Source organism: Corynebacterium sp. UMB4614 (assembly GCF_030217065.1).
Lineage (GTDB): Bacteria > Actinomycetota > Actinomycetes > Mycobacteriales > Mycobacteriaceae > Corynebacterium.
This window is the reverse complement of sequence record NZ_JASONC010000016.1, coordinates 1-55,550: the sequence shown is the minus strand read 5'-3', so window position 1 is coordinate 55,550 and position 55,550 is coordinate 1. Positions and strand designations below refer to the sequence as shown.

General features: G+C 64.4%; 50 protein-coding genes and 2 tRNA genes. 19 read left to right on the top strand and 33 right to left on the bottom strand.

The window, feature by feature from the left end:
• The first annotated feature begins 202 nt into the window (after positions 1–202).
• Both QP413_RS07665 and QP413_RS07660 read left to right on the top strand, forming a co-directional pair.
• Positions 203–877 (top strand): hypothetical protein, encoded by a 675-nt coding sequence (locus tag QP413_RS07665; protein WP_284781349.1) that lies wholly within the window; start codon positions 203–205, stop codon positions 875–877.
• Between the two features lie 167 nt (positions 878–1,044).
• Positions 1,045–1,245: a hypothetical protein gene (locus QP413_RS07660; protein ID WP_284781348.1), complete on the top strand. Its 201-nt coding sequence runs from the start codon at positions 1,045–1,047 to the stop codon at positions 1,243–1,245.
• 171 nt (positions 1,246–1,416) lie between these two features.
• On the opposite strand, the gene QP413_RS07655 is transcribed toward QP413_RS07660, so the two are convergent.
• Positions 1,417–1,493: transfer RNA gene (locus QP413_RS07655), tRNA-Pro, on the bottom strand.
• 62 nt (positions 1,494–1,555) lie between these two features.
• Positions 1,556–2,053 carry a ribonuclease E activity regulator RraA gene (gene rraA / locus QP413_RS07650; protein ID WP_148811890.1) on the bottom strand — a complete coding sequence of 166 codons (498 nt, stop codon included), beginning with the start codon at positions 2,051–2,053 and terminating at the stop codon, positions 1,556–1,558.
• A 134-nt stretch (positions 2,054–2,187) separates the two neighbouring features.
• Between rraA and secA2 the strand changes: the two genes are divergently transcribed.
• From secA2 to QP413_RS07630, 4 genes are all read left to right on the top strand, one after another.
• Positions 2,188–4,509, top strand: a complete 2,322-nt coding sequence (secA2, locus tag QP413_RS07645; RefSeq protein WP_284781347.1) for an accessory Sec system translocase SecA2 — start codon at positions 2,188–2,190, stop codon at positions 4,507–4,509.
• A 96-nt stretch (positions 4,510–4,605) separates the two neighbouring features.
• A complete protein-coding gene (odhI, locus tag QP413_RS07640; RefSeq protein WP_070759131.1) occupies positions 4,606–5,040 on the top strand; it encodes an oxoglutarate dehydrogenase inhibitor Odhl in 435 nt (144 codons plus the stop codon).
• A 5-nt stretch (positions 5,041–5,045) separates the two neighbouring features.
• Positions 5,046–5,789 carry a MerR family transcriptional regulator gene (locus tag QP413_RS07635; protein ID WP_012360320.1) on the top strand — a complete coding sequence of 248 codons (744 nt, stop codon included), beginning with the start codon at positions 5,046–5,048 and terminating at the stop codon, positions 5,787–5,789.
• 255 nt (positions 5,790–6,044) lie between these two features.
• The gene (locus QP413_RS07630; RefSeq protein WP_012360319.1) at positions 6,045–6,578 is read left to right on the top strand and encodes a MerR family transcriptional regulator; all 534 of its coding nucleotides are present in this window, start codon (positions 6,045–6,047) and stop codon (positions 6,576–6,578) included.
• A 123-nt stretch (positions 6,579–6,701) separates the two neighbouring features.
• Here QP413_RS07630 and QP413_RS07625 read toward each other — a convergent pair whose 3' ends face one another.
• From QP413_RS07625 to gndA, 6 genes are all read right to left on the bottom strand, one after another.
• Positions 6,702–7,943, bottom strand: a complete 1,242-nt coding sequence (locus QP413_RS07625; RefSeq protein ID WP_284781346.1) for a VWA domain-containing protein — start codon at positions 7,941–7,943, stop codon at positions 6,702–6,704.
• Positions 7,944–8,007: 64 nt separating this feature from the next.
• Positions 8,008–8,955: a 3-methyladenine DNA glycosylase gene (locus tag QP413_RS07620; RefSeq protein WP_284781345.1), complete on the bottom strand. Its 948-nt coding sequence runs from the start codon at positions 8,953–8,955 to the stop codon at positions 8,008–8,010.
• A 44-nt stretch (positions 8,956–8,999) separates the two neighbouring features.
• Positions 9,000–10,034, bottom strand: a complete 1,035-nt coding sequence (locus QP413_RS07615) for a hemolysin family protein (RefSeq protein WP_284781344.1) — start codon at positions 10,032–10,034, stop codon at positions 9,000–9,002.
• A complete protein-coding gene (locus tag QP413_RS07610) occupies positions 10,034–11,431 on the bottom strand; it encodes a hemolysin family protein (RefSeq protein WP_284781343.1) in 1,398 nt (465 codons plus the stop codon). The genes QP413_RS07615 and QP413_RS07610 overlap by 1 nt, the downstream gene beginning before the upstream one ends.
• Positions 11,432–11,509: 78 nt before the next feature.
• Positions 11,510–12,811 (bottom strand): DEAD/DEAH box helicase, encoded by a 1,302-nt coding sequence (locus QP413_RS07605; RefSeq protein ID WP_284781342.1) that lies wholly within the window; start codon positions 12,809–12,811, stop codon positions 11,510–11,512.
• Positions 12,812–14,311 carry an NADP-dependent phosphogluconate dehydrogenase gene (gndA, locus tag QP413_RS07600; protein WP_284781341.1) on the bottom strand — a complete coding sequence of 500 codons (1,500 nt, stop codon included), beginning with the start codon at positions 14,309–14,311 and terminating at the stop codon, positions 12,812–12,814. It abuts the gene before it with no gap.
• 43 nt (positions 14,312–14,354) lie between these two features.
• Between gndA and QP413_RS07595 the strand changes: the two genes are divergently transcribed.
• Complete coding sequence (locus QP413_RS07595) at positions 14,355–14,834, top strand: PaaI family thioesterase (protein ID WP_284781340.1); 480 nt, start codon at positions 14,355–14,357, stop codon at positions 14,832–14,834.
• A 130-nt stretch (positions 14,835–14,964) separates the two neighbouring features.
• On the opposite strand, the gene QP413_RS07590 is transcribed toward QP413_RS07595, so the two are convergent.
• Entirely contained in the window at positions 14,965–16,395 is a 1,431-nt protein-coding gene (locus QP413_RS07590) for an NAD(P)/FAD-dependent oxidoreductase (protein WP_284781339.1), read from the bottom strand.
• A gap of 146 nt (positions 16,396–16,541) precedes the next feature.
• Between QP413_RS07590 and QP413_RS07585 the strand changes: the two genes are divergently transcribed.
• From QP413_RS07585 to QP413_RS07560, 6 genes are all read left to right on the top strand, one after another.
• Positions 16,542–18,032, top strand: coding sequence for a class I SAM-dependent methyltransferase (locus QP413_RS07585; protein ID WP_284781338.1), 1,491 nt, complete (start codon positions 16,542–16,544; stop codon positions 18,030–18,032).
• 149 nt (positions 18,033–18,181) lie between these two features.
• Positions 18,182–19,888: an FAD-binding dehydrogenase gene (locus QP413_RS07580; protein WP_284757401.1), complete on the top strand. Its 1,707-nt coding sequence runs from the start codon at positions 18,182–18,184 to the stop codon at positions 19,886–19,888.
• 117 nt (positions 19,889–20,005) lie between these two features.
• Positions 20,006–21,382, top strand: a complete 1,377-nt coding sequence (locus QP413_RS07575) for an amidase family protein (RefSeq protein ID WP_284781337.1) — start codon at positions 20,006–20,008, stop codon at positions 21,380–21,382.
• A 161-nt stretch (positions 21,383–21,543) separates the two neighbouring features.
• Complete coding sequence (locus QP413_RS07570) at positions 21,544–22,920, top strand: hypothetical protein (protein WP_284781336.1); 1,377 nt, start codon at positions 21,544–21,546, stop codon at positions 22,918–22,920.
• Positions 22,921–23,147: 227 nt separating this feature from the next.
• Complete coding sequence (locus QP413_RS07565) at positions 23,148–24,509, top strand: potassium transporter TrkG (protein ID WP_284781335.1); 1,362 nt, start codon at positions 23,148–23,150, stop codon at positions 24,507–24,509.
• Positions 24,502–25,191 carry a TrkA family potassium uptake protein gene (locus QP413_RS07560; RefSeq protein ID WP_231837611.1) on the top strand — a complete coding sequence of 230 codons (690 nt, stop codon included), beginning with the start codon at positions 24,502–24,504 and terminating at the stop codon, positions 25,189–25,191. The genes QP413_RS07565 and QP413_RS07560 overlap by 8 nt, the downstream gene beginning before the upstream one ends.
• Positions 25,192–25,244: 53 nt before the next feature.
• Here QP413_RS07560 and mgtE read toward each other — a convergent pair whose 3' ends face one another.
• Genes mgtE through QP413_RS07540 form a run of 4 tightly spaced genes read right to left on the bottom strand, consistent with a single transcriptional unit; the run spans position 25,245 to position 27,988 of the window.
• Positions 25,245–26,627: a magnesium transporter gene (mgtE, locus tag QP413_RS07555; protein ID WP_284781334.1), complete on the bottom strand. Its 1,383-nt coding sequence runs from the start codon at positions 26,625–26,627 to the stop codon at positions 25,245–25,247.
• 1 nt (position 26,628) lies between these two features.
• Positions 26,629–26,808 (bottom strand): hypothetical protein, encoded by a 180-nt coding sequence (locus QP413_RS07550; RefSeq protein ID WP_284781333.1) that lies wholly within the window; start codon positions 26,806–26,808, stop codon positions 26,629–26,631.
• 53 nt (positions 26,809–26,861) lie between these two features.
• A complete protein-coding gene (locus QP413_RS07545; protein ID WP_284781332.1) occupies positions 26,862–27,557 on the bottom strand; it encodes a YceI family protein in 696 nt (231 codons plus the stop codon).
• Positions 27,558–27,604: 47 nt separating this feature from the next.
• Complete coding sequence (locus QP413_RS07540; protein ID WP_284781331.1) at positions 27,605–27,988, bottom strand: hypothetical protein; 384 nt, start codon at positions 27,986–27,988, stop codon at positions 27,605–27,607.
• Between the two features lie 115 nt (positions 27,989–28,103).
• On the opposite strand from QP413_RS07540, the gene QP413_RS07535 reads away from it, so the two are divergent.
• A complete protein-coding gene (locus QP413_RS07535) occupies positions 28,104–28,472 on the top strand; it encodes an RNA polymerase-binding protein RbpA (RefSeq protein WP_169847090.1) in 369 nt (122 codons plus the stop codon).
• 83 nt (positions 28,473–28,555) lie between these two features.
• Here the strand turns inward: QP413_RS07535 and QP413_RS07530 are convergent, their stop codons facing one another.
• From QP413_RS07530 to QP413_RS07470, 13 genes are all read right to left on the bottom strand, one after another.
• Entirely contained in the window at positions 28,556–29,353 is a 798-nt protein-coding gene (locus QP413_RS07530) for a polyprenol monophosphomannose synthase (RefSeq protein ID WP_012360299.1), read from the bottom strand.
• Between the two features lie 12 nt (positions 29,354–29,365).
• A complete protein-coding gene (gene lnt, locus QP413_RS07525) occupies positions 29,366–30,928 on the bottom strand; it encodes an apolipoprotein N-acyltransferase (protein ID WP_222863846.1) in 1,563 nt (520 codons plus the stop codon).
• Positions 30,925–31,410 (bottom strand): FxsA family protein, encoded by a 486-nt coding sequence (locus QP413_RS07520; RefSeq protein WP_284781330.1) that lies wholly within the window; start codon positions 31,408–31,410, stop codon positions 30,925–30,927. Before QP413_RS07520 ends, lnt begins: the two co-directional genes overlap by 4 nt.
• A gap of 119 nt (positions 31,411–31,529) precedes the next feature.
• Positions 31,530–32,264 carry an SDR family NAD(P)-dependent oxidoreductase gene (locus tag QP413_RS07515; RefSeq protein ID WP_012360296.1) on the bottom strand — a complete coding sequence of 245 codons (735 nt, stop codon included), beginning with the start codon at positions 32,262–32,264 and terminating at the stop codon, positions 31,530–31,532.
• Positions 32,257–34,992, bottom strand: a complete 2,736-nt coding sequence (locus QP413_RS07510) for an RNA helicase (RefSeq protein WP_284781329.1) — start codon at positions 34,990–34,992, stop codon at positions 32,257–32,259. The genes QP413_RS07515 and QP413_RS07510 overlap by 8 nt, the downstream gene beginning before the upstream one ends.
• A 105-nt stretch (positions 34,993–35,097) precedes the next feature.
• The gene (tatC, locus tag QP413_RS07505; RefSeq protein WP_284781328.1) at positions 35,098–36,129 is read right to left on the bottom strand and encodes a twin-arginine translocase subunit TatC; all 1,032 of its coding nucleotides are present in this window, start codon (positions 36,127–36,129) and stop codon (positions 35,098–35,100) included.
• Positions 36,130–36,174: 45 nt separating this feature from the next.
• Complete coding sequence (gene tatA, locus QP413_RS07500) at positions 36,175–36,423, bottom strand: Sec-independent protein translocase subunit TatA (RefSeq protein ID WP_148820513.1); 249 nt, start codon at positions 36,421–36,423, stop codon at positions 36,175–36,177.
• 43 nt (positions 36,424–36,466) lie between these two features.
• Positions 36,467–38,773 (bottom strand): WYL domain-containing protein, encoded by a 2,307-nt coding sequence (locus tag QP413_RS07495; RefSeq protein ID WP_284781327.1) that lies wholly within the window; start codon positions 38,771–38,773, stop codon positions 36,467–36,469.
• Between the two features lie 6 nt (positions 38,774–38,779).
• The gene (pafA, locus tag QP413_RS07490; protein ID WP_284781326.1) at positions 38,780–40,294 is read right to left on the bottom strand and encodes a Pup--protein ligase; all 1,515 of its coding nucleotides are present in this window, start codon (positions 40,292–40,294) and stop codon (positions 38,780–38,782) included.
• Positions 40,291–40,488, bottom strand: coding sequence for a ubiquitin-like protein Pup (locus tag QP413_RS07485; protein ID WP_012360290.1), 198 nt, complete (start codon positions 40,486–40,488; stop codon positions 40,291–40,293). Before QP413_RS07485 ends, pafA begins: the two co-directional genes overlap by 4 nt.
• A gap of 65 nt (positions 40,489–40,553) precedes the next feature.
• A complete protein-coding gene (dop, locus tag QP413_RS07480; RefSeq protein ID WP_284781325.1) occupies positions 40,554–42,143 on the bottom strand; it encodes a depupylase/deamidase Dop in 1,590 nt (529 codons plus the stop codon).
• A 45-nt stretch (positions 42,144–42,188) separates the two neighbouring features.
• Entirely contained in the window at positions 42,189–43,805 is a 1,617-nt protein-coding gene (gene arc / locus QP413_RS07475; RefSeq protein WP_284781324.1) for a proteasome ATPase, read from the bottom strand.
• Positions 43,806–43,905: 100 nt separating this feature from the next.
• The gene (locus QP413_RS07470; RefSeq protein ID WP_200973614.1) at positions 43,906–44,739 is read right to left on the bottom strand and encodes a tRNA (adenine-N1)-methyltransferase; all 834 of its coding nucleotides are present in this window, start codon (positions 44,737–44,739) and stop codon (positions 43,906–43,908) included.
• Positions 44,740–44,774: 35 nt separating this feature from the next.
• Between QP413_RS07470 and QP413_RS07465 the strand changes: the two genes are divergently transcribed.
• Positions 44,775–45,452, top strand: a complete 678-nt coding sequence (locus QP413_RS07465; RefSeq protein ID WP_012360286.1) for a YoaK family protein — start codon at positions 44,775–44,777, stop codon at positions 45,450–45,452.
• A gap of 72 nt (positions 45,453–45,524) precedes the next feature.
• On the top strand, positions 45,525–46,352 hold the full coding sequence (locus QP413_RS07460) for a RecB family exonuclease (RefSeq protein ID WP_284781323.1): 828 nt from the start codon (positions 45,525–45,527) through the stop codon (positions 46,350–46,352).
• A 3-nt stretch (positions 46,353–46,355) separates the two neighbouring features.
• Here QP413_RS07460 and aspA read toward each other — a convergent pair whose 3' ends face one another.
• From aspA to QP413_RS07430, 6 genes are all read right to left on the bottom strand, one after another.
• A complete protein-coding gene (gene aspA / locus QP413_RS07455) occupies positions 46,356–47,888 on the bottom strand; it encodes an aspartate ammonia-lyase (protein WP_284781322.1) in 1,533 nt (510 codons plus the stop codon).
• Positions 47,889–48,131: 243 nt separating this feature from the next.
• Positions 48,132–49,046 carry an ATP phosphoribosyltransferase gene (gene hisG / locus QP413_RS07450; protein WP_284781321.1) on the bottom strand — a complete coding sequence of 305 codons (915 nt, stop codon included), beginning with the start codon at positions 49,044–49,046 and terminating at the stop codon, positions 48,132–48,134.
• Positions 49,047–49,142: 96 nt separating this feature from the next.
• Positions 49,143–49,415: a phosphoribosyl-ATP diphosphatase gene (locus tag QP413_RS07445; protein ID WP_012360282.1), complete on the bottom strand. Its 273-nt coding sequence runs from the start codon at positions 49,413–49,415 to the stop codon at positions 49,143–49,145.
• Between the two features lie 110 nt (positions 49,416–49,525).
• A complete protein-coding gene (locus QP413_RS07440; RefSeq protein WP_070761425.1) occupies positions 49,526–49,936 on the bottom strand; it encodes a hypothetical protein in 411 nt (136 codons plus the stop codon).
• Between the two features lie 17 nt (positions 49,937–49,953).
• Positions 49,954–51,273, bottom strand: coding sequence for a cysteine--1-D-myo-inosityl 2-amino-2-deoxy-alpha-D-glucopyranoside ligase (mshC, locus tag QP413_RS07435; protein ID WP_284781320.1), 1,320 nt, complete (start codon positions 51,271–51,273; stop codon positions 49,954–49,956).
• A gap of 9 nt (positions 51,274–51,282) precedes the next feature.
• Entirely contained in the window at positions 51,283–52,122 is an 840-nt protein-coding gene (locus tag QP413_RS07430) for an undecaprenyl-diphosphate phosphatase (protein WP_284781319.1), read from the bottom strand.
• 97 nt (positions 52,123–52,219) lie between these two features.
• Here QP413_RS07430 and QP413_RS07425 point away from each other — a divergent pair, with 97 nt between their 5' ends.
• Positions 52,220–53,371, top strand: coding sequence for a hypothetical protein (locus QP413_RS07425; protein ID WP_284781318.1), 1,152 nt, complete (start codon positions 52,220–52,222; stop codon positions 53,369–53,371).
• A 55-nt stretch (positions 53,372–53,426) separates the two neighbouring features.
• Entirely contained in the window at positions 53,427–54,554 is a 1,128-nt protein-coding gene (locus QP413_RS07420; protein WP_070761422.1) for a quinone-dependent dihydroorotate dehydrogenase, read from the top strand.
• Positions 54,555–54,585: 31 nt separating this feature from the next.
• Here the strand turns inward: QP413_RS07420 and QP413_RS07415 are convergent, their stop codons facing one another.
• On the bottom strand, positions 54,586–55,149 hold the full coding sequence (locus tag QP413_RS07415; protein WP_070761421.1) for a YbhB/YbcL family Raf kinase inhibitor-like protein: 564 nt from the start codon (positions 55,147–55,149) through the stop codon (positions 54,586–54,588).
• Positions 55,150–55,310: 161 nt separating this feature from the next.
• Here QP413_RS07415 and QP413_RS07410 point away from each other — a divergent pair.
• Positions 55,311–55,399 (top strand) — tRNA-Leu (locus tag QP413_RS07410).
• Positions 55,400–55,550 lie beyond the last annotated feature (151 nt).

Here is a 55,550-nt window from a genome sequence, read left to right as displayed (position 1 = left end):
CAAGCCATCAACCAACTAGCCGTGGCTTACCCCGACCGATTCGCGGACTACTTGTAAACCAAACCCCCGCACACAAACAATCGGACACTCTCTGTCCGAGCTTCAAGAAGCAACGCCACTCACTCGAAGAACGATCATCGATATCCTCATCCAGAGTGACCGACTCGACGAGTTCATCGCCAACCCGAACGACTACATCAAGATGGTCAAAGGCATCATCGAAGCCGAACTCGCAGCAATCGTCACCGAAGGCGTCCAATACGAAAAGATCGGCGGCAGCGTGTACTCGCTCACCGAACTTCAGCAAGACGGCATCGAAGAAAAGCAATACTTCCTGGACAACTTGTACAAGGTCAAAAACCGCGAGAAAACCGACTACGACTTCGTTGTCTACGACTCGGAAGCCGAGCGCCGATTCGCCGAACTCCTCGACGACCGCGAAGACATCAAACTGTTCCTGAAGCTACCGCCGAAGTTCAAGGTTGATACCCGAGTCAGGGCGTACAACCCCGATTGGGCAATCCTGAAGCAGGTAGACGGCGAAGATAAGTTGTACACGATTCGTGAGACAAAGAGCACGATGGTCGAGTATCTCCTGCGCACAGCCGAGCAGGCCAAGATTGATGCCGCCCACGAGCACTTCAAGACGATCGGGGTTGACTACGTAAAGGAAGCCCCCGGGGAGTTGGAATATATAGGTGGACGAAAGTTTGATGATTTTTTAGCAAGAACAACCTCTAAAGATACAACACAAGTAGCACAAGGTGATGTGATGAGCGCTGACGTGTCAGATACAGCCCCTGAATCCATTTTGTTCTCCCGCCTATTTGTCAATCCCGTTGGGCGAGCTAGCCGTATGCTTCTGGGCTGTTTCTGATTTAAATCCGCGACCGTTCGCATTCCCTCAACTGTTGAATGCCGGAATGCATCGGGTATTTGATCGAGCCCTATCGGTCCGTCGGTAACGCAGTTGGACCTGACCTCTATTTGGTGGATACCTAATATCCAGCCCGGTTGGGTTGGGAAGAAAGGCAATCTACCACCATGTTTAGGTACTCCAAGGAACAGCTCAAACGCTCCAAGAAGTTCCAGGGCGCGGCGACGCAGGCGATCTTCGACGGCATCGCGGAGCGTAAGAAGCGCGATACCTTGCTCTCCAGTGACCGGGACGTGCTCAACGGTGTGATCAACGCCCTGGCGGACATCATGGCCGCGGCTAAGGAGATGGGTGAGCTGGACAAGTAGGGAAGTGGCCCCTGAGCTCAATGTCCGTGCCAGATTTGTGCCAAATCCGTGGCTGCATCCGTGACGATGTGAGCTTTGCCATGGGGCTTGGGGGCGCTGGTTGATGTGCCCGTTGCTTCCACCTGCGGAAACGACTGAAGCCCTGGCCTTGCGGCCAGGGCTTCTATTGCTTGGTCGGACTGACAGGATTTGAACCTGCGACCCCTACACCCCCAGTGTAGTGCGCTACCAAACTGCGCCACAGCCCGTTACGCCCTGTAACAGTACAGCATGCTTCAGGGCGCGTACTAATCAGCCCCGCTCGTGGGCATTACTGCGGGTCAACCGGGGATTCCGTGACGATGATACCGTCCGAGTCCGCGTACACGTACTCGCCCGGGTTGAACTCCACGCCACCGAAGCGCAGCACAACATCCTTCTCGCCCGCGCCCGTCTTCGTGGACTTGCGAGGGTTGGTGCCCAGCGCCTTGCAGCCGAAGTCCATCTCGCCGATGGCCTTGCTGTCGCGGATCGCGGCGTTCACGATCACGCCCGCCCAGCCGTTCTTCTGGCCCAGGCCGGCGATGATGTCGCCCACCAGTGCGGTGTGCAGGGACTCCTGGCCATCGATGACCAACACGCCGCCCGGGTTCGGCTCGCTGAGGATGGACTTCAGCAGCGCATTGTCCTGGAAGCAGGACACCGTGGTGATGCGGCCGCAGAACTCGACCTTGCCGCCGAGGTCCTGGAACTGCGTGTCGCAGGACCGGGACTCCGCTCCAATAATGTCAACCAAGTCTGCCGTGGGGATAAAAGTGATCTCGCTCATAGCCTCCAAGCATAGGTGTTGGACCACCCCTGAACAGCAAGGTGCCCCACTTTGGGCGGGCATGTCCGGGCTGCCCGGTAAAGTGGACGGCGCATAAACAAGCGTCGATCCGACACGAGGTTGTAGAAGAGCACATGGCTGCATTTGACTGGTTCTGGCGTGCGATGGGCACGTCGCCGAAGAAGAATCAGAAGAAGTCCCGGGCGGTCGTCGCACAGGCCAACCCTGAGCGCTACACCGGCGCTACTGATGACGAGCTCCGCGCCGCCGCAGCAGACGCGGTCGTCAAGGCAGGGGAGGGGGAGGACGGCCGCATCAAGGACGTCCCGCAGCTGCTCGCCGTCCTCCGGGAGGTCACCCGCCGCACCCTCGGCATCGCCCCCTTCGACGTCCAGCTCCAGGGCACCCTCGCCCTGCTCAACGGGGACGTCGCCGAAATGGCCACCGGTGAGGGTAAAACCCTGACCGGCGCGATGGCCACCATCGGCTACGCACTGCAGGGCAAGCGCGTCCACGTCATCACCGTCAACGGCTTCCTCGCAGCCCGCGACGACGAATGGATGGGCCCGATGTTCGACTTCTTCGGGCTCACCCACGGCGCCATCCAGGAGGAGCTGACCTCCGAGCAACGCCGCGAGGTCTACCAGCGGGACATCGTCTTCGGCGCCATCAACGAACTCGGCTTCGACGTCCTCCGCGACCACCTGGCCACCGAACGCGCCGAGGTCGTCCGCACCCCCGCGGACGTCGCCGTCATCGACGAAGCGGACTCCGTACTCGTCGACGAAGCCCTCGTTCCACTCGTCCTCGCAGGCAGCGAGCCCGGCACCGCCCCGGCCGGGCAAATCACCCAGCTGGTCCAGCGGATGGAGGAAAACGAGCACTTCACCATCTCCCCGGACCGCCGCAACGTGTTCCTCACAGATAAGGGGTCGACGTTCGTCGAGGACGCCCTCGGCATCGACTCCCTGTACTCGGAGGGCAAGGACGGCGAGGACGCCGGCCAGACGCTCGTCCAGGTCAACGTCGCCCTGCACGCCGAGCACCTGCTCATCCGGGACGTCCACTACATCGTCAAGGACGGCTCCGTCGCCCTCATCGACGGTTCTCGGGGCCGCATTGCTGATCTCCAGCGCTGGCCCGATGGCCTGCAGGCCGCGGTGGAGGCCAAGGAGGGGCTGCGCGTCACCGATGGTGGACGCATCCTCGACCAGATCACCATCCAGGCCCTGATCGGCATGTACCCGACCGTCTGCGGCATGACCGGCACCGCCCTGGCGGCCGGGGACCAGCTGCGCCAGTTCTACGGCCTGCAGGTCTCAGTCATCGACCCAAACGTGCCGACCAAGCGCTTCGACGAGGCAGACCGCATCTACGCCACCGATGAGGAGCGCGACGCCGCCGTCATCGAGCACATCCTCGCGGTCCAGGAGACCGGCCAGCCACAGCTCATCGGCACCCAGGACGTCGCAGCTTCCGAGCGCATCGCCGAGGCCCTTGCAGCCCGCGGCGTGAAGAGCTCGATCCTCAACGCGAAGAACCACGAGGCCGAGGCCGCCGTCGTCGCTGAAGCGGGGCGCCCCGGCCACGTTACCGTCTCCACCCAGATGGCCGGTCGTGGTACGGATATCAAGCTCGGAGGCAAGGACGAGTCCGCCCGCGACGCCGCCGTCGAAGCCGGGGGACTTCACGTGGTCGGCGTGGGCAGGTTCCGCTCCCAGCGACTGGACAACCAGCTGCGCGGACGCGCGGGCCGCCAGGGCGACCCCGGTAGCTCGGTCTTCTTCGTCTCCCTGCAGGACGACGTCGTGGAAACCGGTGGTGCCGGGGAGAGCCTGGAAGCCCAGCCGGATGCGAGCGGTCGCCTGAATCAGAAGAAGGTCGCGAACTTCGTCGACCACTGCCAGCGCGTGACCGAAGGCCAGATGCTGGACATCCACGCCACGACCTGGAAGTACAACAAGCTCATCAAGGATCAGCGGGACATCATCGACGCCCGCCGTCAGAAGCTGCTGGATACGGACGCCGCCTGGCAGGAGCTCGCCGAAGCGCAGCCAAAGAAGGCCGCCAGCCTGCAGGAGCAGGGCATCGAGCAGGGCGTGCTGGAGCACTCGGCCCGCGCGATCATGCTCTTCCACCTGGACCTGGAGTGGAGCGAGCATCTGGCCTACCTGGACGACATCCGGGAGTCCATCCACCTGCGCGCCATTGCCCGGGAGTCGCCCATCGACGAGTTCCACCGCATGTCCATCGCCGCGTTCGGCGACTTGGCAGCCCGTGCGGTGAACAAGGCGGAGGACACCTTTGCTGAGGCGGAATTCACCAGCGAGGGCGTGGACCTGGATGGCCTCGGCCTCCACAAGCCGTCTGCGACCTGGACTTATATGGTCAACGACAATCCGCTTTCCAGCGGTGGCGGCTCGCTGATCGGCTCTGTGGCGCAGATGTTCCGATAGTTATGAACTTGTGAAAACAACCTCGGTGACTCTCCATCGCCGGCGGGGTAGTATTGTGTTGTCGTTAGCCAAATACGTTCCAGAGAGGATCTCACTATGAGCCAGAACACCGGTAAGCCGGAGGCATCTGTCGAGACCACATCGGTGTTTCGCGCGGACCTCCTGAAGGAGATGGAGTCCGGCGCCCAGGCCGACGCATCTCCTTCCGGTGTCGAGGGGTTGCCGGAGGGCTCCGCCCTTCTCGTGGTGAAGCGCGGACCAAACGCCGGTTCCCGCTTCCTCCTCGATCAGGAGACCACCGCCGCTGGCCGTCACCCGGACAGCGACATCTTCTTGGACGACGTCACCGTCTCCCGTCGCCACGCTGAGTTCCGCCGTAACGGTGCGGACTACGAGGTCGTGGACGTCGGCTCCCTGAACGGCACCTACGTCAACCGCGAGCCGAAGAACTCTGCGGTCCTGTCCAACGGTGACGAGATCCAGATCGGCAAGTTCCGCCTCGTGTTCCTGAACGGCGCGAAGGAAAGCTAAAACCCGTGGCGGCACAAGAAGGTAACGCAGCGAAGAAGCTGCTCGAGCAGAACCCGGCGCAGACCGGGGAGAAGGTGCTTCCCACCGCCTCCATTGGCGATGTGCTGAAGCAGCTGAAGCCGGACTTCCCGGATGTGACGGTCTCCAAGATCCGCTTCCTGGAGTCCGAGGGGCTCATCACCCCTCGCCGTAGCCAGTCCGGCTACCGCCGCTTCTCCCCGGAGGACATCCAGCGTCTGCGCTACATCCTGACCCACCAGCGTGATAACTACCTGCCGCTGAAGGTCATCAAGGAGCAGCTCGATGCGATGGACGCCGGGAAGGTCACCCCGGTCTACGCCAAGCGCCAGATCGCCGGTGCGATGTCCGCGGAGCAGTTCCGCACCTCGGAGCCACGCCGCCTGACGCGTGCGGACCTGACGGCGCGTGCTGGTGTGGAGGACTCCTTCACCGGTAGCCTGATCCGCCTCGGCCTGGTCATGGCCGACCAGTCCGGTTTCTTCAGCGTGGACGACATTACGATCGTGCAGCTGGCGGACCGGCTCAGCGAGTTCGGCCTCGACGGCCGCCACCTGAAGGCCATGATGACCATCGCGCACCGCCAGCTCGACCTGGTCTCCCGCGTTTCTGATCCGCTGAAGCACGCCCGCGACGAAAACGCGCGCCAGCGCTCCGCGGAAACGGCTCGCGAGGTCTCTGCGCTGTTGCTCTCTCTTAACGCCGCCATCGTGAAGGGCAACCTCGACTAGATTCTCTAGAGCTTTTGGGCCCGCGCCGACCTCCCGCAAGGGGAGGGGCGCGGGCCTTAGCTTTTGGTCGGGGACTAATCCGGGGGAAACAAAAGTTATCTGACACGCGTGTTGTTACACATGTGTCGTTTGTTGTGGATGTTAATGTTAACCTTGAACTTGAACTTAAGGGTTTGCGGTTGACGTGTCCGCCGACCCGGCTATTCTTTAACTAGCAAGAGGGACCGCATAAGCGGCCACGGTCAGGAGAAGCGAATGGGTACGAACGAAGGCCAGCAGGATGCACTCTTCGATGTGCACGGGCCAGACTATGAGGTGGGCTACCGCGTGCCCATCGCATGCCAGGTCGCAGGTATTACTTACCGTCAGCTCGACTACTGGGCGCGCACCGACCTGGTGAAGCCCTCCATCCGCAACGCCTCCGGCTCCGGTTCCCAGCGCCTGTACTCCTTCCGCGACATCCTCGTGCTGAAGATCGTCAAGGGACTGCTCGATACCGGCATCTCCCTGCAGAACATCCGCAAGGCAGTCAGCAAGCTGGAGAACCTCGGCGTGGACGACCTCGCCGGCCTGACCCTCGTCTCCGATGGTGCGACCGTTTATGAGTGCCGTTCCTCCGAGGAGGTCATCGACCTGCTCAATGGTGGCCAGGGCGTGTTCGGCATTGCCGTTCCTGGTCTGATGAAGGAGCTCAGCGGCGATATCACGAGCTTCCCTTCCGAGAAGATTTCCCAGGACCCGGCGATCGATGAGCTCGCTGAGCGTCGTCGCCGCCGTCGCCTGGCCTAAGAGCCATCGAAGTCCGTGGCGTCGAATTCGACCACGCGGGACCTCAGGCCGCGGCGGCCTAAACGCTAGGCCCCAGCCGCTCGAGAACCCCCAAGCCTCGCTGCCCCCTGACCGCAGCGGGGCTTAAACAATACCCTTCAATACCCCGTCCACGGCCTTTGCGTCGCGGGCGTGGTAGAACCTTCCACCCGTCGCCTCCGCGATCCGCGCGAGCTCGTCTGCAGCGACATCGCCACCGATACCCACGATGTCCACACGCACCTGCGGGTTGGCCGCAGCCAGCTGGGCCTTCAGCTGCTCCACGGAGAGCTCGTCCTGGTTCTTACCGGCCAGCACCACCACCATGCGACCCGCCGGCTTCCCAGAGCCGGCCGCAGCGGAATCCACCGCCGCCTTGTGCGCCGCCGAGATGGAAACGTTTGCGTGGTTGCCGCCGCCCACATTCAGCTGGTCCAGCACCGCACCGGCGGCCGCCCCACCGTCACGGGCGGAAAGGTCGACATTCACGCGGTAGGGGGTGCGGGCGCCGGGGGAGAGCTGGGAAGAGTAGTTCCAGAGGCTCACCGCACCCTCGTTGTCCCCAACGCGCTGGAAGGCTGAGTGCAGCGCACCACGCACCACGTCGAGGCGGCGGGCATCACCCTCGACGACCCCCATCGCGTCGGAGGTATCCAGCAGGAAGGTCACGTCCGTGCCACGGGCCAAAGCTGGCTTCTTCGCCGCATCCTTATCCTTCTTAGCGTCCTTGGCCTGCGCGTCCTTCTGGTCCTTCTTGTCCTTGCCGTCCTCGGTGTCCTTCGCCTTGTCACCGGTGAGCTCAGCAACCTTGGTGCTCGGCAGCTTCTGCTCTTCAACTGCGAAGCTGGTGAAGTCCGAGGCTGCTCGTTGCCCAAGCTCTGGCACGCGGTCGCCGGCCTCCAAGCGGAGCACCGGACGCGCTGGCTCGCCCACGTTCGGGACGTCATTACCAGCGGCTCGCACGCCGTGATCCTTCGCGGCTGGGAGGACGGCCGCGGCGTCCTCCGGGACCCATGCTGCAGGGACCTCGGAGTCCAGCTTGGACAGGCCGTCGCGGTCCGCGACCTCAGAGATGGAGGCGGTGACGCAGTGATCAGCGACGATCCGGTCGGCATCGTTATATGCCTTCGCGAGCTCCTCAGCCGCCGCCTTGGCTTGGGGTGCGGCCCAGACGCTCAGCTCGTAATCGCCTTCCGCGCACTCCTCAGCGGCCACGCTGGTCTGGTTATTCTTCGACACCGCCGACCAGCCGATGATCAGCGCAGTGACCAGCACGACCGCGATCAACACGGCCCAGACCCACCCTGCGACCTTGAAGTTATTCTCACCACTCGCGTGACGCGCCATCGACCCTCCAAAAATCGTGTTTAAACCTTCAGTTTAGTGCAGCCCATCCCACCCCGAACCCGGATCACGTGCCCGGCGCGTCCTGCCCTCCCTGCCGGGGGTGATCCTCGTGGCTGAGCAGCAGATCCAGAAGCTCCAGCAGCTTGCCGCGCAGCTCCTGGGCCCTGCCGGTCAGCTCCCGCTGGCGGCGGACGTACTCCGCCTTGCCCTCGGCGGTTTCGATGCGCACTGGCTCGAAACCCCATTCCCGCAGGTCATAGGGGCTGGCCTCCATATCCAGCTGGCGGAAGTCCCGCGCCAGCTCGAAGCAGTCCACCCACAGCTCGCCCGGCACCACCGGCCCCAGCTTCGTCGCCCACTTGTACAGGTCCATGCCCGCGTGCAGGCAGCCTGGCTGTTCAAAGAACTCCTGGCTTTCCCGCGAAAGCTGGTTGGTGTTCATCGGGGTGGAGGCCGGGGTGAAGAAGCGGAAAGCGTCGTAATGAGTGCACTTCAGTTCATGCGCCTCCACCACCTCATTGGTTCCTGCTGCTCCCAGCCGAAGCGGCTCCGGGTGCCGCGGGGTATCGCGGTAGACCATCGCCCACTCGTGCAGGCCGAAGCAGCTCAACACCGCGGGCCGGGCTGCCGTCGCCGCGAGCAGGCGCTGGATGAACCGAGCGGTCTCGCCCCGTCGCGCCAGAAACGCCGAAAGGTCCAGCCGCCAGGTATTACCAACGCGCTGGTAGAAGTCCTTCACCTGAGGCAATTCCTCCACCGGTTCGTCCGGGCGGATCTGAAGGGCAGTGCCCAACCCCGGATGCCACTTCTTCAACTTCCCCGGGGTTACCGGGTAGTAGCTGAAGAGGAAGTCCCACACCGGGTGGCGTTCGCCCCTCTGGCGGCGCGCTTGGTGCGCCGTGGTCAGGGACTCCACCCGCCGAACGTGGGCAGCCTCGCGAGCCTCCCACTCGTTCCTACCTAAGACATGCTCGGGCGAGCGGGCGGGGGATAGCTGCGTTTGCGTAGCCATACGGGCGGTCGCTGCCTCCTCTTCTTTGCGGAGAACCGGTGGTCTTAGTCGTGGGTCCAGTCGCGGACAGTGCCCACGAGCTCCTCGATGATGTCCTCCAGCATCACCAGCCCGATGGTGCGCCCGTTCTCCACGACCGCTGCCACGTGAGAGGAGTTCACGCGCATCGCGCGCATCGCCAGGTCGAAGTTCTGCGTGCTCGTCACGGTGATCAGCGGGCGGATAGGGACGGCGACGTCGCGGTCGGCAAGGAAGTCGTCCAGGGCGTCCTTGACGTGCACGTAACCCAACCAGGTGCCGTTCGAATCGGCGACAGGGAAGCGGGAGAAACCCGTCTCCACCACCGCGCGGTGCACCTCCATGACCGTCGGGCCGGACGCCCCGAACGGCAGGGCGTAGACGTCTTCACGGGGGATGAGAACCTCGCTCATCGCGCGGCGGGAACTAGCCAGGGCGTTGGAGATGCGATCCGCCTCGTCGGCGGCGATCAGGCCCTCGGAACGGGACTCCGCGATCATGTTCGCCAACTCATGCGGCGAGACGGTGGAATCCAGCTCGTCCTTCTGTTCAACACCGAGTGCATGCAGCACGGTTCGTGCGATCCAGTTCAGCACGACCATGATCGGGTGCGTCACCTTAACGAACGCCAGGTGCGGCAGAACCAGGTACGTACCGACCGTCTCTGGTCCGGCGAGCGCGATATTCTTCGGCACCATCTCGCCCAGCACGATGTGCAGCATCGTGATCAACAGCAGCGCGATGGTAAAGCCGATCGGGTGGACGAAACTCTCCGGCAGCCCCAGGGCCGCCAGCGGGGCCTCGATGAGGTGGGCGATCGCCGGCTCGCCGATCATGCCCAGCAGGACGGAGGCGATGGTGATACCGAACTGCGCGCCCGCCAGCATGATCGTCAGGTGTTCAACGGCGTAACGGACCTTCTTGGCCCGCTGGTTGCCCGAGGCGATCATCGAGTCCAGGCGGTCCTTACGGGAGGAGATCAGCGCGAACTCCACCGCCACGAAGAAGGCATTGACCAGGATCAGAAAAGCGGCAAGAAGAATGCCCCACAGATCACCCATTAGTTCTCACCCTCCTCATCGATGTATTCGGCGGCCTGTTCCTCGGTGATCGGGCTCAGGATCACCCGGTCGACGCGGTGTTTATCCATCGAGATCACGCGGGCCAACCAGCGGTTGTTCAGCCCGCTTTCAAACGAGTCCCGGAGTTCCCGCTCGGAGCGGGGGAGGACCACCTGGTCGCCCTCCAGCGGCACCCTGCCCAGGGCCGACATCACGAGCCCACCGAGGGTCTCGTAGGGGCCGTCCGGGGCGGTGTAGCCGACCTCCTCGAAGATCTCGTCGGTACGGACCAGGCCGGACATCTCCCACATCTGCCCGGTGCGGCGGACCTCGGCGTCCTCGTCCTTATCGTCGTACTCATCCCAGACCTCGCCGACGATTTCCTCGACGACGTCCTCGATAGTGATGATGCCGGAGGTGCCGCCGTACTCGTCCGCGACGAGGATGAGCTGCGAACCGGCGGAACGCACGCTCTGCAGGACGGCCTCCCCGCCCAGGCTTTCCGGAACGGTGGGGACGGGGCGGGCGAGGCGTTTGACGGTGGTCGTCGCCAGCCGCTCCGGCTGCAGCGCGACCGCGTCCTTGACGTGGACGACGCCGATCGTGTCGTCCAAATCGCCACGGGTAACGGGGAAACGGGAGTGGCCGGTCTCCATTGCGAGCAGGATCAGCTTGTCGGCGGTGTCCTCCTCATCCAGCGACTCGACGGTGGAGCGCGGCGTCATGATGTCGTCGGCGGAGATGTCCCGGAATCGCAGGGAACGGTCCAGGATCTGTGCCTTGGCCTGCGTGAACTCGCCGGTACCGGCGGAGGACTTCACGATGGCGGCCAGCTCCTTCGGGCTACGTGCGCTGGCCAGCTCATCGGCCGGTTCGATGCCGAAGCGGTGCAGCACAAAGTTGGCGAGGTTGTTCAGCCAAGAGATGAAACCACGGAAGAACTGGTTGAAAGCCCACACCGGGCGGATCGTGAAGCGCGCAACCTTGATCGGGTCGGTGATCGCCAAGTTCTTCGGCACCAGCTCGCCGAAGATCATGGAGAGGGCCGTGGCCAGGATGACGGCGAGGGTCAGCGCGATCGCCATCGAGGCGGAGTGCGGGATGCCGAATAGATCCAGCATCGGGGTGAAGAACTTCGCCAGGATCGGCTCGGCGAGGAAGCCGGTGGCCAGGGTCGTGATCGTGATACCTAGCTGGGCGCCGGAGAGCATCAGGGAGAGCTCGCCGTGAGCCTTTTGGATCAGGCGTGCCGGGCCGTCGTTCTTGTCCTTGACGTGCTGGTCAATAGTCGATCTTTCGAGACCGGTGATGGCGAACTCGATCCCGACGAACAGCCCGGTACCCGCGGTCAGCGCAATGAAGCCCGCGAGGCCGAGGATGCTCAGCAGTATGTCCATATTCTTGAGAAGTTGTCCTTGGCGAGGAGTGAGTGGGTGGTGGGTTGTGCGTGCTCCGGCGGACCGGGACGGTGGTGGCTATTCACGTAGGATGCGGCGGACAAGCCGGGTGGGCTCAATCTTTTGATAGCCGAGGTTAGCGGAGCGCATCATGGTTGAAAGCTCGCGAACCTGGTCGGGGAAGGCAAGCAGGGCGACCGTGCCGGACGCACCCGCGCGGCCCGTACGGCCCGAGCGGTGTACGAGCGCCTTGGGATCGCGCGGTGGGTCGATGTGTACGACGGCGCGCACTCCCGGCACATCGATTCCCCGGGCGGCGATGTCGGTGGCGACAAGCACGCGCACCTTACCCTCGCGGAAGTCCGCGAGCGCGCGCTGGCGGGATTGATGGCCGCGATTGCCGTGCAGGGCGGAGACCTTGACCCCGCCCGCGGAGAGGTACTTCGCCCAGCGTGTCACAGCGTGGGTGGTGCGCACGAAGAAAATCACGCGAGGCACCTTGCGTGCGATCGCGCGGACCGCTGCCTGGCGCTGTCCGTTATCAGCGACCTCGCTGAGGAGGAACTCCACCGGGGCGTCCGCGCCCTTGGTGGGGCGTGGGGTTGGTCGAGCCGCCGTGGCTCGTGCGCCTGCCGCGTCCCGGTCATGTGCGCCTCCGGCGTCGGTTGCGGCGTGGTCCGGAGCAACTGGCGAGGCGGAGCGTGCGCCTGCGGCGTCGATGCGGACTGGGTTGCGAGTCCAGCCCTCGGCCAGTGCTGCGACCTCGCCGTCTAAGGTCGCGGAGAAGAGCAGCCGCTGGCCGCCTTGCGGAGTGCGTTCGAGAATTGCCTGCACCTGGGGAAGGAATCCGAGGTCTGCCATGTGGTCGGCCTCGTCCACGACCGTGACGGCGCAGTGCTCTAGGGAGATCGCACGGCGTTTAATGAGGTCGTTCAACCGACCCGGGGTGGCAACGACGATATCCACCGTGCGGGCCAGGGAGGTGAGATTGGCTCGCACCTTCACCCCGCCCACCAGGACCAGCGCACGCAGGCCCAGAGCTGCGGCATGCGGGTCCAGGTTCTCGAAGACCTGCTCAGCGAGCTCGCGGGTGGGGCAGAGCACCACACCCCGAGGATTGCCCGGCCGGGTCGCGCGCGGCAGATCCCCGGAACTCAACCGGGCCAGCATGGGAAGCCCGAAGGCGAGCGTTTTGCCCGAGCCGGTCGGAGCGCTGGCCAGCACGTCCTTGCCCTCAACGGCGGAGGGGATCACGCTGGCCTGGATGGGAAAGGCTTCACGCAGCCCCGCGCGCTGCAGGGACTGGGCGAGCGCTACTGGTAGCCCGAGCGATCGAAACTCGGGCTGGGAAGACGGCGGCTCGGGGTCAGGCGACGGCACTTAAGCCTCGACCTCGCTGCGGTCGCCGGACCAGAGGGTGTGGAAGGCACCAGGCTTATCCACGCGGCCGTAGGTGTGGGCGCCGAAGAAGTCGCGCTGGCCCTGAATCAGCGCGGCCGGCAGGCGCTGGGCACGCAGGGAGTCGTAGTAGGAGAGCGACGAGGCGAACACCGGAACTGGGTGCCCCTGGGCGGTCGCGGTCCCGACGACACGGCGCCACGAATCCACCAGACCAGACATCTGTTCCAGGAAGTACTCATCCAGCAGCAGGGACGGCAGCTGCCGGTCAGCCTCGTAGGCATCGACGATGCGGTTGAGGAAACGGGCGCGGATGATGCAACCACCGCGCCAGATGCGGGCCAGATCCCGGGGGTCGACGTCCCAACCGTATTCTTCCGAACCTGCGAGGATCTGGTCGAAGCCCTGGGCATAGGCGACCATCTTCGAGGCGTACAGCGCGCGGCGGACGTCCTCGATGAAGGCCTCCCGCTGGGCGGCGTCCACTGGGGCAGCCAGCTCACCGGAGGCGAGCTTGCCCTGGGCGGCCTGGCGGGCCGGGCCGTCGGAGGACAGCGCGCGAGCGAAGACCGCCTCGCCGATGCCGGTGACCGGGATACCCAGGTCGCAGGCGGACTTCACGGTCCAGCGACCGGTGCCCTTCTGGCCGGCGGCATCCACGATGATGTCCACCAACGGCTTGCCAGTCTCAGCATCCACCTGAGCCAGAACCTCGGCGGTGATCTCCACCAGGTAGGACTCCAGCTCGCCGGTATTCCACTCGCGGAAGACCTCGGAGATCTCCTTTGGACTCAGCCCCGCCCCGTAGCGCAGCAGGTGATAGGCCTCGCCAATGACCTGCATATCCGCGTACTCGATGCCATTGTGCACCATCTTGACGAAGTGCCCCGCGCCGTCCGGGCCGATGTGCGCACAGCACGGCTGACCATCAACCTTCGCGGAGATGGACTCCAGCAGCGGGCCCAGGGACTCATAAGCCTCGGCGGCGCCACCCGGCATGATCGCCGGCCCGTTGAGCGCGCCTTCCTCGCCGCCGGAGATTCCGGTGCCGACGAAGTGCAGGCCACGCGCGGAGATCTCCTTCTCGCGGCGGATCGTGTCCGTGTACAGGGCGTTGCCGCCATCGATGATGATGTCGCCCGGGTCCATGAGATCGGCGAGCTGCTCGATCATGGCATCCGTAGCGGGGCCGGCCTGCACCATGATGAGCGCACGGCGGGGCTTTTCGAGGGAGGCGACGAAAGCCTCCAGCGTTTCGGCGGGGATAAACGAACCCTGCTCGCCGAAGCCCTCCATGAAGCCCTCGGTGCGGGCGAAAGTGCGGTTGAAAACCGCCACGGTGTGGCCGTGATTCGCGAAATTGCGGGCGATATTGGACCCCATCACCGCCAGGCCAATCACGCCGATCTGGGCGAGCTCGCCATCTGGTGTGCCTGCGGGTGCCTGATTCGAGGAAAGATTCGGTGCCGAAGGTTTACTCATGATTTCCCAGTTTACCCCGACACTTAGTGGTTAATCTATTGACATGAACGAACACGTGACGACCATGTTGCAGCTCAGTAGCACGGCTAGCCAGCGTAAGCTCACCGCCGAAGAGCTCGACACCCTCAACGGAATTATGACCGCCACCAACGGATTGGACGAGGCACTGGGTGTTCGCTACACCGAGGTGGCACCTCATTCCCTCACCCTCCGCCTCGAGGTGAAGGCGATGCACCTGCAGCCATGGGGGATCACCAACGGAGGTATTTACGCCACGCTGGGGGAGACCGCAGCCAGCATGGCCAGCTTCGTTGCTGCGGGCGCGGGTCCGATCGTCGTGGGAACGAACAACAGCACGGACTTTCTGCGACCGTCGAAGCCTGGCGACGTCATCGTCTCCACCGCGACCGCTGAGCATCTGGGGTCGACCTCCCACCTGTGGCGCGTCGAGCACCGCAATGAGGAGACCGGCAAGATGCTGGCCTTGACGATGTTGAAAACCGCCGTGATGAATAAGCGGTAGTAGCCCCGCTCCACGGCTCCTCGTCGCCGCGCGGACGCATAGCGAGCCCAGCAAAAATCCCCGGCCACCCACCACGAAGGTGGGGCCGGGGATCGAGCTTTTCTAGCGCCCTCGGGCGCCAGCGCGGGGACTAGTCGGCGTCAGCCGGGGTATCGCGCCCCTCGCCGAACTTAAGGTTATCGCGCACCTCGAGGGAGCGGATGCCCTTCTCGTCCTCCAGCTTGCGCAGCTTGTTCAGCGCGTTACGGGCGTGCAGCTGCTGGCGGGTAGCAACCAGCTGCCAGCGGCGACGGGACACGGAGTTCAGGCCCCAGCTGAACGCGGCGATCGCGCGGTTGCGGAAGCCGACCAGGTACAGCAGGTGCAGGGCCAGCCACATCAGCCAACCGATGAAGCCCGAGACCTCGGCCTTGTTGATCTTCACCACAGCGTTGAAGCGGGAGACGATCGCCATCGAGCCCTTGTCGAAGTAGTCGAACGGAGCGCGAGCCTCCGGGCTGGTGCCATTCTCGATCTCGTCGATGATGGTCTTCGCAGCGTACTGACCACCCTGCATAGCGACCTGCGCCACGCCCGGCAGGCCGTTGAGGTTGATCATGTCGCCGATGAGGAAGACGTTCTTGTGCTCACCCAGGGTCAGGTCCTCGTTGACCATGACGCGACCCGCGCGGTCAGACTCCACACCAGCCTGGTCGGCGACGTGCTTGCCCAGCGGGGAAGCGGCCACACCGGCGGACCAGATCTTGGCGTAGCTCGGGATCGAGGACTCCTCGCCCGTCTTCATGTTCTTGTAGGTCACGCCCTCACGGTCCACGTTGGTGACCAGGGAGTTCAGGACGACCTCGACGCCAAGATCCTCAAGCTTGCGGCGAGCCTTGCGGCCCAGGCGCTTGCCGAACGGAGGCAGAACCTGCGGGCCACCGTCGATGAGGATGATGCGGGCGTCGTTGGTGTCAACCTCGCGGAACTCCTTGGCGAGGGTGCGGTGCGCCATCTCAGCCAGCTGACCAGCCAGCTCCACGCCGGTCGGGCCCGCGCCGACGACGACGAAGTTCAGCAGGCGGCGGCGCTCCTCCGGGTCGCTGGTGATCTCGGCACGCTCGAAGGCGCCGGTGACGCGGGCTCGGATCTCCAGGGCGTCGTCGACGGACTTCATACCCGGCGCGAACTCAGCGAAGTGGTCGTTACCGAAGTAGGACTGTGCCGCACCCGCAGCGAGGATCAGGGAGTCATACTCGATGACTGCTTCCTTGCCACCCAGGTCAGCGGTGACGTTCTGGCCGGCGATGTCGATGTTGCGGACCTCACCCTTGATCACGCGGATGTTCTCGTCGTCCGCCATCAGCTGGCGGATGGAAGGTGCGATCTCACCTTCAGACAGGATACCGGTCGCGACCTGGTACAGCAGCGGCTGGAACAGGTGGTGGTTGGTGCGGTCGATGATGGTGACCGCGATGTCCTTGCCCTTGAACTTCTTTGCCGCGAACAGACCGCCGAAACCGCCGCCGATAATGACAACGTGGTGGCGCTTACCTGCTGGACCAAGGGAGTTGGTGGTCATAGAAAACTAATGCTCCTCAGCACAATATTTTTGGTTTTTGTATTCAAGTTCTCGCTGATATACGGACCCTGTGAGATCCTCACGAAGCGTGCTTCAACAATCCTAATGCTTAAGGCCTTCTAAAGCACTTCCGGGATCCACCGGATATGGGTTGCTTCCTGAGTGTTAATACCCCGTTTGGGCCACAATATCGGCTAACTTTAGGGATAACTTCACCGCGAATGGCCGAGTCGGCCCCGCGAGCACCGGGAGAGGAGTGTCTGATAGTTCCCGTGGAACGTTTCTCTCTCGACCCCTATATCGACCCCGAGCGGTGGCCGCACCTCGCTGAGCTGCCCCGCGGCCGGTTCCTCGGCAAGCGATCCGAGGCATTTCGCGAGCGACTGGAAAAACTCTTGGACGATGAGGGGGTCTCCTTCGACTCCAAGGACGAGACCTACCTCGAGGTACGCGACGGGCTCATGCTCGACCGGGTGGTCGCCCAAGGCTGGCTGGGGCTCGCGGAAAGCTATCTGATCGGGGAGTGGCGGGCCGATCCGCTGGTCAAGGTGCTGGAGGTTCTTCTCAGCCAGCCCCTCGAGGCTCCAATGAACACCCTGCTCGGTGGCATTAGCCCGCTCAAGCCGCGACATAACTTCGGCTCGGTGCGTGCCGGCGAGCTGCCCGACGGTCTCGTGGAGCTGTACGCGGGAGCCACCCGCGCCACCGCCACTGCGTTGTTTGCCTCTGCCGCCCGCACCACGGAAACCGTGCAGGTCGACCGCAGGACCGGGGAGACTCTAGTGGATGACGAGGAGAATCCCGAGCCCCGCGGTTTGGCAGGTGTGCGCCGCCGACTCAGCAAGCCGGAGCAGCCCGTCACTCTTGATGAAACCTGGTACCTCAAGCCCGCCGACGCGCAGCGCCAGGACCTCAACTCCGGGCAGCTGCGCCGCATCAATCTGATGCTGGACGAGGCGAATGTTGGCCCGGGCGACCGCGTCCTCGAACTCTCGAGTTCCGGCGGTCAGCTAGCGATTCTCGCGGCCCAGCGGGGCGCCTCGGTGAGTGTGCTGACCTCCGATGAGGAGCACGCCGAGGTGGTGCGCTCCCGTGTGCGCCAGGCCGGCGTAGCCGGCGGCGTGCGCGTCGAGCTGATCAGTGGCCCGGTACCCTCGCCGCGGCAATGGGCAGGCGAATACGACGCGATCTTCTCCACCGAGCGGCTGGAGACCCTCGGAGAGGGCGGGCTCGGTCACTTCTTCCGCGCCGTGGATAGGCTCCTCGCAGACGGGGGCGTGGCCGTTGTGCAGACTCTGGTCGCCACCCCGCAGATGCGCGACACCGCGCGGGAATCCCTCGACGTGGTGCGCGGCTACATCTGGCCCGCGCTGGAATACTCCCCGGCGGCGCTGATCCGCCAACATATCTTCGCCGGCGGGCTGGACGTCGTCGCCGAAAATCACCTTGGACCGCACCTCGCAGCGACCTTGCCGATGTGGCGTGCCCACTTTGCCTCCCGCGAGCGCCAGGCGGCCGCCGCAGGCTTCGACGCGATCTACCGCCGCCTGTGGGATTTCCAGCTCGCGTTGCACGAAGCGCTTGTGAATGCCGGCGACATCGACTGCATGCAGTTCGTCATTCGCCACCGCCGTTAACGCGGGGTGGCCCCGGTTCCGCGAGACACTGATCAAAGTTTCGCAAATCGCGCACACAGCAATGTCCTTTGCCTAAACTAACCAATTATATTCGCGCCCCACGAGCCCGTGGAGCCGAGGCAGATGCCCGTAGACAAGGGGAGGACAGTTTGAGTACGCAGTGGAATCCGGACGTCATCGTCGTCGGTGCAGGCCTGGCGGGTCTCGTCACCGCCTACGAGGCCGCAACGAGTGGGTTGAACGTCCTCATCCTGGACCAGGAAAACCGTAACAACCTGGGCGGACAGGCGTTCTGGTCCCTCGGCGGGTTGTTCTACGTCGACAGCCCGGAGCAGCGGCTCATGGGGGTCAAAGATAGCGAAGACCTGGCCTGGCGCGACTGGGCGAACTCCGCCCAGTTCGAGGACACCCCGAACGACCGCTGGCCGAAGGCCTGGGGTCGGGAGTACGTCCGCTTCGCTGCCAACGAGAAGCGCAGCTACCTCAAGAACCTGGGACTCAATGTCCTGCCCACCGTCGGTTGGGCTGAGCGCGGCTCCGGCGACGCCTCCGGTCACGGCAACAGCGTGCCGCGCTTCCACCTGACCTGGGGGACGGGGCCGGAGGTCGTCCGCGTCTTCCGCGAGCAGGTCGAGAAGCTGGAGCAGGAGGGGCGCATCCGCTTCGAGTTCCGCCACCGCGTCGACGAGCTGATCACCGGTACCGGGGCTGACGGGAGCACCCGCATCGAGGGAGTGCGCGGCACGGTCCTGGAAGCAACGGATCTTCCGCGCGGCGAGGCATCCTCCCGAACGGCCGTGGGGGAGTTCGAATTCCGTGCGGCGGGCACCGTCGTCGCCTCCGGCGGAATCGGCGGAAACCTCGACCTGGTGCGCAAGCGCTGGCCGACTGACCGCTGGGGGCCCGCCCCGGAGGACATGGTTACCGGCGTGCCAGCCCACGTGGACGGCCGCATGATCGGCATCTCCGAAACTGCGGGTGCAAACCTCGTGAACACCGACCGGACCTGGCACTACCCGGAGGGCATGCACAACTGGAACTCCATCTGGCCGGGCCACGGTATTCGCATCATCCCAGGTCCCAGCGCGATGTGGCTGGACGCTGCGGGCCAGCGGCTGCCCAGCAACCTCATCCCGGGCGGCGATAACCTCGCGGCGCTGAGCCATATTGGGCGCACCGGGATGGGGTACAGCTGGTTCATCCTGAACAAGACCATCGCCGCCAAGGAGTTCATCTTCTCCGGCTCCGAGCAGAACCCAGACCTGACGGACAAGAGTGTGAAGAAGCTGCTTTCCAAGCTTGGCTCCGGCATGCAGGTCGCCGTGCAGGCCTTCATGGACCACGGCGAGGACTGGGTGATCGCCGACGACCTCAGCAGCCTGGTCAAGAAGATGAACGAGCTAGTCGGGCCTGATAAGCCACAGGTCGACGAGGCCGAGCTGCGCCGTCAGATTGAGGACCGGGATAGCCAGATCGAGAACAAGTTCTCCAAGGACTATCAGATCAATTACATCCGCACCGCCCGCCAGTACTTGGGCGACAAGGTGGTGCGTTGTGCGGCACCACACGAGTTGATGGACCCGAAGCACGGGCCATTGATTGCCGTGCGTCTGAGTGTGCTGACCCGAAAGACCCTGGGCGGGATCGAGACCGACCTGGCTGGGCGCTGCCTCACCAACGATGGGGAAGTCCTGCCGGGGCTCTACGCGGTCGGCGAGGTCGCGGGCTTCGGTGGTGGCGGTATGCACGGCCAGAACGCGCTGGAGGGAACCTTCCTCGGCGGCTGCATCCACTCCGGAAAGCGGGTCGGCGAGCAGCTGAGGTACACGCTGCCTAAGGCCGGCGCTGGGGCATAGCGCGACCCGAGGGTGGCAGGGCTCACGCCGGGTGGGGTGACCGGGTGAGCGCTGTGCCCCGCTGTAGCGCGGGGGATCAGGAGCTGGAAATAGATCGAAAGAAAGCGGTGAGTGGAGATGGCGCCTCAGGAAAACAACGCCAGTGCCCGTCATGGAAACGTCGGGGAAGCCCCGTGGCACGAGCTCGACGCGCACCAGTGGCGCGCGAGGGTCGCGGAGCGTTCGGCGGTGGAAGGGGTGCGCGCAGCCCTCGAAAGGATTGAGGAGCGAGACGCGTTCATCAACGCTTTCAGCCAGGTCTTTGCGGAAGACGCCCTGCGGGCAGCTTCAGCGCTCGACCAGCTTGATCCCTCGAAGCGTGGAGCTCTCCACGGCGTCCCCGTAGCCATTAAGGAGGAGCTCGATGTCGCTGGTGCGGTGACGAGTTTTGGAACCCGGGCGAACCACACGCCGAAGCCGGACGACTCCCTGGTCGTGGCCCGCCTGCGTGCGGCTGGAGCGATCATCATTGGCAAGACCCACATGCCGGAGTTCGGCGCTTATCCACTGACCTCCTCACAGGGCTATGGGGTGACCCGCAACCCGATCGATCTTTCCCGAACCCCAGGTGGCTCCTCTGGGGGCTCCGCCGCAGCGGTAGCGGCGGGGATGGTGCCGATCGCGATGGGCGGCGATGGTGGTGGCTCGGTGAGAATCCCGGCGGCGATGTGCGGGCTGGTGGGGCTCAAACCGGGTCGGGGAGTGCTGCCCACCGCCCCCTATACCGACCTGTGGAAGTCCCTGGGGACGTCCGGCCCGATGGCGCGCACGGTGGAGGACATCGAGCTGATGATGTCCGTCTTGCAGGACGACGATCCTGCTCCACTCGGACCGCGTGGACACGAAGGGGAGAGGCCCTGGCGGGTTGCGTGGCTGGACCGCTCGAGCACGCCGTTCATCCCGGTGGCCACGGCCAATCGCGAGGCGCGAAAGCGTGCCACCGCGCAGCTCGAGGCGCAGGGGGTGGAGGTTCGGCCGCTGTCTGCTCGGCTGCCGGATCCCACGCTGCCGTTCCTGATCCTCATGTTCGCCGGAATCCGGAGCGAAATCGGACTGCTGGAAAAGCCCGATCGCATCGAAAAGCGCCACCGACTGACCAAGCTGGTGGGCGCGCTCATGACGCCGAAGATGGTGTCCTGGGCGGAGAAGAAGGCAGCCGCCATTGGGCGCAAGGTCTCGGACATCATGGCCCGCGAGGGTATTGATGCGATCCTCACGCCGACCGTGGCCGACCGGCCACGCCGCGCTGACCTGCTGGTGGGGAAGGGAGCCATTCGTGCCTCCCTGCTGAGCATGCCCTCGATCGCCTACACCGCCATGTGGAATGTCGCGGGTCAGCCGGCGCTAGCCGTGCCAATGGGGCAGGGCAGCGACGGGCTTCCGACCAGCGTGCAAATGGTGGGAGATGTCGGCGCCGAGAAAAAGCTCCTGGATCTTGCCCGCGAACTGGCGTGACCCAGGGGATGCGGGGGCGATTTGTGTCTGCGAACACAGTTTCGCAATATGAGAATAAGGGAATATTAAGCAATACTGGGAAGCGTTCGTATTTGTGATATTTACGAAAGAGGCTCTCATTAGTGTCTTTGAAAAACACTTTTAAAATTGCATTATCCTTTGTGGGCCTCCTGGTCGGCGCGGGTTTCGCGACTGGTCAAGAGGTCATTCAATATTTCGGCTCCTTTGGGCTTTCCGCGCTGTGGGGCGCGCTGCTCGCCGGAGTCCTGATGACCATCGCCGGGGCAGTGATCCTGCAGCTCGGCAGCTATTTCCTGGCGCAGGAGCACCGCATGGTGTTCCGAAACATGTCCCACCCGATCGTCTCCAGGTTCTTGGACTTCGGCGTGACCTTCACGCTGTTTGCCGTGGGCTTCGTGATGCTCGCGGGGGCGGGGTCCAACCTGGAGCAGCAGTTCGGCTGGCCCGCCTGGGTCGGCTCGCTGATCATGCTGATCCTGGTGATGATCACCGGGTTGATGGACGTCGACAAAGTTTCCAGCATCATTTCGACGGTGACGCCGCTGATCATCATCGCGGTGCTTTTCGCCTTCGGCTACACGCTGTTCAACCTGCCGGATGACATGGCGGAAATGGGGCAGTTGGCTCAGGGAGCCGAATCACCAATCAGCCCGTGGTGGCTTTCCGCCCTGAACTACACCGGGCTTGCGCTGCTGCTGGGGCTGTCCATGGCCCTGGTGATCGGTGGCGCCAACACGAAGCCACGCGAAGCGGGTGTGGGTGGCCTCATGGGTGGTCTGATCTACCTGACGATGCTGATGATGGCGACCTTCGTGTTGCTCGCGAACTTCGATGTGGTCGGGGATTCGAGCGTGCCGATGCTCAGCCTGATCGATCACATCAACCATCCGCTGTCCTATGTGATGGCCGTGATTATCTTCATCATGATCTACAACACCTGCATCGGCATGTTCTACGCGCTGGGGCGTCGCCTGACGGCCAATCACCGCGATAAATACCGCCCGGTGTTCCTGGGTGTCTGCCTGGTGGGCTTCGGCGTGAGCTTCTTCGGCTTCGAAGCGCTGATGGCCAATGTCTATCCGATCATCGGCTGGGTGGGGCTACTGACGATCGCAGTGCTCGTCGCCTGGTGGATCAAGTCTCGCGTGCGCATCCAGCGCGAGGCTAAGTACCGCGAGCGCGCCACCGAACTGGTGAATAAGTTCCACGAGGGGGAGGAAGAGCTGAGCGACTCGGAGAGCCGCGAGCTCAAGAAGATCGTGGAGAAGTCCAACGTGGGCAACTACGAGCTCGCCGAGGCGCTCACTCGCGAGTACCACGGTGATTCTGAAGATCTGGACGAGAAGGACTCGGCTGAGGAGAACGCTGCCGACACCGGAGAGGCCTCCGAGGAGCCGTCTTCGGAGGAGGATGCCACGACGGAGATCGAAAACTCGACCCAGGAGCTCATGGATGAGCTCGAGGTTGATTGGGAGCCCGGCGAGGATTCCGACTTGAAGGAGTCCAAGGACTCCTAGAGTTCCTAGGGGGGGAGACTGACGGCGCCCGCTGCATTAGCCGCGGGGCCGGAGGGGCTTGGCGCAGGCCAGGGCCCCATAAAGCTAAAGTGTCATAATGTATATTATCGGACAATAGCGACCAGGCTGCTTGCCGACGGATGTCGAGATGATCCCTGTAGCCCCGTGCTTCTGAATCGATCACAAAACTCTAGTGTGCGCGCCACTACAGGTCTAGGATCATTCTGGTGAATCGCTTATCCGCGTCCCTGACGCAGAATCCGGCGCGCCTCGTGTCTGTCGGGTTTTTGAGCCTCATCGTGCTCGGCACTTTCTTGCTGCTGATGCCGTTCTCCGCGCCCGACGGTAACTCCGTCTCGCCGCTCGAGGCTTTCTTTACCGCGACGTCCGCCGTGACGCTGACCGGGCTGGGTGTTCGCGACACCGGCACGGGTTTTACTGCCGCCGGGCAGGTCGTGATTCTGGCCCTCATCCAAATCGGTGGCTTCGGGATCATGTCCTTGACGTCTTTGGCTGGGCTCATCCTCAGTGGCCGACTAGGGCTGAAAACTAAGCTTTATACCGTCGCGGAGCGGCGCACGCTCACCGTCGGCAGCGTGAAATCCACCATTATTGGCGCCATCGTTCTCACAGTGATCTGCGAGCTGCTCGTTGCGGGCGTCCTCGCGATACGAATGTTCACGGGCGGTTATGTCGATAGCCTGGGCTCTGCTGCGTGGATGGGTATCTTCCACGCCATTTCCGCCTTCAATAACGCCGGTTTCGGGCTGAACGCCGGTAGCCTCATTCCTTATGTCGGCGATGCATGGATCGTCCTGCCGATCGGCTTGGCGATCGTCTTTGGCGGGCTCGGCTTTCCTGTGCTCGATGAGCTCATCGCGCGAGTGCGCCTGCGCAGGCAGCGAAGGAAACCGCCGCGGCTGTCTATGACCGCTCGGATCACTCTCGATGGCACTGCGGTACTCCTCATCGGCGGCTTCGTCATGTTCTGGGTGCTCGAGCGCAATCGTGCATTCGCCGAGCTGAGCAGCTGGGATGCCGCCCTAGCGGCAGTGTTTCAGTCCATTACGACCCGTACCGCTGGTTTCCAGTCCGTGGACTTTGGCGAGATGTCCCCCAATACCCTGATGGGCACCGACATTCTGATGTTCATTGGAGGCGGATCCGGGGGTACCGCAGGTGGCTTGAAAATCACCACGTTCTTCGTGGTGCTCGCGGCGATCGTGGCAGAAATTAAGGGTGAAAAAGATACTGTCGTCGGCGGTCGTCGCGTTGACCACACCGTGATCCGCCAGGCTCTCACCGTCGGTGCTGTGGCGGTAGGTGTCATAACATTCGTTATCGCGTGCCTCCGTACGTTCAACCCTCAGTTCAGCGCCGACCAAATCCATTTCGAGGTCATCTCCGCCTTCGCCACCGTCGGCCTCTCCACCGGCATTACCGCTGACCTCAGCGGTGCCTCGCAGATCCTCCTCTGCGTCCTCATGTTCATGGGCCGCGTCGGACCCATCACCCTCGTCGCAGCACTCGCCACCACTACCCCGAGCAAACACTACTCCTATCCTGCAGAAAGGCCCTACATTGGTTAACCCACTCGACAAGCTCCTCCCCAACGCCCGCCCCATCGATCTTCCACCGGTCGCGATCATTGGGCTCGGCCGGTTCGGTTCCGCCATGGCAGAGGAGCTCCACAGCCACGGCGTCGACGTCCTCGGCATCGACGTCGACGAGAAGCTACTGCACGACAGCGACCCCCACCTCACCGACTCATTCATCGCTGACGCCACCGACCCCGAGGCGCTCAAGCAGCTCGGAGTAAAGGATTTCCAGCAGGTCGTCATCGGCATTGGTAGCAGCCTCGAAGCCTCGATCCTGACCGCGTCCAACCTCGTGGAACTTGGGGTCAAGGACATTTGGGCCAAGGCGGATTCCGATGCCCACGCCCGCATCCTCACCCGCGTCGGCGTGCACCACGTCGTCCGCCCCGAGCGGGACACCGGTCGCCGAGTTGCGCACCTGCTCAGCGGTCGTTTCCAGGACTACACCGTATTCGACCAGGGCTATGCGATGATCACCCTGCGGGCACCCAAGGAGCTGGTCAACCACTCCCTCAACCGGCACAGCCTGTGGGCGAAGCACCGCGTCCAGCTGGTGGCAGTGCACAGCGGTAACCAGTGGGCCCCACCCTTTGCAGACCACCAGCTCTCCCCCGACGACGACGTCATCCTCGCCGGCGCGCCCGCCGACCTGGAGAAGTTTGGTCGGCGCTAGGCCCCAGCCCCCCGTGGTGGGGACGAACCCCGGCTCAGGGCCCAACCCCGGCGCTAGCCGCCCGTCGCCTGGCGGATCTGATCAGCCATGATCACACCGGCGATGCTGAAGTAAATGATCAGGCCGGTGGCGTCCACCAGCGTGGACACGACTGGCGTCGAGAATACCGCCGGGTCCACGCCCAGCTTTTTCGCGACCAGCGGCAGCACGCCGCCGACAATGCAGGCCCAGGTACAGATCGCCACAATCGTCAAGGAAATCGTGAACGCGACCTGCGGATAGTACAAGAAGGCCAGAATCGGGAAGATCACCGTACCCAGGAAAACACCTAGCAGGAAGCCCACCCGAACCTCACGGCCGATGACTCGCAACACGTCCCGGGGTCTCACCTCGTTGACCGCGAGCGCACGCACCACCGAGGACGCCGCCTGCGAGCCCGCGTTACCGCCCGTACCGATCAGCATCGGCACGAAGATGCTGAGCACCACCACGGCCTCGAGCACGTCCTCGAAGAACTGCATAACGTTAATCGTGAGGAACGCGGCCAGGATCAGGACGATCAGCCAGACGCCGCGCTTTTTCGCGAGCGTCATCACCGTCGCCGTCAGGTAAGGCTCGTTCAACGGCTCGGCACCACCGGCACGGTAGGCATCCTCCGTCACCTCGGCCTCGAGGACCTCCATTGCGTCATCGACCGTGATGACGCCCAGAATGCGGTCCTCGTCGTCGACGACGGGCAGCGCCAGAAGGTCAGCCTCCTGGATCAGGCGGGCCGCGTGCTCCTGGTCGTCATAGGCTGAGACACTGTGCTGCTCCTCCTCAAGCAACTCCCCGACCAGCGTGCCCTCGGGTGCTGTGACCAGGTCCGCGAGCTCCACCATGCCGAGCAGCTTGCGCGACTCATCGGTCACCGCCACCGTGGCCAGCGCGATCGAGTGATGCGGGCCCGAGGCGTAGCGCTGAGCGCGCGACTGCAGCTTCTCCAGGGACTCCTCCCGGGTGGCATCCGGGGTCAGCACAGTGGGCGTGGGCACCATCAGACGGCCCGCGGACTCCGATGGATAACCCAGCAGCCCGCTGGTCACACGCCGCTGGGAATACGGCAGGCCCTGCAGGAGGCGCGAGGCGACCTTCGCTGGCATCTCATCCAGCAGAGACGCCTGGTCGTCTGGGGCCAGACTCGCGAAGATCTCCGTGACGTGGTCGTCGCGTAGCGCCTCCAGAAGCTCAGCCTGGTGTACCGGGTCCAGGTACTCGAAAACGTCCAGGGCACGGTCCTTGGGCAGCAACCGAAAGGCCACTGCCTGCTCCGCCCCGGAGATTCGGCCGAGTTCCTCGGCCACCACGACGGACGAGCGGTCGGCGAGCCATCGGCTTACCGCGTCGAGGTCCTTATCGTCCAGCAGGTCTTCGAGGAAACGTGCGTTCGACGCCATATCAGTGGCCTCCCCTTTGGACGCTCGCCCACAGTTGATAACCGGTCAGCGCGATCAGCGCGGCGCAGACCGCGGCAAAGAAGTAGTCAAGGCCGGTGCCATTACTCACGAGCCACCCGCCGAGCGCGAGCAGCACCACAAGCCGGATAACCCGGGACCACAGCAGAAATTGGGTATTCAATGGTGCTCCTAACAGTGACCGCGATTATTGTCGCGCGCGTCCCGCGTGGGGGCTTAAGGCTTCTCGAACACGAGAAGCAGGTCGATCGTTCCCTCGTCGGCGATCTTGGCCGCGACGAACTCTGGGGTCTTGATGTTGAAGTCCGAACGCTTGAACGGCACCTTCCCCTGGACGACGACCTTGTCCCCCGTCCGCAGTACCTTCAGCGGCGCGCTGACCTTGTTAGATTCGCCGCGGAGGGTGAGATCCCCCGTGACCTCGACCTCACCGACGGAGCCATCCTCCGGCACCTTGCTCAGATCCACCGGCTCGGTGATGCTGAACTTCGCCTTCGGGTAGTCCTCCGTGTGCAGGATCGAACGGCGGACGTTGATGTCGCGCTTTTCCACGTCTGAAGAGATCCCTGCAACGCGGATCTCCACCAGGCCCTCCGTGAGGGTTCCGTCCGTGACCTGCAGGTCACCCTTGATGTTCTCCTCCGTGCTGTTGTCCGCACGTCCGGAGGTGGTCTTCTCCTGCCCCGGCAGGATCTCACGGAAGGTATAACCAGCCTGGGTGTGGTTGGCGCCGGCACCAGGGACGATCACCCAGTGACCGTCCGCTGACGTCGTTGGTTCAGGACCACCCTCGACGAGATCAGCGGTCTGCAGACCCCGGTCAGTGAGCAGCTGATACGCGATCGGCCCAACGCCGAACAGGAATGCCGCGATAATACCGATAACACCCAGAGTGATAATTCCCTTGCGCATGGCACCCAGCCTAGTGCTAAGCAGGGAAGATTAGGAAAAGGTGGGGCTTAAGCGCGTCCCGGGGGTTGGGGGTGGTTCAGCTGCTCCGCGCGGTGCGCCAGCCGCACCAGGTCCGTAGCCATGCCACGCAGCTCAGCGCGCTCTGCATGCTCGTCTATCGCGGTGACGAGGTCCTCCGCCGCGCACCGAAGTTCGAAGAGCTGATCCCCCAACTCATCCCCAGTGTCCCCTGGGGTCCCCAGGCGGGTGCTTGTGGGCGTGGGTGCGTCCGGCGCCGGCTGGCTCGCACGTTGCTCGTAGGCCCGCTGGCGGCAGGACCGGCTGCAGAATTTGCGTGGCCTCCCCCGCTGCTGGCCGGGCATTTCCTCCCCGCACCACGCGCAGAACCCCGGCGTGTGGGGGAAGTCTTCGCGCGCAATGGGGGTGCTCATGGCTAAAGATCCTAACCCTTTCGGGGAACCTGGGAACAAAACCCGCACCCGGTGCGTTATCTACATTGATGGCGCCCCGGAGGCGCCGCTAGCGAACTTCGGAAGTGAGGAACTAATGGCAGACCGCGTACTGCGAGGCAGTCGCATGGGTGCCGTGTCGTATGAAACCGACCGGGACCACGATCTCGCGCCACGTCGGATGGTGAAGTACCAGACTGAGGACGGCGAAATTTTTGAGGTCCCGTTCGCTGACGACGCCGAGATCCCGCAGGATTGGTTGTGCAAGAACGGCCAGATGGGCACCCTCGTCGAGGGCGAGGGCATCGAATCTAAGCCTGCGAAGCCACCACGTACGCACTGGGACATGCTTCTTGAGCGCCGCTCCCTGGAGGAGCTTGACGAGCTGCTGGAGGAGCGTATCGAGCTGCTGCGTAAGCGCCGCCGCGAGGCCATGAAGCTGCTCAAGGAGCAGGAGAAGGCCTAGACCGGCCCTTCTTTCGCGTCAATACACATAAAGGCCTGGCCACGTAACCAACGTGGCCAGGCCTTTAGCGTTGAGCTCTCGGGTTAGCTCTGCAGAGCACGCTCCACGGTGCCGGCGCCGATGCGCGCGCCCTCGCGCATGAGCTGGCGAACCTGGTACATGCGGTGGCGGAAGCCCCAGCGGGTCACCTGAGCCATCGCTTCGCCCACGATGCGGCTGCTCATCTTGGACTCGCCGATCTCACGCTCGGTGAAAGTAATCGGGACCTCACGCACGTCAGCGCCTTCGTTGACGGCGCGCCATGCCATGTCCACCTGGAAGACATAACCTGCGGAGTCCACGGCGTCGAGATCCATCCGCTCCAGAAGATCCCGCTGGAAGGCGCGGTAACCGCCGGTGATGTCGGACAGGCCGGCGCCCAGTGCCATGGAAGCGTAGATGTTGCCGCCACGGGAGAGGAACTTGCGGTCGGCCGGCCAGTTTACGGTCTTTCCGCCCTTAACGTAGCGGGACCCCAGGACGAGTTCCGCGCCATCGTCGATCTTGTCCAGCAGCAGGTGGAGCTGCTCCGGGGCGTGGGAGCCGTCGGCGTCCATCTCGCAGAGAACCTCATAACCGTTCTCGATGCCCCACTTGAAACCGGCCAGGTACGCACCACCGAGGCCGCCCTTACCCTCGCGGTGCAGCACGTGGATGCGGGAGTCGTCCTTGGACATCTGATCCGCCAGCTCCCCGGTACCGTCCGGCGAGTTGTCGTCGACGACGAGGAGATCGACGCGCTCCGGCTCGGCTTCCAACAGGCGACGCGTGATGATCGGAAGGTTATCGCGCTCGTTGAAAGTCGGGATGATGACGAGAGTCTTATCGCTGAGCTTCTTCATAATGTGATTAGTTTATCTGCTTTTCTTGCGTGGTGTGGGGCGAGACGCGAGGAAGGCCCCGATTATCCCCAAAACACCTGCGGCGGCCAGCCCCCGTTCCACCCAGGGGCCCGCAGCCACGGACGGCGTTGTGCCATCCCGCAGCGGAATATCTGCCTGCAGGATGTCTGGGCGGAACAGTCGGCTTTGGTCCACCACTTCCCCATCCGGCATAACAATCGCCGAGACACCGGAGGTGGCAGCCACCACGACCGCCCGGTCAGTCTCGATCGCCCGCATCCGGCTCATCGCGAGCTGCTGGTAGCTCATGTCCGTGAAGCCGAAAGTGGCGTTGTTCGTCGGACTAGCCAGGAACTGGGCACCATTGCGCACCGCGTCGCGGGCGCTGGCGTCGAAAGAGATCTCGTAGCAGGTGGATACGCCTACGAGGACGTCCCCACGCGCAGCCGGCATCCGCACGACACCAGGCCCGTCGCCGGGGACGAAGTTGCCCGCCCGCTCGACGTTCTCGTTAACGTGCTTGAGGATCTCGCGGAAGGGCATGTACTCGCCGAAGGGCTGAAGGAACTTCTTCACGTGCTTCTCCCCCGGGCCCGGCTCGCTGCTGCCGGCCGGGCCCCAGGTGAGCATCGTGTTCTCATTTCCGATGACGGTGCCGACCATCACGGGCGCATCGATCTCCGTTACTGCTGAGTCGATGGCGGCGTAGGCGTCCGGGTCCTTAAACGGGTTCACATCGGATGAGTTTTCCGGCCAGATCACCACGTCGGGGTGCTTAGCCTCGCCGGCTGCGACCGAATCCGCGAGCTCATGGGTGCGCTGCACGTGGTTGTTCAACACGGCGCGTCGCTGTGCCGCGAAGTCGAGACCAGTTCGGGGGACGTTGCCCTGGATTGCTGCGACGTTGACCTGGCCCGCGGTGGGCTCCTGGCTAAAACTCGAGCCGTAGATGGCGGAGGCCAGCAACACAATGGCCACCACGCCCGCGTGCTGCAGGCGGAGCTTGGAGGCGATAGCAGCCCGCGTTGTGTACGGCGGACGGGCTGCCAAGTAGATGAAGCCACCGAGCAAGACGACCAGGAAACTCACGAACGCGGAGCCACCAAGCCGGATATCGGCGGCCAGCGGCCCGGACACCTGACCCCACGCCAGCCGTCCCCAACCGAAGCCCCCGAACGGCCAGTGGGAACGGACCCCCTCGACGGCGACGAAGAACGCCGCCGCGCCCACGATGCTGCGCCAGTTCCAGGCTCCCTTGCCCCAGCGCAGCAAACTGCGAGCCCCAAGACCAAAAATCAAGGCGTAGAGCGCCTGCACGATGGCAAGCGCGATCCAGGCCGAAGCACCGACGAACTCCCCGATCCAGGGCAGCAGAAAACCAAACGTCGCCAGCGAATTGAGGAAGGCAAGCGACACTGCATGCCGCTGCGTCAGAACGCCAAAGAAAAGCGCATAGCCCAACGGGGCGGCCCACCACAGCCCGGTGGGCTCGTAGGACGCGAAGACCATGAAGCCCGCAAACAGGGCTCCCACCACCCGCCACGGCGAGGGAAGTTTAGCGAGCCACTGCTTCATCGGGCGCTAGTGGTCCCAGCAGGGCCCTCATCACCGAACTCCTCGCTGCGGTGGTCAATGACCTCTCCCCAGCCTGGAATGTTGCGCACCTGTGGATCGCTGGCGCGGGAGGACACGATGAAAGACTCTCCACCCAGCCGGGTGATCTTCGCACGCAAAGCGGTACCCATGGAACGTCGAGCGATCGAGCGGGTCGGCGGGAGCATAAACAGAATGCCCACGACCCCCGTCACCACGCCCGGCAGGGCTACCAGTAGGGCGCCGAATGCAGACAGCGCTGCATCACCGGTCAACTTTCCTGGCGACCTGCGGTCCCGAAGCACGCGAACCGTCAGCACACGCATCTGCCAGGCGGCGATGGCGACACCGAGGATGAACAGCCCCAGGTACAGCAGGATCGTCCAGCCGAAGCCGAGCCACTTGCCCAGCAGAACAAAGGCCAACAGCTCCACGACCACGTAGAGGAAGAAGCTCCTGCGCATAAGTTTTCTGTGTCCTCCTAAAAACAATCACCTGCACCAGCGACATGCGGTACCTGATAGGACCAACACCGCGGTGGTGCTAGAGATTCCATCGTAGTCCCGGCGGAAGCAAAAGCGCGCTAACGCGGCGCGAGCCGCCACAGCCAACGCGGCACCAGCGGCATCACCACAGCCAGCACGCGGAGCTTCCCCGGGATCCACACGTCGTCGCGGTTGCCTTCCAGGGCCTCCACGGTCGCCTTCGCAACCACGTCAGGGGTCGAAGACATCGGTGCAGGATCCATCCCCTCGGTCATCCGGCCGATGACGAAGCCGGGGCGCACGACCATCAGCCGCACCCCGCTGCCCCGCAGGGCGTCCTGCATCCCCTGGGCGAACCCATCCAGGCCGGCCTTCGCCGAACCGTAGACGTAGTTCGGGCGGCGCACCCGGGCACCGGCGATCGAGGAATACGCCACCAGCGTGCCCGTGCCGCGGCGCTTCATCCGCTGGGATAGTTCCGTGAGCAGCACGGCCTGCGCGGTGAAGTCGGTGTGCAGCACCCGGTAGACCTCAGCACCGTCCACCTCCGCGAGCTGCTGATCACCCAGTACCCCGAACATGGCGAAGGCTGTGTCGATCGGTCCGCACGCCGCCTCCATCTCATCGATCAGGCCGCTGTGGCTCGCGGTATCTGCTGCGTCGAAGAAGTAGGTCTCCACCTGCCGTGCGCCCAAGCCTCGTAGCTCCTCGGCCAGGGTATCCAGCGCTTCAGGCCGGCGTCCTGCCAAAAGGAAGGACTGCCCCGGTGCCAGCAGGCGCGCGATGTGCTCGCCGATCTCGCTGGTGGCGCCGAAAATGGCGATATTAGACATCGATAGCCACAACCCCTCGTTGCATCGCGTCCACGGCCTTACGCGCGGACTTCCTCACGTCGTTGGAATAACCGGTCATCTTGATCTGATCCAGCAGGTCCTTCACCCGACCACAGGCGCGGACGAAGTCGCCCGGGGTCAGCACCGCCCCCGAGGCCTCCGCGGCCTGCAGGCAGTACTCCAGCGGTGCCCCGGCCACCCACTGGTGCACAGCCGTGGCGAAGCCCAGCTGGGGCCCCCGGGTGGCGGTCAGGCGGTGGCGTTCCTCGTCGCTGACCAGCTCCTTGTACACGCGCAGCGTGTGAGCCACCGCCTCCTCCAGCGCATCGGTCGGAAGCTGGGTGCGCACGGTGGACTCTCGACGGTTCTCAAACACGCAGGCACTCACCGCAGCGGCCAGCTCGGCCGGATCGAGATCATCCCACAGCCCGCGGCGGAGGCATTGGGCCACCAGGAGATCGGATTCATGGTGAATCCGGGCCAGCTTCTCACCTTCTTCGGTGACCTTTGCCGCCGGCGTACCGCCCTCGGCAGTCCAGGTTTCCACGTAACCCAGCTCCTCGAGCAGCGCGATAATCCGGTCGAAGGTGGCGGTCAGCGAGTCCCCAGGCTGCTCGGACTCTTGCTTCTGATACTCCCAACGCCGACCGGCCTTCAACACCGACTGCGCCTTCTTCGCCAGCTCCTCGCGCTCTGCCCAGGAATGCACCGGGTGGACATGGAGCTGATTGCGCAGATCCGCAGCCTTCTTGGAGCCGCCGCGGGCATGTGGGCGGATCTTCTTCGGCTTATCCAGGTGCATCCGACGCAGCTGGGAAGCCACAGCCCGAGCGTGGCGCTTCGGCGCGCGTTCCACGCCTCGGTGAATCCGCATGTGCCCGATGACCACCGGGGTGTTACGGAACATGTCGGCGGCGACGCGCTCCACCCAGCCGTCGTCGAGAACCAAGGTGGGGCGCGGATTGCGGCCTGAATCAGAACGGATGACCACGGCCGTCGCCGGGTTCTTGCCTGTCGGGAGGGCGAGCACATCGCCGACGTTGATCGAGCGCAGCAGGTGCTCGACCTCCTGCTGGCGCTCGAGGGCAGCATCCCGCTTGGCCTGCCGCTCCTCGTGGGAGAGCGTGCGCCGCAGCTCGGCGTAATCCAAGACCTGCTCGGTGAGCTCGGCTGCGTCTTCCCGCTGTGCCGCCTCGGCGCGACCCACCAGGGCCTCCAACTCTGCGCGCTCCCGGTCGAAGTCCTGACGCCGCAGTTCGACAGCGTGCGCGCGTTCCACGATCGTGTCATTGGCCTGGTACTGGGCGAAGGAACGCTCCAGGATCCGGTGCGCCTCCGCCCAGCCCTTCGTGGCGATGAGGTTGACCGCCATGTTGTAGCCCGGCCGGAACGTCGAATCCAGCGGATAGGTCCGGGCCGAGGCAAGCGCAGCCACCGCATAGGGGTCGACCTGGGGGCTCCACAGCACCACGGCATTGCCCACCGTGTCGATACCGCGGCGCCCCGCACGACCCGTCAGCTGCGTGTACTGGCCCGGGGTCAGCTCCGCGTGAGCCTCCCCGTTAAACTTCGTCATCTTCTCCAGCACCACCGTGCGGGCGGGCATGTTGATTCCCAGCGCCAGCGTCTCGGTGGCGAAGCAGACCTTCAGCAGCCCACGGCTAAACAGCTTCTCCACGATGTGCCGGAACGCCGGCAGCATCCCGGCGTGGTGAGCCCCGATTCCCCGCATCAGCGCCCGGCGCCACTGGCGGAAACCCAGCATGTGCAGATCCGCCGGCTCCAGCCCTGCAACGCCCTCGTCGATGATCTCGCCGATCTCCCGGGCCTCGTCGGGCGTGGTGAGCTCCACCTTCCGGATCAGCAGCTGCTGCACCGCCTTATCGCAGCCGATGCGAGAGAAGATGAAGTAGATCGCCGGCAGCATCTTCGCCTGCTCCAGGTGGCGCACCACGTCCTCGCGGCGGGGCCCACGCTGATTGCCATAGGCCTCCGCCTTGCCCACCGCCGAGAGCAGGGAGCGATTGATCGCGCCGGGGTGATTCTCCCCCGCCAGGTGCTCGGCGTTCTTGCTGAACAGCCGCATGATCTTCGAGCCGACCATCATGTACTGGGTCAGCGGAACGGGGCGCTTGTCGGTGACGATGACGTCCATCTCACCGCGTAGCGTGCGCAGCCAGCCGCCGAATTCTTCCACGTTGGAGACCGTCGCCGACAGCGATACCAGGGTCACGCTGTGGTCCAGGTTGAGGATCGTCTCCTCCCACACCGGTCCGCGCCACCGGTCGGCCAGGAAGTGGACCTCATCCATCACCACATGGGTGAGGCTGGCCAGACGGTCCGAGTCCGCGTAGATCATGTTGCGCAGGACCTCGGTGGTCATGACGACGATCGGCGCGTCCGGGTTGAGGGTGACATCGCCGGTGAGCAGTCCGACGTTCTCCTCCCCGTAGCTGGCGCACAGGTCGTGGTACTTCTGATTGCTCAGCGCCTTGATGGGCGTGGTGTAGAAGCAGGCCCCACCACCGTGGAAGGCCATGTAAACCGCGAATTCGCCGACGATCGTCTTTCCGGCGCCGGTCGGTGCTCCCACGAGCACTCCCCTGCCCTCGGCGATCGCAGCGGCTGCGTCGAGCTGGAATTCATCGAGTTCGAAGTCGTATTCCTTCCGGAACTCTTCGACCAGCGTGGGGTAGTTTTTTGCGTTGCACGTAGCGCTGTTAGCCATATGTGTACCGAGTCTATCCGCTCGCTGTTGCTCACGCGTTTCAGGACCTCGGTTCGGGCAGGCACCCACGCCCCGGCCCGCTGCCCATCGAGGGCGAGGTGGGGCTTAGATGTCCTCGTCGAAGATCTCGGCGTAGTTGAACGAGTTCCGCCGGCCCATGCCCGGGTCTGCCGGACCCTGACCCGCGATACCCTGGGACGCCTTGATCGGCTCGGCCCGTTCGACAGCCTCCGCTGGCGCGACCGCACCGGAAGGGCGAATGTCGGAACCAGGGGCGTCGGCCTCACGAGCCTGCCGCTTATCCCGACGCTTGTCGTTGAAGCGGATGATCACGTAGGTGATCTCCATCATCAGGGTCAGCGCGCAGCCGAGCGCCAGCATGGAGAACGGGTCAGCCGGAGTCACGAAGGCCGCGAAAGCGAAGAGACCGACGATGATATAGCGGCGCTTCGTCTTGATGCTGTCGTAGCGCAGCAGCCCCGCAAAGCTCAGCAGCACCGTGAACAGCGGCAGCTCGAAGCTCACACCGAAGACGAGTAGGAGGATGAGGACGAAGCTGAAATACTCGCTGCCCTTGAGCGCGGTGATCTGGGCCTCGTCGCCGACCGTGAGAAGGAAGTGCAGACCGTGGTGCAGGACCAGGTAGGCCAGTGCGGCGCCGAAGAAGAAAAACAGGGTCGCAACGAGTGAGACCGAGACCGCCCAGCGGCGTTCATTCTTCTTCAGCCCTGGGGTGATGAAGCCCCAGATCTGGCCAATCCACACGGGTGCGGAGAGCACGATGCCAGCGATGAAACCGACCTTCAATCGCAGCAGGAACATCTCGAAGGGGCCCGTGGCCAGCAGCCGGCACTCCCCGGTCGCGGCGCCGAAGCGCACCTCGGAAGGAAGTTTGCAGTAGGGCTCGCGGAGGATTTCGCCCAGGCTACGCAGCGGGCCCACGTTGGTGCCGTACCAGAGGTAGCCCAAGATCGTGCCGATCAGGATGGCGATGACCGCGATAATGAGGCGGCGGCGCAGCTCCTGAATATGCTCGACGATGCTCATCGAGCCATCGGTTGGTCGCTGATTGGCACGGCGAAAAGCCCGGTGGCGGGGCCGCCGGGCTGGGCGTGCTGCCTGAGGGGTATTACTCATGCGGGGAAACGAAAACGCGCCGGAAGATGGGCGCGAATTCTTTAGCTAGTTGCTGTTCTGGTTCTGCTGCTGTGCTGGATTAACCTGCTGCGCTGGATTCGGCTGCGGCGCGCGCTGCTGCTCGATGGCCTGCGCCTCGTTCTGCTCTGGGTTATCGGTGCGCATCTCGTCCATCTCGGACTTGAAGATACGCATCGAACGGCCAAGGGAACGGGCGGCATTCGGCAGGCGAGATGCGCCGAACACGAGAAGGACAACCAGCAACAGGATGAGGATGTGGCTACCAGAGAGCATGAAGGTTTTTGCCTTTCAGAACCTGCGTTAAAAATCTCAGCCTTCAGCTTACATCGGGGAAACGGTCCCGATAAAGCCCCAGCCCCGCTTCCGCGCGTCGCGCGACGCGTCCGGCGAGGTCTGGGCTCGAGAGTTCCGCGACCTGCCCGGCGTGGGCGATCAGGAAGCGCTCCAACCACGCGCCGGTGTCCGGCATCGTCACCGCGATGCTCCGAGCCTCGGGGGTGGTGGACGCGGAGTTGGATTCGGCGCGGGCGTCCTCGCTCACGTCTCCATCGTCGGCGTCGGCGTCCTGCCACAGCGGGAAGTACTCCAGCATCCACAGCGCGGAGTTGGACAGTCGGAAGTGGGCCCACTCGGTGGCCGCACCGAAGTCGAAGGGATCGGTGGCATCGACCTCGGAGGGCAATCCTGCTGGCGCGCTCGCTTCCTCCCCGAGCGTGATCTCGCTCATGCGGGATACCCGGAAGTTCTTCGGGGCCTCGTGCACCACACCCGCGTCATCGAGGCTGCGCGCCAGAAGATAGGCGTTGCCCTCGATCATGCGGATCGCATCGGGCACCAGCCTGCGCTTACTGCGCTGATCCCTGCTGAGGGTGAGGTACTCGCAGTCCACGAGGCGACGCTCCGCAAGTGCGCTGCGCAGCAGGCCCAGCGTGGCCTCTACGGGATCCTCGGGGGCGTGAGCCTGTGGCGGTGTCGGTGTTTCCTGGTGCTCCGCGGTGAGGGCGCTGTCTTGCGAGGGATCGGCGCCTGTTTCCGTCGCAGGCTGGTTGGGCGTGCCCTGTGTTCCCTGCAGCAGACCTTGGAGCTTGACGGTCACCGAGTCCACGGCCTCCCGCTGCTCGGCGGGGATGGTGTCCCGGACCGCCTCCAGGTTCAACAGCAAGGCACCGGCCTCAACGGTGCTGAGCCGCACCGGGCCGTCCAACCCGGCGGTGAACTGCGCCTCCGCGGTGGTGCGGTCCATCGCAATCTCAACGAGCGAGCCCGGGTAGTAGCCCGGCAGCCCACACATGCTCAGCTGCTTCAGCTCGTGCTGGATTTGGACCACGCTGAGTCCCAGGTCGCGGGAGGCCCGCATGAAGGAACCACGCGGGTTCGCCTGGAACCAGGCCAGCACCGAGAGCGTCTGGGCGAACTGCTGGGCGACCAGGTTTGCCGGCGGTGCCGTGACCTCGGTTGGTCCATCTTCGTCGACGGCCTGATTGGGATCGTCTGAATCCGTGACCTCCGGCTCGTGCTCGGCCCTCGCTGACGTGCCCTCCAAGGCCCCGGGAGAAGTGTTTGTAGCCTCGCCTGCTGAAGGGCGTTCCTGGGCGCCCAACCGCTGGGCGCGTTGCAGAAGGTCGACGACGTCACCGACCAGCTGCTGTGGCTCCAGCAGCACCGCGTCCGGGGCGTAGCTCGCCGCAGTTTGCACCAGCCAATCGCGATCCACCGGACCAACCGTGCCGATCTTGCCCTCGGGGGTGTCGCGGAGGTCGTGGGCCAGGTCCTGAAGCTGGATTGCCCCCTCCCCCGTGAACAACACGCTGGCTGTGACCTTCGTCTGGTGGCCTTCAAGGCCGCGACGGATCAACTCGCCGGCCGGCACTGGCTGCCCGGTGGCTGGATCGGTGGGCGCCGGGTGTTCGATGAACTGCGCCTCCGCGCGCACATCGGAGAGCCTGGCGAGCCGGAAGGTGCGCTGAGCTCCCCGGTCCACGTCGAAACCGGTGACGTAGAGCCTGCCCTCGACCCCGGCGACCGCCCACGGATCCAGCGTGCGTTGCTCCGGCTCGACCAAGTAGGCCGGGTAGTACCAGAAGGTCATCCGCAGCCCGCGCTGGGTGGCGCGAAAAATAGCGTCGACGCTACTCGGATCCAGCTCCACCATGTCGGGAACGGGCTGAACCACGGCGGAGTCATCGATCCGGCTAAGTCCCGCACCCGCGAGCTTCAGCTGTGCCTGTGCCGTCGGACCCGCCATCGCGGAGTCCACCGGTTGGCGTGCCCACTGCGTGGCGGTCGCCAATACCTGTAGCTCGGCATCCGAGAGGGCCAGGTCCGGGAGAAAGACCTGCTCGGGGCGCAGCAGCCAGTAGTCCTGGCCCTCCCGGTTTTCGTGGCTCAACTGGATCCCCAGCTGGCGCAGCGTTTCCCGGTCCCGGTGGAACACGCGCTCCCGGGACTTAAGCTGCCCGGAGTAGCCTGCGATATTTTTCACGACCCAGGCGGTCGGGCGCGGGCTGGGGGCGTTCAGTAGGCCGATGACCAGGTTGAATAGCCGACTCGCGCCCTGCTGCCAGGTCACCTTCACTGGGCGGTTGCGGGACCCGGCGCTGCCTGGCTTCTGTGGAGGCACCATCGGCGATTAACCTCGCGCGGTCGCGCCGGTGCCACCGAGATCCGCCATGCTGGCGATCATCTCGTCCACCTGCGGATCCGTGGCCGCGAACGGGTTCGGGAGCGCGACCTCGCTGCCGAATTCGCCGTTGATCTTCAACCGCATCCAGTCCACGGTCGTGGCACAGCCGTGCTCCCGTGCAGCGGTGAGGAACCTCCCACGCAGGGCCGCGCGCGTCGTCGCCGGCGCCTGATCCATTGCCTCGCGGATCTGTTCCTCACCGAGAATCGACGCGGCCTGCCCGCGACGCTTGAGCACGTTGAACAGCCCACGGGCGGGGTGAATATCGTGATAGCGCAGGTCAATCTGCGCCAACCGCGGATCGGTCATCTCCAACCCATGGCGGGAGGCCATGCCGTCCAGCAGCTTCTTCTTGATCACCCAGTCGATCTCGGTGTCCACCGGCGAGAAGTCCCCGGTCTCGAAGCAGTCCAGGACGCGGCCCCACAGCTCGACGACCGGAGCCAGCTGTTCGCGCGGGGTACCCAGCCAACGCCCATCGACACACTCTGGCTCCGGGCGGTGCTCCAGCCAGTGCACTGCGGCGGCGTGGAAAGTGCGCTGAATCTCCAGCGGGGTGGCGGTTTCGCCGCTGCGCAGCTTCACCTCGGTGAGCCCCGTGAAGTCTCGGGCGATATCCCGAATCGCGCGGATTTCATTGGCCAACTCGTAGTTCGGCAGCTCCGCACCCGCCTCGATCATCTCGAGGACCAGCAGCGCGGAACCGATCTTCAGTGCGGTGGTGGTCTCGGACATGTTCGAGTCCCCCACGATCACGTGCAGGCGGCGGTACTTCGACGAGTCCGCGTGCGGCTCATCGCGGGTATTGATGATCGGCCGGGAACGGGTGGTGGCACTCGAGATGCCCTCCCACATGTAGTCCGCCCGCTGGCTCATCATGAACCCGGCCTCGAAGTTCTCGTTCGGGGCGCCCGGGCTTGGGATTGTGAGCTTGCCAGCCCCGCAGATCAGCTGGCGGGTCACCAGGAACGGCAGCAGCTGAGAGGACAGGTGCTTGAGCAGCACGTTGCGGCTGATCAGGTAGTTCTCGTGGCAGCCATAGGAGTTGCCCATCGAGTCAGTGTTGTTTTTCAGCAGGAAGACGTTCCCGCCGATACCGTTGCTGGCTAGTTCTTCCTCTGCGCGGCTGGCCAGCTGCTGGACAAGCTCGTCGCCTGCGCGATCGTAGGCGAGCAGCTGGTGGAGACTATCGCACTCCGCAGTGGCAATCTCCGGGTGGGCGCCCACGTCCAGGTACAGTCGCGAAGCGTTCTCGGTGAAGATATTGGAGCTGCGATACTTCTCCACGATGGGAGAAAACAGCAGACGGGAGACCTCATCGGGGCCCAGGCGGCGCGTGCCGTCGAGGACATTCGTGATGCCGTACTCAGTCTCCAGCCCCATGATGCGGCGGACATAGACGGGGTTGTCTGCCGTACCCTGTTGCTCCGCTGGCGTCTCTTCTCCGGTCACTGGGCTCACTGTCCGCCCTTCTGGACGTAGGAGCGGACGAATTCCTCGGCGTTGGTCTCCAGCAGCCCGTCGATCTCGTCCAACAGGTCATCCGTCCCGGTGACGTTGACCTGCTGGGTTCCCGAACCCTGCTGCGGGGCGTCGTTGTTCTCGGCGTCGTCGCCGCCCCCACCGCCGAAGACCTGCTGCTGAGCGTTTGCCATGCCTATCTCCTCAAACGTTGATTAGTTGAACTTCACATTACCTGGGCTCTCGGGATGGATCGGCGCTAGCCCACACCCATTACGCGCTCCGGCATCGCGGCAATCAGCGCTGCCGCCACCTCGTCGAAGTCTGGTGCCTGGCCCACCGCGGCCTCCGCGAGATCCTCGAGCACGGTGCCAGCAAAGCTGTCGGCTGTGGCCTGCAAGGGCTCAGGCAGCCCCACGCGCATCGCTGGGCGCCCCTCGTACGAGTGATCGAGGACAACGCTGTCCCAGTTCGCGGCGAGGATCTTGGGCGCGTAGTGCTTCACCAGCACGCCGCGTAGCCAGGCCCTAGTGCCCCGGGGTGAGGTGTCTACGGCCGTTGCGATCTCAGTGTCGTCGACCAGCGTGCGCATCTTCCCGCGCGCGACGAGCGCGTGGTACAGCCCACGGGCCGGGTCGATGTCGTGGTACTGGATATCGATCAGCGCCATCCGCGGATCCGACCACTCCAGGTTCCGAGCACGGTAGCCGCGCAGCAGCGCGTACTTCGCCGTCCAGTCCAGCCGGTCGGCGGTGCGCAGCGGGTCGGTGGCAAGGTCGTCCAGGATCTCCTCCCACAGCGCCAGCACTCGCTGCTCGTCGGTGGTGAGCTTTCCTGCCGGTTCGAGGGCGGCGATGACCTTCTCGCGGATCCTGCGCTGCAGCTCGATCGCGGTGGCGGTGGTGTTTCCGTAGAGCCGCAGCGGGGCCTGCAACTCCAGATCGCGGGAGACCCGGCGGACATCCTCAACCGGATCGATGAGAACGATGTCGCTGAAATCGGCCCCCGCCTCAACTGCCTTGAGCACCAGCGCGGTGGTGCCGAAGCGCAGGTAGGTCGCGAACTGGCTCAAGTTCGCGTCACCGATGATCACATGGAGGCGGCGCCAATCATCCGCGGTGGCGTGGGGCTCGTCGCGGGTATTGACGATTCCGCGGTTCAGGGTGGTCTCCAGGGAGACTTCCGTCTCGATGTAATCGGCGCGCTGGGAGATCTGGAAGCCGGGCTGCTCCCCTGCCTGCCCGAGCCCCACGCGACCCGCGCCCGCGTAGATCTGGCGGGTCACGAAGTGCGGGATCAGCGCCTGGTGCACGTCCTCGACATTGAGGCTGCGCGGGTAGAGGTAATTCTCGTGGGCGCCATAGGACGCGCCCTTGCCGTCCACGTTGTTCTTGTAGATCTTCAACTCCGGCTGGCCCTCGACCTGCCCTGCTGCCTGGGCGGCCGCGTGCATGACCCGGTCGCCGGCCTGATCCCAGACCACCAGGTCATAGGCGCAGGTGACCTCAGGCGAGGAGTACTCCGGGTGGGCGTGGTCCACGTAGAAACGCGCACCCGCCGGGGTGATGACGTTGGCGATGCCCACCGCGTTCGGGTCGTAGCTGGGGGCCGCGCCGGAACGGTAGCGGCGCAGGTCGAAGCCACGGGCGTCGCGCAGCGGAGACTCGGAGTCATAATCCCAGCGGGTCCGGCGGTTGACTCCCTGCCCGGATACCTCCGCATAGGCGACGACCGCCTGCGTGCTCGTGTACACGGGGCTGGCCTCTGGGGCGTCGACGGCGACGATGCCGAACTCCGTCTCGGAGCCGAGCACGTAGCCGGTGGCCTCGTTATCCTTCTGCGCGTTCACCAGGGTTCTTCCTTCCAGGAGTCGAAAAGTGTTGTCTCGTCGGGCCTAGTCCGCCAGGGTGATGTCCACGACCCGGCCGGTGGCGTGCCCGGAGATGCGAGCCCATTCCGTGGGGTTGGTGGTATCCGGCAGGTTCTCGCTGTCGTTGATCTCCGCCGTGATGGCATCGAGGACGTCCGCGGTGTTCAGTCCGCCCTCAGCGGCGGCGTCTCTGGTGGACGCGGCTTGCGAAAGGGCACGCTTGATCGCGAAGGTCTTTGCTCGGTCGACGATATTGGCCAGCATCGCGCCGGAGACGAAGTCCGCCCAGTACAGGTCCTTGGTCTGGCCATCCGCCAGGTGGAGAGTCACGTAGCGGTGTGCGGCATCCCGGCGGAAGAGTTCCTCAGCGATGGCGCGGCACAGCGCAGCCGCGGCCTCCTCCTTGCCGCCGTGCTCCGCCACCAGGTCCGCGGCCAGCGGGAGGGAGCCGTCGATGTGTTTGGACAGGATGTCCAGGGCGGCCTCCTGGTCGGGGCGGTCCACCCGGATCTTCACGTCCAGGCGGCCCGGGCGCAGGATGGCGGGGTCGATGAGTTCCTCACGGTTCGACGCGCCGATGACGATGACGTTATCCAGCCCCTCCACGCCGTCTAGTTCGGAGAGCAGCTGCGGGACGACGGTGGACTCCATGTCCGAGGACACGCCGGTGCCACGGGTGCGGAAGATGGCTTCCATCTCGTCGAAGAAGACGATCACCGGCTTACCGGCGTGGGCGATCTTTCGGGCGCGCTCGAAGATCTGCCGGATCTGACGTTCCGTCTCACCAACAAATTTATTCAGCAGCTCCGGGCCCTTGACGTTGAGGAAGTAGGAATCCGCGAAGCGGGACGCCTTGTCGCTGGAGCCCATGGACTTGGACAGCGAGTTGGCCACAGCCTTGGCGATGAGCGTCTTGCCGTTACCGGGAGGGCCGTAGAGCAGCACGCCCTTCGGCGGGCGTAGCCCGTAGTGGCGGTAGATCTCCGGGTGGAGGAAGGGTAGCTCCACCGCGTCCCGAATTTGTTCGATCTGATTGCTCAGGCCCCCGATGTTTTCATAGCTGACGTCTGGGACCTCCTCCAGCACCAGTGAGCTGACCTCGGCCCGGGGAACCATGTGGAAGGCCCAGCCACTGCGGCGGTCGACGACCACGCTATCGCCGGTGGTGAGCTCCCGGTTCGTGATCAGGGACTGCAGCGGTCGGGCTGCCTTGACGATCGCCTCCTCCCCCAGCTTGTCCGCGACGATCAGCCGGTCGCCGACGACCTCGACGACCGCGGCAACGTCGCCGGAATCAGCGAAACCGGTGACCTCCACCACCTGCAGGTTCTCCCCCAGCCGCACCGTCGCCCCAGGCTGCAGATCCATCCGATCCAGCAGCGGGGAGACAGCCAAACGCATGTGGCGGTTCGAGGTGAAGACCTCCGCGGTTTTCCCCGTCCCGTTGAGCTGCAGCAGCGTGCCGTAGGTGCTCGGCGGCTCCGCCATATCCGCCAGGCGCGAATTGATCTCAGCCAGCTTCTCGCGGGATGCCTTCAGCGCCTCGGTGAGCTTCTCGTTCTGAGCCCCCAACCGATGATTGGCCAGCCGCAATTCGCGGGCGGTGGGCGAAGGCTGATCGGAAGGATTCTGCGCAGTCATGCCATCAATCCTACTGAAGCCCCCGCGACCCAAAACCCGCCGGTAGGCCTAGCGGAGCGGCCACCGGGAAACGCGCCCCGGTAGCCGTGCCCGGAGCGCTCTAACGACGCGCCCGGCGTTGCGGTCGCGGGGCGGTCACCCCGTCAGCCAGGCGGCGGGCCCAGACGAGGAACGCGGTATGCGCGTTCATGCGGTGTTCCGGTCGGGTTGCCAGGCCCTCCACCTTCCACTCGCGCACCAGCGACTCCCAGGCGCGCGGCTCGGTGAAGCACCCAAGTTCCCGGATGCCCTCCATCACCTTCATCAACTGCGGGACGGTAGCCACGTAGGTCATGAACACCCCGCCCGGAACCAGGACGTCCCGCACCGTCTCCAGAACCTCCCACGGCTCCAGCATGTCCAGCAGAACGCGGTCGACCTCGCCCACAGTCTCGCGAGTGGCCTCCTTGACGTCGCCCAGGCGAACGTCCCAATTCTTCGGTTCCCCACCCATGATGTTGTGGACGTTGCTCACCGCGTAGTCCAGGTGGTCCTGACGGACCTCGTAGCTGATGACCTTTCCGTGCTCACCGACCGCGCGTAGCAGCCAGCTGGACATCGCGCCGGAACCGGCGCCTGCTTCGAGCACCGTCGCGCCGGGGAAGATATCCCCTTCCACCAGGATCTGCGCTGCATCCTTGGGGTAGATCACCGCTGCGCCACGGGGCATGGAAAGCACCTGGTCGACCAGAAGGTGACGGAAGCAGAGGTATTCCCCGCCCACGCTGGACTCCACGACGGTGCCCTCGTCCGCACCGATGATGTCGTCGTGACGAATCTCGCCCTTATGGGTGAAAAAACTCTCCCCCGGAGTCAGGGTGATGCTGAAGTGTCGCCGCTTCGCGTCGGTCAGCTGGACGCGGTCTCCGGCGGTAAAAGGTCCGGTATATGCCATAGGAAAACCCTAACCTACTAGACTCTCAAATCACTATGATGGAATCGCGTCCCGGGGAACGGGTGCTGGCAGGGGTATTCGCCTTCATTGCCGGCTTTATCGACTCGGTGGGTTTTCTCTACCTGGGCGGGGTGTTCCTCTCTTTCATGTCGGGCAACACCACCCGCTCCGCCACCGCCATCGTCGACGGCAACTGGGACATGGTGAAAGTGGCCGGTGGCTGCATCCTCTTCTTCCTGCTCGGCGTGATCAACGGGGCGTTCACGAAACGCATCGTGGTGCGAGCCTTGGATGAAACCCGCGGTCGGGAATTCGTCCTCGTCAACGTCAGCTTCTGGTTCATCCTCTCCAGCGTCCTGATCGAGCTGGAGCACCACGGAGCGGCCATCATCGCCCTGTCCATCGGGGTGGGTACCATGAACAGCATCTTTGAGCGCAACGGCGAGGTCGCGATCCCGCTGACGTATATGACGGGCACGTTGGTGCGCACGGGGCAGCGTTTCGTCGACGCGTTCTTCGACGGCCGTCACCTCGTCTGGATCCTCAACCTCTCGCTGTGGCTGAGCCTGTCCGTTGGGGCGATCGCTGGCGCCGTGGCCTATCACATGCTGGGAATCCACGCTATCGAGCTGCTGACGTTGATCACCCTGGTGACTGTGGCGATCAACCAGCTGGTTCGCGAGCATCGCCGCCGCGCCGGCCTGCCGCTGTAGCCCAACCCAACCGCGCTGCGCAGTCCATCTGTGTTGACCCGACACCCCGAGAACTAAGCAGAAGGAGAAGCTGTGTCTACCCCATCCGAGAAACCCCAGCCGAAGGTCTCCCTCGACCGGTTGGCGCTCTCCCCTTCCCGCGCCGGGGATTATCAGCAGTGTCCGCTGCTCTACCGCTTCCGCAGTATCGATAAGCTGCCGGAACCCAAGACGATCGCGCAGGTGAAGGGAACCCTCGTGCACGCGGTGCTCGAGGAGCTCCACGCCCTGCCGAGGGAGCAACGCACTTACCCGGTTGCGGTGAAGATGCTGAAGCCCGCGTGGGCAAAGATGGTGGACAAGGACGCCGACCTGAACGAACTCGTCCCGGATGAGCAGCTCTATGACTTCCTCGTCGAGGCTCGCTTACTGGTTAAGGGGTATTTCCAGATGGAGAACCCCCAGGGCTTCGACGCCCACGAGGTCGAGGAATTCGTCGAAGCCACCCTGCCCAATGGGGTTCCCGTCCGCGGATTCATCGACCGGGTGGACGTCGCCGCGAACGGCCAGGTACGCGTCGTCGACTACAAGACTGGAAAGAAGCCGCCACCGCGCTTCGCCGCCCAGGCGCTGTTCCAGATGAAGTTCTACGCGCTGGTCTACTGGCGGCTGTACGACCTGATCCCGGCCCAGCTTCGGCTGATGTACCTGAAGGTGGCCGATGACCTGGTACTACAGCCCACCCCCGCTGAACTGCAGTACTTCGAGCGCGACCTGCGCGAGCTCTGGGACAGCATCCTCGCTGATATCCATAGCGGGGACTTTCAGCCGAAGACCTCCAAGCTCTGCGACTGGTGCGCCTTCCAGGAACTCTGCCCCGCCTTCGGCGGCACGCCCCCGGAGTACCCGGGGGTCCGCTAGCGCCTACTCGTAGCGGCGACCCCGGTACATCGGGTTGAGCAGGTTTTCCGTGCTCAGCACCTCGTTAAGAGTGTCCTCGTCGAGCAGCTCCTTTTCCAGGACGAGCTCGCGCACGGACTTTCCGGTTGCCGCGGCCTCCTTGCCGATCAGGTCACCATTGTGGTGGCCGATCAGCGGGTTGAGGTAGGTGATGATGCCGATCGAGTTCTCGACGTAGTTGCGGCAGACGTCCTCGTTGGCAGTGATGTCCACGACGCACAGCGTGCGCAGCGTGGTGCAGGCGCGCGCCATAAAGCGGATGGATTCGAAGGCGCACTGCGCGATGACCGGCTCCATGACGTTGAGCTGGAGCTGGCCGGCCTCCGCTGCCATGGAGACGGTGACGTCGTTGCCGAAGACCTTGAAGCAGATCTGGTTGACGACCTCCGGGATCACCGGGTTGACCTTCGCCGGCATGATCGAGGAGCCCGCCTGGCGCGGTGGGATGTTGATCTCCCCCAGGCCAGCGCGCGGGCCGGAGGACAGCAGACGCAGGTCATTACAGATCTTCGACAGCTTCATCGCGGTGCGTTTCACCGCCGCGTGGGTATTGACGAACGCGCCGGTGTCACTCGTCGCCTCCACCAGGTCGTACGCGGAGGTGATGTCCAGGCCCGTGATCTCCCGCAGGGCCTCGATGGCCGCCTCGCGGTAACCCGGGGGCGTATTCACACCGGTGCCAATCGCGGTGCCACCCAGGTTGACCTGGCGCAGCAGGGACTGCGCGTGCCTGAGCTGCGCGGACTCCTCGGCGATGTTGTTCGCGAAGGCGCGGAACTCCTGGCCCAGGGACATCGGGACGGCGTCCTGCAGCTGGGTTCGGCCCATCTTGATGATGTGGTCGAACTCCTGGGCCTTAGCGAACAGCGCGCGCTCCAGTGCAGCAAGATGCTTGAGCAGTTCGTCGATGTCGAAGTGCAGCCCCAGGCGCAGCCCGGTTGGGAAGGCGTCGTTGGTGGACTGGGACATGTTGACGTCATCGTTCGGGCTGATGATGTCGTAGCGGCCCTTCGGGTACCCGAGGTGCTCCAGCGCGAGGTTCGCGATGACCTCGTTGGTGTTCATGTTTTGGGACGTCCCTGCCCCGCCCTGGAAAACGTCGATGGGGAACTGATCCATCGCGCGGTGTTCCTCGAGCACCGCATCGCAGGCCGCGACGATCGCCTCGCCCTTGTCGATGGGCAGCGCCTTGACCCGCATGTTGGCCATCGCGGCGGCCTTCTTCACCATCACCATGCCGCGGATGAGCTCCGGTATGTGATTGATGTTCGTGCGGGAGATCTGGAAGTTATCCACAGCTCGGAGGGTGTGGATTCCGTAGTAGGCGTCTGCCGGAACCTTCATCGTGCCCAGCAGGTCTTCCTCCAGGCGGTAGTGCGCGCCGCTGCGGGCTTCCAGGGAGGAGGATTCGGCTGAGGTGATAATGTCCGTCGAGCTCAGGACGTGCCCGTCGCTGGAGCTCTGGGAGTTCGGGGACGGCTTGGGACGGTGTGCCATGTGAAACTGCCACCTAAACTTTCGCGTCAATCGCCACAGGCGTTAAGGGGTGTTGGGAGCCGTACTAATGTCCCGGTGCGGCGGAGCATGGGATGCTCTCGCTGCCCGTGCCGGTACGGGTGTACTTAAAGAGTGTAGAAGAAACGGCGCGCGGCAGGCGCGGGGCTATCTCCCCTGGGGTAGCCGTGGAAGAAAAACCGGGCCGCCACGACGGCGACCCCGTTGAGGGATAAGGCGAATCCGCTAGATCCGGGCGATGCGGATATCCGTGGCGAGGATCGCCTCCGCTCCCAAGGCGGATAGCGAATCCATCAGCGCGTTCGCCTGCTTGCGCGGCACCATTGCGCGTACCGCGACCCAGCCCTCATTGGCCAGCGGAGAGACGGTTGGGGCAGAGAGCCCCGGGGTGATGGCGGCAGCCTCGTCCAGAACGTCACGGGAGACGTTGTAGTCCAGCATGACGTAATTCTGGGCGTGCAGGATGCCCTCCATGCGCTTCAGCAGCACCTGCTTAGCTTCGTCTACCTCGGCGCCCTTGCGCCCGATCATGACGGCCTCAGAGACACACAGTGGCTCGCCGAAGGGCTCCAAACCCTGCGTGCGCAGGGTGCGGCCGGTGGAGACCACGTCGGCGATCGCGTCGGCCACGCCCAGGCGGATGGAGATCTCCACTGCCCCGTCCAGGCGGATCACCGTGGCGTCGATGCCCCGGTTCTTCAGATCCTTGCGCACGAGGTTCGGGTAGGCGGTAGCGATGCGCTTGCCCGCCAGCTTCTCGACCGTCCAGCCTTCGCCCATCGGGGCGGCGTAGCGGAAGGTGGAGGCCCCAAAGCCCAGCGGTAGCAGCTCGGCAGTTTCCTCACGGGTATCTGCGGCAAGGTCGCGGCCCGTGATTCCGATGTCGAGGTGGCCGGAGGCAACGTAGATGGCAATATCCTTCGGGCGCAGGAAGTAGAACTCGACCTGGTTCTCGTGATCGACTGCGGTTAGTGCCTTGGAATCAGCGCGGGTGGTGTAACCCGCCTCCTTGAGGATGTTCGTCGCGGCTTCCGAGAGCGAACCCTTGTTCGGGACGGCGACGCGCAGGTAGCGCTCACCGGAATCAGTGGCGTTGTCTTCAGAGATCGGGGCGTTTAGGTTGGGCGCGACCGGGGACATGTGGCTCCTTGCGTGGTGGATACTGTGCAGCGCCGCCGCGGTGATGGGTGCGGCGCAGTCGGGTTCCGTGCGTTTAGTTCGGGCTTCTATCTGGGCCTAAAGATGCTTGTAGATGTCCTCGAGGCTGAGGCCCCGGCCGACTGCCACGACCTGTAGCCAGTACAGCAGCTGGGAGATCTCCTCGGCCAGCTCCTCATCCGACTCGTACTCGGCGGCCAGCCACACTTCCCCAGCCTCTTCGACGATCTTCTTGCCCTGGAAATGGACACCGGCGTCGAGGGCTTTGACGGTGCCGGAGCCTTCTGGGCGGGTGCGCGCCTTCTCGGAAAGCTCCGCGAATAGGGAATCAAAATTCTTGGGATTGCTCACGCCCCTATTGTGGCACGCGTCTCCCCCGAAGGTTGCAAGGAGCCCCGATAGTGGGGTGAATAATCGCACCACTATCGGGGCAAGTGTCCAGCCCCCGGGGGCTTAAGGGGCTACTCCTCGACGAGCTCGCGCACGGCGTCGCAGACCACCGTGGCCTCCCCACCCACCGTGGCAGTGAGTCGACTGAGAAACACCAGCAGCTCGTCCAGCTCCTCGCTATCCAGGAGCAGCCCGCCGTTGGCGTCGGAGATTGCGATGATTTTGCGGACCCCGGCCAGGGAGGTTTCCTGAGGATCTGCCCCGCCCAGGATCGCCTCTCCGATGGTCACCAGCTCTGCCTGGGCCTCGTCCACCGCAGACTCCGGGTACGGCGGGTCCCAATGCTCCCGCTCCTCGGCGCGCAGGTAGCTGCCGGTAGCCATCATCCGGAGGTTTCCGATGAACTCCGTGGCGGCCTCACGGACATCTGGTGGCCATTCGGAAAGCGAAGAATCGCCCGCCGGGTATGGGTGCTGTGTCACGGCGCTCGTCCCCCGCCCTAGACCGTGACGCCGAGCAGCGCGTCGAGACCCGCGGCGAGAGCCTGGGAAGCCGCAGTGCGCTCGGTGGCAGGGGTGACCCGGTAGCCACTGGCTCCAATGCCCTTGTTGACCGCCGCTGCCCACTCGTCGAGCGTGCGCAGGACGGCTGGGGTGTCGAGATCGTTGGCCAGGTGCCCGGTGACGGCCGCCAGCACTTCCGCGACACGCTGCGGATTGTTCTCCTCAGCGGCAGCGGCGCGCCACTTGGCGAGGCGATCCTCAGCCTCACTGAGGACCTCCGCGGACCAATCACGATCTGCCCGGTAGTGCCCGGCGTAGAGCCCCACACGGATAGCCGCGGGGTCGAAGCCCTGCGCGGTGAGCGCGGAGACGAACTCCAGGTTGCCCAGGGACTTGGACATCTTGGTCCCCTCAAGGCCGATCATGCCGGTGTGCACGTAGTGTCCCGCCATGCGCTGATTGCCGCAGGCAGCCTCCACATGAGCTGCCGAGTACTCATGGTGCGGGTAACGCAGATCAACGCCGCCACCCTGGATGGCGAACTGCTCCCCCAACCGGTTCATTGCGATGGCCGCGCACTCCACGTGCCAGCCAGGGCGCCCCGAGCCAAAGGGAGCATCCCACTCTGGCTCACCCGTGCGGTGGGCCCGCCACAGCAGTGCATCCAGCGGATGGCGCTTACCCTCCCGCTCCGGGTCACCACCGCGCTCGGCGAAGAGTTCCCGCATGGTGGCCTCGTCGTAGCGGGACTCGTAGCCAAACTGTTCGGTGTAGGTGTGGTCGGCGTAGATATCCGGGTACTCCCCCTCCACGACGTAGGCCGCGCCCTTGTCGAGCAGCGTGCTGACCATCTCGACAACCTCATCGATCGTCTCCATCGCCCCGACGAAGAACTCCGGCGGCAGAATCCGCAGCTGCGTCATGTCGGAACGGAACAGGTCGGTCTGCTCCTTGCCTAGCTCGCGCCAGTCCACGCCATCGCGCTCGGCGCGCTCGAACAGCGGATCATCGACATCCGTGACATTCTGCACATAAGTAACGGCGTGCCCGGCGGCGCGCAGGTAGCGGTTCACCAGGTCGAAGGTGTTATAGGTTGCCGCGTGCCCCAGGTGGGTGGAGTCATACGGGGTGATCCCGCAGACGTACATGCCCACCGGGGCGCCGTCCTCCGGCAGTGCGACGGGCTTGACCTGGTCATCTGCCGTGTCGTAGAGCTGCAACGCTGGCGGGGCCACCACCTCCGCTGCAGCGGAATCGGCCACCGCCGGAATGACCGTCGGGAACTGTGGGACACGGGGAGCAGACCAAGAATGCATGGTTACCCACTATAACGGCTGCAAAACTCCGGCGCCCAGCAGCACCATCACCAGCACGCCGACCGGGATGCGCCATGCTGCGAACCAGGCGAAACTGTGGTTAGACACGAACTTCAGAAGCCAGGCGATGGCGGCGTATCCGACGAGGAAGGCGATCAGCGTGCCGACCGCCAGCTGGCCCCCGCTCGCCGCCTGCCCTGCGGCCGGATCGAACACATCCCCCAGAGAAAAGATGCCGGACGCCAAGACGGCGGGAATCGCCAGCAGGAAGCTGAACCGGGTGGCCACCTCGCGGTCCAGGTTGAGGAACAAACCGGCGGAAATCGTACCGCCCGACCGGGACACGCCAGGGATCAAGGCGAGGCACTGAGCCAAACCCATGAGCACCGCATCCCGCATGGTCAGCTCATCGAAGGAGCGGCGTCGACGTCCTACCTTCTCCGCGAGAATGAACACGAAGGAGAAGAGGATCAACATGGCAGCGGTGATCCACAGGTTGCGCAGCTGGTCACGGATCAAATCCTTGCCGAAGAACCCCAGCACCGCGATGGGGATGGTGCCCGCGATGACCATCCACCCCATCTGATAGTCGTGGTTCCGCCGGGACTTATCCACCAGGCCGGCGAACCACGCGGTGAGGATCCGCCAGATGTCCTTAGCGAAGTACACGAGCACCGCCAGCTCCGTGCCGAGCTGGATCACAGCTGTGAAGGAGGCGCCCGCGTCGGCTCCCCAGAACAGCTCGGAGACAATCCGCAGGTGCCCGGAGGAGGAAACGGGTAGAAACTCGGTGAGACCTTGCACGATCGAGAGCACGATCGTCTGCAGCCAAGACATTTCGGTAGGCATGCTTAAGGACGATACACCGACCCACCCAACTCGGCTGGTAGCGTACTACCTGATGAATGCAGGTAAGCGTGTTTGGCGTAAACGAGGCGATGACGCGATGGCTTGGAAGAAACCTCTGACGTGGGCGGCTGCGGTGACGGCCACCCTTGGGCTCGGGTTGGCAGGCTGTGCCACCGAGGATGCGGCGGACAACAGCGCGCCGGAAGGATCCGCCGCCCCAGAGTCGGCCCCGAAGGGTGGCACGCCCGCCACCCCGGCGGACTCCCCGGCAGCGAAGGACCCGCTCGGTGAGGTGCAGAAGGCTAGCGAAGTCGGCGAGGTCATCGACGTCTCCCAGATCGGCCTGGCCCCGAAGACTGAGCAGGTGGCGGCATTGAGCGCATCCACGCTGCGCATCGGAACGCTGGCCGAGCTGTCTGGCGAGGGCGAAGCGAAGAAGATCAACGTGCCGGAGAAGTGCACGAAGGTCACGCCTTCGGCCGACGGCGTCATGCTCGCCTGCGACGGCGCGCTGTATGAATACGGCGCCGACGGCAAGCAGCTGAAGAAGTACAGCCTCGACGGAACTCCCACGGTGGCCACCGTCACGACGGACGGCCGGGTCTTCGTGGGCTTCAAGGATTCCAACCAGCTGCACTACTACTCCCCGTCCGGCGATCAGCTCGGAGAATCGGAGTCCATCGTCGTCAGTCGTAGCCTCGATGACCTCGTCCACGTCAACAACGAACACGGTGAGGAAAGGCTCGCGGTGATCGACCGCGACCAGACCAGCATCACCGACATCGACCTCGCCACCAACGGCCCGCGCGGTGCTCTGCGCATCGGCCAGGGCGTGGGTCTGAACAGCGTTGGTCGCGGGGATCAAGGGATCTTCATCGCGGCGGATACCGTGCAGGATCAATTCCAGGTTTTCACTCTGAACGACGTGGTGCGCCAGGTCCAGGCCGCCCCCACCGGCAAGAGCCCCTGGGCAGTCCTGTGGGACGGCAAGCGCCAGATCGCCTGGGTCTCCACCACCGGCGATAACAAGGTCACCGGCTACCGCATCGATAGCGGCACCCCGATCCAGGTAGCGAGCTTCGACTCCATCGCGAACGTGCGTCACATCCTGGACTCCCCCGGCGGCGACATGCTGCTCTTCGGTGCGGATGGGACAACCCAGCAGGTGTCGGCCGCGGACCTTGATGCCGCCGTTGAGCGTGGGGTTCCAGGGGCCGAGGACTTCCCCGTGATTCACGAGGACCAGTAGCCCACTGGTCGCCACAGAAAACCACGTCCACCACAACACAATTCAGGAGACTGCCATGGCCAACACCCCAACTTCCCGCCGCTTCGATCACCTCTCGGACTCGGCCTACGAGAAGCTGTTGAAGCTGATGTTTCGGATCCCGCCGGAGCGGATCCACGGCATGCTCTCGGGCGTGTTCCGTCGGATCGCTGACTCGCAGGTCGCCTGCGCTGCGGTGCGTCGCGCGCTAGTCGTCGACGACCCGGTGCTCTCCCAGACGGTGGCCGGTATTCGCTTTGACCGGCCGCTCGGCCTGGCTGCCGGCTTCGATAAGAACGCCGAGGAGTTCCACATTTGGGGCCCGCTCGGCTTCGGCTACTCGGAGCTCGGCACGCTGACCAGCGTTGCCCAGCCGGGTAACCCAACCCCGCGTCTGTTCCGGCTGCCTGAGGACCGCGCGATCCTCAACCGCATGGGATTCAACAACGACGGCGCGATTGCTGCTGCTCAGCGCCTCTCCCGCCGCCGCTGCCTCGAGCCCGTGGGCGTGAACCTGGGCAAGGCGAAGATCACCCCACCGGAGCTGGCCCCCAACGACTACCGCGAGTCCGCGCGTGCGGTGAAGGACGTCGCCGACTACCTGGTGATCAACGTGTCCTCCCCGAACACGCCGGGGCTGCGCGACCTGCAGGCCGTGGACTCGCTGCGTCCCATCGTCGCAGCAGTCCAGGAGGAGGCCGATCTCCCGCTGTTCGTCAAGATCGCGCCAGATCTTTCCGATGAGGACATCGACGCCGTGACCGATCTGGCCATCGAGCTTGGGGTTACCGGCTTGATCGCGACGAATACGACGATCAGCCGGGAAGGGCTGAAGTCCGACGCGCAGTGGGTTCAGTCCCTCGGCGCGGGTGGGGTCTCCGGGGCTCCCCTGGCAGAGCGTTCCCTCGAGGTGCTGCGTCGCATCGCGGCGCGTGCGGAGGGCAAGTTGGTGCTCATCGGTGTGGGTGGCATCGAGACCCCGCAGCAGGCCTGGGAGCGCATCGCTGCAGGTGCCAGCCTTCTGCAGGGCTACACCGGCTTCATCTACGGCGGTCCGAACTGGATCTCGAAGATCCACCGGGGCCTGGCCGCACAGATTCGAGCCCACGGCCTGCGGAACATCTCCGAAGCGGTGGGCTCGGGTCTGGAGTGGAAAGAGCTTTAAGCAGCTCCCCCGCGTTGAGCGCTTGAGGGGCTTAGTTCTCTGCCCAGCCCCACAGGATGCCGCGCGCCAAAGCCTTGAACTGGAGGTTGAACCCCAGGACGGTTGGCGTTGCGGAGTCGCTGATGTCCAACTTCTCCCCGACGGCGTGTACCGCGAAGAGATAGCGGTGCGGGCCGTGGCCCTCTGGAGGCATGGCGCCGTAGTAGCCGCGGCTTCCGGAGTCCCCGCGCAGAGCTGTCGCCCCCTTTGGCAGGCCGGCGAGCTCCTCGTCCCCCGCATCGAGCGGGAGGCTAGTCACGGACGCCGGAATATTGAACACGGCCCAGTGCCAGAAGCCGCTGGCAGTGGGGGCATCCGGGTCAAAGCACGTGACCGCGTAGCTTTCGGTCCCCTCCGGACCGGGCTCCCAGCTCAGCTGCGGGGAGACATCGTTGCCACCGAGTTGCGCCTCCGGGAGGCGGTCTCCGTCGGCGAAGGTCTCGCTGCTGACCTTAAGCTTGGGCAGGTCGGCTAGTGGCGCATACGGGTCTGGCCCCGGGAAGCGCTCGTCGACATAGGAAGCTTGAGTTGAAGCATCTTCTGGGTTGAGAGTCATGCTGTTTAGTGTACCGAACAATCTTGTACTCTAGCCACGGATTTCCGGAACTTTTATTGCCCTGACCTGCCAATTTGTTTTAATTTCATAAGCTGGATAGAGTGTTTCAAGCACGCACGGGCTAGGTGCTAAGGTATCTAATCGCAGTGCATGCTTACCCTGTCCGGGTGGCGGAATGGCAGACGCGCTAGCTTGAGGTGCTAGTGCCCTATTAACGGGCGTGGGGGTTCAAGTCCCCCTCCGGACACCATGATTCGCCCCGCTTGAGCCAAGCGGGGCGATTTTTTATTGGATCTCACGTGGCTGGAAGGGGCGCCCTCAAGTGCGGGTTAAACGACAAAATGTGTGTCTGACTCCGGCGTGTCGCGGGGTTAGATGTGGCCTTTTTGGATGCCGATTGA

Bases quoted from the DNA above. Each gene is read 5' to 3' on its own strand.
- QP413_RS07665 (WP_284781349.1), top strand. From the start codon at position 203: ATGGTCAAAGGCATCATCGAAGCCGAACTCGCAGCAATCGTCACCGAA.
- QP413_RS07660 (WP_284781348.1), top strand. From the start codon at position 1,045: ATGTTTAGGTACTCCAAGGAACAGCTCAAACGCTCCAAGAAGTTCCAG.
- rraA (WP_148811890.1), bottom strand. From the start codon at position 2,053: ATGAGCGAGATCACTTTTATCCCCACGGCAGACTTGGTTGACATTATT.
- secA2 (WP_284781347.1), top strand. From the start codon at position 2,188: ATGGCTGCATTTGACTGGTTCTGGCGTGCGATGGGCACGTCGCCGAAG.
- odhI (WP_070759131.1), top strand. From the start codon at position 4,606: ATGAGCCAGAACACCGGTAAGCCGGAGGCATCTGTCGAGACCACATCG.
- QP413_RS07630 (WP_012360319.1), top strand. From the start codon at position 6,045: ATGGGTACGAACGAAGGCCAGCAGGATGCACTCTTCGATGTGCACGGG.
- QP413_RS07625 (WP_284781346.1), bottom strand. From the start codon at position 7,943: ATGGCGCGTCACGCGAGTGGTGAGAATAACTTCAAGGTCGCAGGGTGG.
- QP413_RS07620 (WP_284781345.1), bottom strand. From the start codon at position 8,955: ATGGCTACGCAAACGCAGCTATCCCCCGCCCGCTCGCCCGAGCATGTC.
- QP413_RS07615 (WP_284781344.1), bottom strand. From the start codon at position 10,034: ATGGGTGATCTGTGGGGCATTCTTCTTGCCGCTTTTCTGATCCTGGTC.
- QP413_RS07610 (WP_284781343.1), bottom strand. From the start codon at position 11,431: ATGGACATACTGCTGAGCATCCTCGGCCTCGCGGGCTTCATTGCGCTG.
- gndA (WP_284781341.1), bottom strand. From the start codon at position 14,311: ATGAGTAAACCTTCGGCACCGAATCTTTCCTCGAATCAGGCACCCGCA.
- QP413_RS07595 (WP_284781340.1), top strand. From the start codon at position 14,355: ATGAACGAACACGTGACGACCATGTTGCAGCTCAGTAGCACGGCTAGC.
- QP413_RS07590 (WP_284781339.1), bottom strand. From the start codon at position 16,395: ATGACCACCAACTCCCTTGGTCCAGCAGGTAAGCGCCACCACGTTGTC.
- QP413_RS07585 (WP_284781338.1), top strand. From the start codon at position 16,542: ATGGGTTGCTTCCTGAGTGTTAATACCCCGTTTGGGCCACAATATCGG.
- QP413_RS07575 (WP_284781337.1), top strand. From the start codon at position 20,006: ATGGCGCCTCAGGAAAACAACGCCAGTGCCCGTCATGGAAACGTCGGG.
- mgtE (WP_284781334.1), bottom strand. From the start codon at position 26,627: ATGGCGTCGAACGCACGTTTCCTCGAAGACCTGCTGGACGATAAGGAC.
- QP413_RS07545 (WP_284781332.1), bottom strand. From the start codon at position 27,557: ATGCGCAAGGGAATTATCACTCTGGGTGTTATCGGTATTATCGCGGCA.
- QP413_RS07540 (WP_284781331.1), bottom strand. From the start codon at position 27,988: ATGAGCACCCCCATTGCGCGCGAAGACTTCCCCCACACGCCGGGGTTC.
- QP413_RS07535 (WP_169847090.1), top strand. From the start codon at position 28,104: ATGGCAGACCGCGTACTGCGAGGCAGTCGCATGGGTGCCGTGTCGTAT.
- QP413_RS07530 (WP_012360299.1), bottom strand. From the start codon at position 29,353: ATGAAGAAGCTCAGCGATAAGACTCTCGTCATCATCCCGACTTTCAAC.
- lnt (WP_222863846.1), bottom strand. From the start codon at position 30,928: ATGAAGCAGTGGCTCGCTAAACTTCCCTCGCCGTGGCGGGTGGTGGGA.
- QP413_RS07520 (WP_284781330.1), bottom strand. From the start codon at position 31,410: ATGCGCAGGAGCTTCTTCCTCTACGTGGTCGTGGAGCTGTTGGCCTTT.
- QP413_RS07515 (WP_012360296.1), bottom strand. From the start codon at position 32,264: ATGTCTAATATCGCCATTTTCGGCGCCACCAGCGAGATCGGCGAGCAC.
- QP413_RS07510 (WP_284781329.1), bottom strand. From the start codon at position 34,992: ATGGCTAACAGCGCTACGTGCAACGCAAAAAACTACCCCACGCTGGTC.
- tatC (WP_284781328.1), bottom strand. From the start codon at position 36,129: ATGAGTAATACCCCTCAGGCAGCACGCCCAGCCCGGCGGCCCCGCCAC.
- tatA (WP_148820513.1), bottom strand. From the start codon at position 36,423: ATGCTCTCTGGTAGCCACATCCTCATCCTGTTGCTGGTTGTCCTTCTC.
- QP413_RS07495 (WP_284781327.1), bottom strand. From the start codon at position 38,773: ATGGTGCCTCCACAGAAGCCAGGCAGCGCCGGGTCCCGCAACCGCCCA.
- QP413_RS07485 (WP_012360290.1), bottom strand. From the start codon at position 40,488: ATGGCAAACGCTCAGCAGCAGGTCTTCGGCGGTGGGGGCGGCGACGAC.
- arc (WP_284781324.1), bottom strand. From the start codon at position 43,805: ATGACTGCGCAGAATCCTTCCGATCAGCCTTCGCCCACCGCCCGCGAA.
- QP413_RS07470 (WP_200973614.1), bottom strand. From the start codon at position 44,739: ATGGCATATACCGGACCTTTTACCGCCGGAGACCGCGTCCAGCTGACC.
- QP413_RS07465 (WP_012360286.1), top strand. From the start codon at position 44,775: ATGATGGAATCGCGTCCCGGGGAACGGGTGCTGGCAGGGGTATTCGCC.
- aspA (WP_284781322.1), bottom strand. From the start codon at position 47,888: ATGGCACACCGTCCCAAGCCGTCCCCGAACTCCCAGAGCTCCAGCGAC.
- hisG (WP_284781321.1), bottom strand. From the start codon at position 49,046: ATGTCCCCGGTCGCGCCCAACCTAAACGCCCCGATCTCTGAAGACAAC.
- mshC (WP_284781320.1), bottom strand. From the start codon at position 51,273: ATGCATTCTTGGTCTGCTCCCCGTGTCCCACAGTTCCCGACGGTCATT.
- QP413_RS07430 (WP_284781319.1), bottom strand. From the start codon at position 52,122: ATGCCTACCGAAATGTCTTGGCTGCAGACGATCGTGCTCTCGATCGTG.
- QP413_RS07425 (WP_284781318.1), top strand. From the start codon at position 52,220: ATGGCTTGGAAGAAACCTCTGACGTGGGCGGCTGCGGTGACGGCCACC.
- QP413_RS07420 (WP_070761422.1), top strand. From the start codon at position 53,427: ATGGCCAACACCCCAACTTCCCGCCGCTTCGATCACCTCTCGGACTCG.
- QP413_RS07415 (WP_070761421.1), bottom strand. From the start codon at position 55,149: ATGACTCTCAACCCAGAAGATGCTTCAACTCAAGCTTCCTATGTCGAC.